Source organism: Klebsiella sp. YJ (assembly GCF_002108615.1).
GTDB classification, from domain to species: domain Bacteria; phylum Pseudomonadota; class Gammaproteobacteria; order Enterobacterales; family Enterobacteriaceae; genus Klebsiella; species Klebsiella planticola.
The window spans coordinates 1-56,610 of the sequence record NZ_MTEG01000030.1; the positions used below are offsets into that span (position 1 = coordinate 1).

Genomic DNA, 56,610 nt, shown 5'->3' on the forward strand with positions numbered 1-56,610 from the left:
AGTTTGCCGCCACGCTGACGGCGGATCATAGGGGTTTTCAGGCGCGGGGTGAGGATCTGGGTATCGTTAATGAAATCCCAGCCATAATAGCCTTTCAGGCACAGGGTCCCCTGGTTATTTTTGCCCATTGCCGCTTCGGCATGCAGAATTTTTTCCTCCTCAACGACCAGCCTGAGCTTACAGCCAGCTGCGCAATACGGGCATACGGTAATCACCTTTTTCATTATGATAATTTTCCTCGTCAGAACGAAGCGGAGACAGCGCGATTAAAAGAGCAACCAAAAGTCGAAGCGGCTATGGATACTCAAATTAATGGCATATTGCACCGCTGGCTGGCTCAGCAAACAGAGAACCGCGGTGGCGAAAACCAGGCGTAATAACATGATGAGTTCTCCTGAGTTCGCGGAATTTATGCTCCCGGTTACGGGATGACGGCGTCAGAGCTATGCACTGACGCCGGAGTCTTTCTCGTTATTCATCGTGTTGCTGCTGTTTAACTTTGCGCATCAGTAACCACATGCGCATCGTACGTGGCTGGCGCTTAACCGCCGGGTTCTCGGGAATCAGCCCCGTGTGTTTGTTGTAACCGTTAAAGAACAGATTGAGGGTGACGGCGCTGAACGTGGCCAGCATGATCCCGCTATGCAGTAGCGGCTGCAGTACTGTCGGGAATTTTGAGAAAAAATCATGTGACAGCGTTGGCGTCAGACCCACGCCAAGGCTGATGGCGACGATATAAAGGTTGTAACGATTAGAGGAGTAGTTGATACGCGCCAGAATGCGAATTCCCGTCGCCAGTACCATACCGAACATGACCAGCCCTGCGCCGCCCAGCACAAACTGCGGGATGGAGGCGACCAGCACCGCCATTTTCGGCACCATCCCGAAGATTATCAGAATAGCGCCGGAAGCCACGCAGACCCAGCGGCTGTGAACGCCTGTGACGCTGACCAGCCCGACGTTTTGCGAAAAAGAGGTGTGGGGAAAACTGTTGAAAACGCCGCCAAACACCGTGCCGATACCGTCAACGCGCAAACCACGAACGATATCCTGCGGCGTCAGCTTGCGGCCGACAATTTCACCCAGCGCCAGGAACATCCCCATCGACTCAATAAAAACGATGATGACCACGGCGGTCATAGTGATAATCGACACCGGATCGAAGACCGGCGTCCCTAACGCCATCGGCGTGACAATGGCGAACCATTTGGCGTCGTACAGGCCGTTGAGGTTAACTTCATTCATCATCATTGAAAGGCCAAAGCCAAAGACGATGCCTAACAGGACGGCGACATTAGACATAAAACCTTTGGCGAAACGCGTGACCAGCAGGATAAACAGCAGCACGGCGAAGGAGATGCACAGATAAACCGGATTACCATAGTCAGGATTGCCTTTGCCGCCGGCCGCCCAGTCGATCCCGACCTGCATAATGCTCAGACCGATAGAGGTGATCACCACGCCGGTGACCAGAGGGGGAAATAGTGGCATCAGCCGTCCGATGAGAGGGGCGAGCAGCGTGGTGATGATTCCGGCGCCGATCGTCGCACCGAAAATCCCCAACAGTCCGATATCGGGGTGTATACCAATGGCCAGCATCGGCGTAACGGCGGCAAAGGTCACAGACATAATGACCGGGAGACGAATCCCCATAAAGCGACCGATACCGATACATTGCAGTAGCGTCACGACGCCGCAGCAAAACAGATCGGAGCTGATCAGTAGCGCCACCGTATCCTTACTTAATCCTAACCGGTCCCCTATCATTAAAGGCACGGCGACGGCACCTGCATACATAACCAGAACGTGTTGCAAACCCAAAACGACCAGCTTCCCCGGGGACAAGACGCGATCCACCTCATCTGTTGAGTGGGGGCTGCCAGAGACCGATGGTGGCTGAGAATCAATGGCGCTCATAACTTTGTTCTCCTTATTATCCGACATTTTCCGCCAGTGCATCCTGGAAGGCGCGACTGGGGAGAAGGATGAGTCACGATGAAATACACCTGAGGGGAATATGCTTAGGGAGTGCCAGTTTTTTGAATTTGAGGCAGAAAGTTGTCGAAATGAGTCGACTGTCACAGAACGCGCGGTTTACGCCGCGACAGGTCAGGATTAAACAACGGACGAGGAACAGAAGGTTCTCATAATGATAGGAATGAAATCATTATGAATCGCCACATGATTCTGCGCGGCATCTCATTGGATGTCCCCGGTCGCCGCAGGGAAGGGCGTTTCTTTGAGGCGGTTCTCAAAAATGAACCTGCTACGCTGCAGAACGTAAAAAGCGCCTGATTATTGCATCGCGACCCTTGTCATTTTCATAATAATAAAAGGGACGCAAATGAATCGATTTATTGTTGCCGATGCTGCCAGCTGCATTGGCTGCCATGTCTGTGAGATAGCCTGCGTGACTGCGCATCATCAGGATGTCTGGCCGCAGCAGCGTCGTGATTTCCTTCCGCGCATCCACATTGTCTTCCACCGTAAAGAGAGTCGTGCCGCTACCTGTCATCACTGTAACGATGCGCCTTGCGTCACCTCATGTCCGACGCAGGCGCTCTATCTGGCGAATGACAGTATTCAGCTCAGACAGGCGCAGTGCATCGGCTGTAAAAACTGTGTGCTCGCCTGCCCGTTTGGCGCCATCGAAATGACCTCCTCGGCAGCGGATGCCCCGCAGCTGGCGCAGAAGTGCGATTTGTGCAGCGAACATGCATCGGGTCAGCAGGCCTGCGTGGCAGCCTGCCCGACACAGGCGTTGAAGCTGATGGATGATGCCGGTATCAACCAGCTGCGCCGCGAACGACAGCTTCGTGCGGCCCAGGGGCTAGCGGTACAACCTCGTCAGAGGACGCGACGCGAAACGTTCCTCGAAAAATTACCGCGCGTCGGGGCGAAAAAAATCGCTGCCGAAACGCGAAAGACCCATTTTGGCGAAATTTACCACGGGCTTGAGGCCTGCGATGCGGAATACGAAAGCGAACGCTGCCTCTATTGCGCCCAGAAAGCATGGTGCAACTGGACCTGTCCGCTGCATAACCACATTCCGGATTTTATTCGCCTTGTCAACAAGGGCAATGTCATCGAAGCGGCGGAGCTGTGTCATCAAAGCAGCTCTTTGCCGGAAATTTGCGGCCGGGTTTGTCCGCAGGATCGTCTGTGCGAAGGGGCCTGTACACTGAAAAATGAAGGCGGCTCGATCACCATTGGCAACCTTGAGCGTTATATCACCGATAGCGCGCTGGCGATGGGCTGGCGGCCGGGCGTGGGGAATGTCGTGCCGCGTAAAGAGCGGGTGGCGGTCATTGGCGCCGGTCCGGCGGGCCTGGGCTGCGCGGATATTCTGGCGCGTGCGGGGGTACAGGTGGCGGTGTTCGACAGACATCCTGAAATCGGCGGCTTACTCACGTTTGGTATACCGCCCTTCAAACTCGATAAAAGCATACTGCGGGTCAGAAGGGAGATCTTCAGTGAAATGGGGATAACTTTTCACCTCAATCATGAAGTGGGGCGCGATGTGGCGTTCAACGACCTGGTTGCAGACTATGACGCCGTTTTTCTTGGCGTGGGTACCTACGGCCTGATGGCGGCGGGCCTGGAGGGGGAAGACGCCGCGGGCGTGATTCAGGCGCTGCCGTTTTTGATTGCCAGCACCCGTGACGTGATGGGGCTTGAGGAGAGCCCGGAATATCCGATGACCGAGATTAAAGGTAAACGCGTGGTGGTGCTGGGGGGAGGTGATACGGCGATGGACTGCGTGCGTACGGCGATCCGTCGCGGCGCTGCCAGCGTAACCTGTGCCTACCGGCGTGATGAACTGAGCATGCCGGGTTCGAAAAAAGAGGTGGTGAACGCGCGTGAGGAAGGGGTGGAATTTCAGTTCAACGTTCAGCCGCAATCTATTCTGCGTAACCGCAAAGGTCAGGTCAGCGCGGTTGGGATGATCCGCACCGAAATGGGGGAGCCTGGCGCGGACGGGCGTCGTCGCCCGCAGCCGATTGTCGGCTCAGAATTTGAGCTCCCGGCCGATGTGCTGGTCATGGCGTTTGGCTTCCAGGCGCATGATATGCCCTGGCTGCGCGGGCACGGGATTCAACTCGATCGCTGGGGGCAGATTCGTACCGGTGGTCCAGGTCGCGGCACGACGCAAACCGACAATGACAAAATTTTCGCCGGCGGGGATGCGGTGCATGGCGCCGATTTGGTGGTTACAGCGATGGTGGCCGGGCGCCAGGCGGCTCACGAGATGCTGGCTTTGTTCAGGAACAAGGAGGGAGTATGACCAGCTTTATCGTCGCCAGTCCACAGGCCTGCATCGGCTGCCGGACCTGTGAAGTCGCCTGCGCCCTGTCGCACGTGGCTGAAGGGGCGGAATTTCATCCGCGCCTGAAGGTGATGCGTCTCGCACATCTCAGCGTACCGGTGATGTGCCATCAATGTGAAAACGCGCCCTGCGTGTCTGCCTGTCCGGTCGGCGCGTTAACGATGGGAACCGAGCGGGTTGAAGCCGATGCCGCACGTTGTATCGGCTGCCAGGGGTGCGTGGTGGCCTGTCCTTTTGGCGCAATAACGATTGTGGCCACGGCGGCGCATCCGCCGGTGGTGGTGAAATGCGATCTGTGCGTCGCGCGTGAACGGGGGCCCGCCTGCGTTGATGTTTGCCCGACGGCAGCGCTCAGCGTGATGAGCGCTGAGGCGCTGGCGGCGTTGCAAAAACAGCGTAAAGTCGCCACCGCCAGTCTGTTGACGCTGTAGACTCGTTGCAAAAAAGAACCCGGCGCAGAGACCGGGTTCTTTTCCTGCCAGGGGGCGTCAGGCCAGGGCATCCATCCGCTTCCACATCTTCGCCGCAACCTTTCTGGCTTCGGCAAACATCGGTTCGCAGTCAAAGGTAAACTGACGATCTTCGTAAACCATGACTCCGTTGACCATGACGCTATGAACGTTGCTGCTCCCCATCCCGAAGGCAATGTGGCCGGCAATATTTTCAGCGATAAACGGCGTGGGCGGGGCGTAATCGCTGATGGTCAGGTCCGCCTTGTAACCGGCTTCAATACGACCAAACTTCGCCTTGAAGTTACGGCTGAGCAGTTCATTACCATTGCTTAATGCGCGGGCAAAGCTATCCGGCCACAGCGGGCCGCCGGCATCACGATGTTTGAAGAAGGCAAACTTAAGCTCCTCGAACATATCAGAACCCATCCCGTCGGTACCGAGCGCCAGGTTACGGAACGCCGCCAGACGCTGGTTATAGCCCACATGATTGTTCATGTTAGAACGGGCATTATGTACCAGGAACCCGTCATGGGCATTCAGCAGCTCAATATCCCTGTTGGAAAGATACAGCCCGTGGGCGATCAGCGTTTTGCTGTCGATCAGATCGAAATCAGCCAGCCTCACCAGCAGATCTTTTGCATAATGATGGTGGCTGTGGGAGACATCGTAGCGGTCTTCCGCCGCGTGAATATGCAGCCCGCGACCGGTTGTCTTCAGGGCCTCGTTTAGCATGCTCAGGCCCTCATCCGGGACAGTGAACGGCGCATGAGCGCCGATATGGGCCTCCACCAGATACGGGGTATCGCCTTTTTCCCTTGCGCTGTCTATTTCGCGAGCAAAGCGAATGTTTTCCTCAACGCCAGCCTGTAACTCTTTGGCGCCGCCGTTGCGATCCGTTGTTTCGAAGCAGGTCATGCCGCGTAGCCCAACCTTCAGAAAGGCCTGACGCAGTTGACTGAGCGACCCGGCAATATAATCCGGAGACGCGTGATGGTCGATAACCGCAGTACAGCCGCTGCGAATGGCCTCCAGCGAGCAGATGAGTCCGCTGTAGTACAGCGACTCTTCATCCAGCGCTCGATCGAGCCGCCACCACAGGTTTTTCAGCGTCGAGATAAAGTCCGGACAGGGGGCGATGTCGGCCTGGATACCGCGTGATAAGCCCGAATAGAAATGGTTGTGAGAGCACACGTTGCCAGGCATGACCAGGCGGCCCTGCATCTCTTTAACGCTGGCCTGCGGATAGCGCCGGCATTGCTCCGGACCGACATCGATAATGGTCTCATTTTCGATAACGATATCGACATTTTCCACGACTTTCGCCGGGTAAAGTTGCGCGACAGTCGCATTTTTAAGAATCAGGATACTCATACTTCGACGCCTCCCAGCAGATAGCGATGGTGGAGATGAACATGGCTGATAATGCGGCACATATCGGTAAGCGGTGGCGGTACGTCGTTAAACTGGCCGCCTTCGTCGATATTCAGCAGCCAGATCCGATCGTTTTGTCGCACGTGAACCTGGTTCGCCTCGACAAGAAAACCCGGGTTCGTGCTGTTGCCGAAATCCTCGGGCAGACTAAAGAGGGTGATTTTGTCTTTGTATGGCTTGCCCTGCCATGGGCAGAACTGGGCGCAGTTACCGCATTCGTTGCAGAAGGCGTCAAGGTGCAAGGTCTGGTAACGATTCTGGAACCCTGGCACCGCGATTGAGACGTTGGCACGGTTTGGGCAGACATCCACGCACTTGCTGCAGAGGTAATTGCACTCGAGGCAACGGGAGGCCTCCTGGGCCACGAATGCATCTCGATCGTCTTTGTTTACCATGGCTACGGCAATGGTCCCTTTCCGGCGGTAGACTTCCGCCGGATTGACGTTATTCCAGCGTTTATCGCCATGGTGACTGAGGATATTCTCGCGGGCCAGAATCGTATCCGTTGCCCGGCGGGCATTGCCGATTGCGGAAACAATGGAGGAGGGGCCGCGCTGCACATCGCCGATCAGGAAGACGTTGGCCTTAGCGGTTTCACCATTGAGATCGACAACGGGCCAGCCATGTTCATTGAGCGGAATACCCATCGTCGCGAGGGCATCGCGGTCCTGCTGCTCGCCGATGGCGGTTATCAGGGTATCGACCTGCAGCGTGCAGGTCTCGGCGGTTTGTAGCGGGCGGCGGCGCCCCTTTTCATCGGCTTCGCCTAGCGTCATGACGCGCAGCGTCAAGGTGCCATCAGCGTTAAACTCTTCCGGGTTGTTCAGAAAACGGAACTGAACGCCATCATCAACGGCTTCTTCATACTCCTCACGCCAGGCAGGCATCTCCTGCTGTGAACGGCGATAAACGATCGTGACCTTCTCCACTCCGGGGACGCGCAGGGCCGCGCGGGCGCAGTCCATTGCGGTATTTCCCGCGCCAATAATAGCCACATGCTTCCCCAGTTTCAGGTTGTCGCCGCGGTTATACTCCCGCAAAAACTGTAGCGATTTTCGTACGTTAGGGTTATCACCGCCTAGCGGGACACCGCTGTTCTTATCGGTACCGGTTCCCACCAGAACGTAGTGGAATCCTTCCTGCTGCAGCTTTTCAACGCTCAGATGCGGATCGCAGCCGTAGACCAGATTCACCCCATGTCGGATCACAAAATCGATATCATGTTCGACAAGCTCTGCGGGAATACGAAATTGCGGGATGATATTGCGCACCACGCCGCCGGCATTGGCTTCGCGTTCAAAGAGCGTCACCGGATGCCCGGCGCGGGCGAGAAAATAACCGGCGGCCAATCCTGCCGGGCCAGCGCCAATCACCGCTACCGGATGTCGGGTGCCGGAGCCTGCGGGTTTATGCCAGCGCTGCTGATATTCCTCCCAGCCTTTCTCCAGGGCGATTTTTTTCAACTCACGAATGTGAAGTGCGCTGTCGTAGTCCAGACGAGTACAGTTGTACTGACACTGATGGTCGCAGATATGACCGGTAATGGCCGGCAGGGCATTGCGCTGATAAATCAGCTCCAGCGCGTCGGCATAGCGCTGTTCGCCCATCAGGCGGATATATTCCGGGATATCCTGCTTAATAGCGCAGGCGGTAACGCATGGTGCGACGTAGCAGTCGGTGAGGGGCAGTTTCTCGCCGACATCAATACGGTCATTGGGTTTCCAGTGTTTTTGGGTGTACGCCATACTGACGGCTTTTTCCGCCAGCGCATTCAACCGCGTGACGTCCACCTGGGTCATCTTCCAGCCGTCAGACTGCTCCAGTTCGCGCATACATTCGCTAAGCCGCAGGTAGCCTCCCGGCTTCAACAGGTCCGTCGCCATCGTGATCGGATGAATCCCCGTGGCAAAAATTTCGCGAATATTGAGCTGGCTGGCGCCTCCTGAGTAGGAGATGGGCAGCTTGCCGTCAAAAGCGCGGGAAAGAAGAGCGGCAACATTGATGGACAGCGGGAACAGCGCGCGACCGGACATATACATCTCATCTCCCGGCAGCGCGCCTTTGTTGTTGACGGTGCCGAGCGTATTGGTCAGCTTCACGCCGAAGCCGAGATGCTTCTCTTTTGCCAGTTGCATCAGGCGTTCCAGCATAGCTAATGCCCGATCGATTTTCAGATCATGGTCAAAGGACTCTTCATTGAGCGCGATATAGCCAAAGCCGCAGGTATCAAGAATTTCACGTACCCGGGGATAGCCGAGAAGCGTCGGGTTGAGTTTGACGAAGGTATTGAGGTTTTTCTCTTCCAGCATATAGCGACAAATGGCTTCAATTTCATCCGGCGGACAGCCATGCATCGTCGACAGCGTTACGCCGTGTACCAGGGTGGCGGGGATCCTGTGTGCCAGCGTGTCGAGCCGTGGACGGATATCATCGCCGGGGAAGCGGAGAAGGAACCTCTCGTCATGCAGCCAGCGGTCGAGAATATCGCGATAGAGGGAAAACTCAGGTTGCTTGCTGGCATTCATCATGGTGTTGATAAACTGCTGCATCGGCGGCTGCTTGATACCGTCAAGGTTATAACCCACGCTCATATTGAAAATAAATGATTTGCCGCTCTTCATCGGCGTGAGCGGGAAAATCTCTTCCAGCAGGTGTAGAATAAACCACGCTTTCAGGTACTCATCAGCCGCCTTTTTCAGGGTAAATTCGGTCGACCATTCCGTATTAAAACATTCATCTTCGGCGTCGATACACGGTTTTTCCAGCTCAAGCCGATCGAGGATTTGTACGGTTTTCAGTTCAATAAACCGACCGCCGGTTAACCAGCTGGTGATAATATTTTGCGCCAGCTGGGTATGCGGTCCGGCGGCAGGTCCAACGGGGGTTGCACAACTCTCGCCGAACACGGTGAGTCGATTCGGGCTTGCCGGCGAGTAAAATTGCTGTTCAGGAATACCAAATATTGAGCGATGGTTTTGGTATTCATCAAAGATACGCGTCAATAATGCCTCAAACGGGACGGGACGCATGATATCTCCCATAACCCTCTCCTTAGATTAATCGGTGAACGAATATTATCGGGAAAACGATCTTTCCGACGAATGGGGAGAGCTGGAGCAACAATCGCACCAGTTATTTAGCCATTAAGCTAAGCGGATACGAATCTGTGAGAGAGATCTAAAGTTAATGACGCTTTATGAAATACATCACGTTACGCTAATGCGAATTCAAATCACTCAGCAAAATGAATTGTGCTTATTTCTCAAAATCAACGTTTATCTATCACAATGATAATTTACGTTATCGCGTTAAACGCGCTCATGAGACGCGAGGGCATCGCTACGAGCAACGCGGGCTATTTTGCAGGCGAATAAAATCGGCAGGGGTATCAATATCAAAAATAATTTCCGGATATTCCAGTTCCAGCCGTTGATGCCGACCGCTGAGCAGAGCCTGGCGGACAGATGAACCGTCAGAATGGTTCAGCCGCTGTTGCAAATAGCGGCGGGCAACGAGAATGGGATGGCCCGGTATTCCTTGATAATACGGAAGAATCGAACCGTTATAGCGCAACGGCCACAGGGTGCGGAATACCTCAGCGCGGATACAAGGCAGATCGCCGTGGGTGATAAAGCAGTATTCGCTTTTTACGGCGCGGGCCCCGCAGATCACGGAAGAGAGCAGCCCATGTTGATAATCCGCATTATGCACCAGCGTTATCCTGGGGTTGTTACTATAGCGTGTCTGCAGTTCCTGCGCGTGAAAACCCGTCACCAGAATAATACGTGAGCAAAACTGCAGGGCATTTTTAATACTTGCATCAAGTATTGTTCCCTCTTGCCAGGGTAACATCATTTTCCACTGCCCCATTCGTGAGGACAACCCGGCGGCGGTAATAATACAGTCGATCGGCTTCATAGCGCTCTTTAAATAATGGAAGTGAACCTGATTAATGGAAAATATACTGCAAGATGACGCCTTGTTTTGTGATTTAGGTGCATCTGCCAGCCCGTTACTTATTTCCGCCGTTGGCGCGGGTGGCAAAACCAGTACGTTGTTGTGGCTGGCTGAATTATTTGTCCAGGCCGGACGACGGGTCCTGTTGACCACCACCACGCATATGTCTCTACCGGAGCAGATGCCGGTTGTTATCTGTCGCGACCCGGGGCGGCTGCCGGCAGTCGTCTGGCAACCGCCGCTGCTGGCCTGTTTTTCCGCATGGTTGCCGCAGGCTGGAAAAGTAAAGGGGTTTACCGGCGAGCAACTTGATGGACTGGTGGCGCAGGCTCACGTAGACGTGGTGCTGGTAGAAGCCGACGGCGCTCACGGTTTTGCACTTAAAGCGCCAAACGAGCATGAACCTTGCATCCCTGATTCAAGTCGCTGCGTCATTGCCGTGACGGGAGGCGGGTTGATTGGGCAATGTATTGGTCCTGGGACGGTTCATCGCTGGCCCTTTTTTTGCCGAATAACCGCCGCCGTACCGGGTGACAGGCTGAGCTGGCAGATGCTGCATCGTTTCATTCGGCATCCTGAAGGGGCCTTTAAAGATACGCCGCCGGGTGTCCGGCGCATCTGGTTACTTAATCAGCTTTCTCAAAATGATAATTTGCTGACAGCCGACCTGCTGGTTGATGGCGATGTTGATGCCATCTGGGCGGGATCCGTTCAGGAGCGTCCGGCAATCACGCGCAGACGAGTGAGAGAGTGAGGTTCACTCTGGGATGAAAAGGGATAGCCATCGAGGTTGTTATGAATATTTTCTCAGAAGCTGCAAGACTCGAAGAACAGAATCGCCCGTTTGCGCTGGCGCAGATTGTTGACAGCAGAGGCTCAACGCCCAGGCACTCAGCGCAGATGTTGATCCGCGCTGACGGGACCATTGCGGGAACCATAGGCGGCGGTATGGTGGAGCGAAAAGTGATTGATGAGGCACTGGTGGCGCTAAGTGAGAAGACGTCGCGAATGTTTCACGGCAGGATGGCGCGCAACGGGACCGATGCCGTTGGCTCTGACTGCGGAGGCGCGATGTCGGTTTATATCAGCGTGCATGGCCTGCGGCCGCGCCTGGTGCTGATCGGCGGCGGACACGTCAACCGCGCAATTGCGCAAATTGCGGCGCTGGTGGGGTTCGAAATCGCCGTTGCCGATATCTATCGGGAGAGCCTCAATCCTGATTTCTTCCCCCCGTCGACCCAGCTGTTGCATGCAGAAACCTTTAGTTGCGCGTTAGACAAGCTGGACATTGGCCCTGACAATTTTGTCCTCATCGCCACCAACAATAAAGATCGCGAAGCGCTGGATTGGCTGATTACCCAGCCAGTGGCCTGGCTGGGTCTGTTGGCCAGCCGCCGTAAGGTTCAGGTTTTTTTACGTCAACTGCGTGAAAACGGGATTGCGGAAGATCACATTGCGCGGCTGCATGCGCCGGTGGGCTATAGCATTGGCGCCGAGACGCCAAACGAGATAGCCATCAGCGTCCTGGCGGAGATCCTGCAGGTGAAAAATCAGGCCGCGGGTGGCCTGATGATGGCGGTGGATCATCCATCACAGCATCTGCGGGTGGTGATTCGCGGTGCCGGAGATATTGCTACCGGGGTGGCGCTGCGGCTCTGGCATGCCGGATTTAAGGTGATCATGCTCGAGGTTGAAAAACCGACGGCGATCCGCCGCAGCGTGGCCTTTGCCCAGGCGATATTCGACGGTGAAGTGACGGTGGAGGGCGTTGTTGCCCGGCGCGCCGCGTCGGTACATGAGGCTATGCGCATCGTTGAAAATGGGGCCATCCCACTTCTGGTCGACCCATCGTGTCACTCCCTGCGCGACCTGAGGCCCGCCTGCGTGGTGGATGCGATTCTGGCGAAGGAAAACTTCGGTACTCATTGCGGGCTGGCACCGGCGGTGATCGCGCTTGGCCCCGGTTTTTGCGCCGGGAAAGATTGCCACGCGGTAATTGAAACCCATCGGGGCCACTGGTTAGGCCAGGTGATATACCACGGCTGCGCCCAGGCGAATACCGGGATCCCGGGCAACATTCAGGGGCACACCTCGCTGAGGGTGATCCGCGCCCCGGTAGCCGGCGTGCTGCAGGGGCGGGTGCGGCTGGGCGATATTGTCAACGAAGGGGAGACGATCGCCGCCATCGGTGACAGGGAGATTCTGGCTCCGCTGGGCGGCATGGTGCGGGGGTTATTAAACGATGGTCTGGTGGTTAACAGCGGTTTCAAAATCGGTGATATCGACCCGCGAGGCGCCGACGCCGATTATACCAGCGTATCGGATAAGGCCAGAGCGATTGGCGGTGGCGTGCTTGAAGCGCTAATGACGCTAATGCATCGCGGCGTTAAGGCGAAAGAAGCGGTGTTGACGGTCGCCTGAGCCTGATATCCCGCGGGCTTGTCCGGTAAAAATCGCCCGGAACATCACCGGGCGTATTCAGGGTTGCTGGTCATATCAGGCATCGTTTAACCAGCAATCACCGTTCCGGTTTTGCCTTCAATTCCTTCCTGAGCCTTGCTCAGCACCGTAATCAGGGCTTGACGTCCGGGACGGGAGCGCGCGAACGAGGCTGCCGCTTCAACCTTCGGGAGCATAGAACCTTTCGCGAAATGGCCTTCGCGAATATAGCGTTCGGCATCGCTAAGCGTGAGCGTATCCAGCCACTGCTCATCCGCTTTGCCAAAGTTGATGGCGACTTTCTCCACCGCCGTCAGGATAATGAGCATATCGGCGTCAATCATCGCTGCCAGTTTAGCGCTGGCCCAGTCTTTATCAATCACCGCGCTGGCACCCCGCAGGTGATGGCCTTCACGAATGACGGGGATACCGCCGCCGCCCACGGTAATCACCACATGACCCGCTTCCATCATCGCTTTCACCGTCTCTTTTTCGATGATATCCACCGGTTGCGGCGAGGCGACAACGCGGCGGTAGCCGCGGCCGGCATCTTCTTTCATGGTGTACCCCTGGCGGGTCAGCTGTCTGGCTTCTTCTTCGCTAAAAAAGGAACCGATAGGTTTGGTTGGATGTTTAAATGCGGGGTCGTTGGCGTCCACTTCGACCTGGGTTATCAGCGTTGCCACGGGCACGCTCATTCCTCGGGAAAGGAGCGCTTCACGTAGTGCGTTTTGTAAGTCGTAGCCAATGTAGCCCTGGCTGAGGGCGACGCAGACCGACATGGGCAACATGGGGGTGTGCGCTTCAGTTTTCGCGGCGGCTTCAAAAGCGAGGTTAATCATCCCCACCTGCGGACCATTTCCGTGAGTCACCACCACCTGGTGTCCCTGAGCAATCAGGTCAACGATGGCCTGCGCGGTTTGTTTAACGGCCTGCATTTGCCCGGCCAGATCGTCCCCTAAGGCATTTCCGCCAAGGGCGAGAACAATTTTCTTACTCATTCATTCCTCACTTTAGGGTGCATTTCCGCTTACGGGAGCGTTAGCGATTGAAAAGGGATGGCGGCGCAAGAAACGCCCCTGGCCTGCGGTGCCGGTAAAGTGACCGTTATCGAAGATCACTCTGCCGTGAGACAAGGTCTGGCGAATAGCGCCCTGGCAGATAAACCCCTCCCACGGGGAATAGTCAGCGTTGTCATGCAGCATTTCATGACGAATGGTGGTCGTCCGCCGCGGATCGATGATCACCACATCGCCATCGGCGCCGGGCGCCAGCAGCCCTTTTTTCGGCCACAGGCCGAACAGCTTTGCCGGCGTCGCGCTGGTGAGCGCCACGAAACGTTCGGCAGAAATACGTCCGGTCATCACCCCATGGGAGAACAGGAGCAGCAAACGATTTTCGACTCCCGGCAGACCGTTCGGACAGCGGCTGAAATCGCCACCGGAAAGCTGCTGGCGTTGGGCCATGGAGAAAGCACAGTGATCGGTGGCGACGACATCAATCGCGCCATCGCTGATACCGCACCACAGGGCATCGTTATGCCTGGCGTTACGCAGCGGTGGACTGAGCAGAAACTGCAAGGCATCTTCACGTTCATAGCAGCGTTCGTCGAGCAGCAGATACTGTGGGCAGGTTTCTACCCATACCGGCTGATGGCGGGTTTGGGCAAGACGTAGATAGTCCAGACCCAGACTATTGGAGAGATGCACGATGTATAGCGGCGCGTTGCCCGCAAGTTGTGCCAGATTGATCATCCGCGCGATGGCTTCGGCTTCGCACTCAAACGGGCGACTTAACGCGTGATAGCGCGGGGCGGTTTTACCGGCGGCGAGAAACTCAGCGCGCTTTTGCGCAATAGCGGCATCATTTTCCGGATGAACGGTCGTTAATGCCCCGGCCCGCTGTAGATGACGCATCGCCTGCAGCACCTCGTCATCATTGAGTTTGTACTGGTAGGTCAGGTAGAGCTTAAAGCTGCTGATCCCCGCCTCGACCATCATCGGGATCTCATCAAGAATCGCGTGATTAATATGCTGGATAACGCCATGAAAACTGTAGTCAATCACCGCTTTATAAGCGGCATATCCGTGGTAGGCCTCCAGCTGGTGGCGTAACCGACAGCCGGCAGGGCCGAAGCCCATATGATCGATGATGGTTGTTGTACCGCCACACGCGGCGGCGCGGGTACCGGTAAAAAAATCATCACAGCTGCGGGCGAGTCCGGTATCAATATTAAAGTGGGTATGAACATCGATGCCGCCGGGCATCACGTAGCAACCTTCGGCATCAATAGTGTCGCACGGTTGGTCAAGCGTTATCTGGTGGGCCAGACGGCTGACCAGACCGTTTTCAATGAGCAAATCCTGTTTAGCCCGGCCGTCGGCATTGACGACGATGCCATTTTTAATCAGTACGCGCATAAACACTCCAGACTCCCGTCGCCAAGCGACGGGAGGCGTTGCAGACAATGATTATTCCGTGGCCAGCCAGCTAAGCGGAATGGCGGCATACATCGCGGCACAGGTCACCAGATGGGATTTCCAGGTCTTCTCATTAGGCGCATGGGCTTCCGGTTCTTTACCTGGACCAAAACCGATGACCGGAATGCCGTGACGGCCCATGATGGAGACGCCGTTGGTAGAGAATGTCCATTTATCAACGACCGGTGCTTTGCCAAACAGCCCTTCATAGGCATTGCTGAGCGCACGGACGGTGAAGTGGTTCTCTTCCACTTTCCAGGTCGGGAAATAGCACTCGGTCGGGTAGACCAGGCCAGTCCAGGAGGGGCGGTCATAGTTGTACATCGACACCACCGCGTCTGCATTTTGTACGGCGGGCAGGGCGCGGATTTCCGCCAGCGCCCCTTCCCAGGTTTCCCCCCAGGTCAGGCGCCGGTCGATGGAGATAGCGCAGCTGTCGGCAACGGCGCAGCGGCTTGGCGAGGTGAAGAAAATTTCCGAAACGGTCAGGGTGCCTTTACCCAGGAACTCATCATTGCCCAGTTTGTGCGAGAGATCCTGCAGTTCATTGAGGATTGGCCCCATTTTGAAAATGGCGTTATCGCCGCGTTCCGGCGCGGAACCGTGGCAACTGATGCCATGGACATCAACGCGAATTTCCATACGCCCGCGCTGACCTCGGTAGATCTGACAGTCCGTTGGTTCGGTGCTGACGACAAACTCCGGGCGAATACCTGACTGCTCGATGATGTACTGCCAGCACAGCCCATCGCAGTCTTCCTCCTGAACGGTACCGGTGACCAGCAGGGTGTACTCATCTTCCAGTCCGAGGTCTTTGATAATTTTACCGGCATAGACCATTGAGGCCATTCCGCCCTCCTGGTCCGATGTTCCACGACCGCCGATTAACTCATCGGTCTCCATGCCTTCATAGGGATCGAAATTCCAGTTTTTGATGTTGCCGATGCCGACGGTATCGATATGTGCGTCCATCGCGACCAGACGCGGGCCATGGCCGATATAACCAAGAACGTTGCCCATCGGGTCGATGACCACTTTGTCGAAGCCGACCTTTTCCATCTCTTCTTTAATGCGATGGACCACGCGTTTTTCATCACAGCTTTCGCTCGGTATTGCCACCATGTCCCGGAGAAAACGGGTCATGTCCTGTTGGTAGTGGTTTGCTTTTTCAAGAATCAGTTTGAAGGGAATGTGCCTGGCCATGAATCAGTTCTCCAGTTTTTGTTTCCCGCTCAGCGGGATGAATTTGTCAGTGTTTTGAGGAATTATTGGGCCGCCGGATATTTACCTTCCCAGACGACTTCCCGGTAGTGCTTCACATCGGTATCGCCTTCCGTACTGATAACCAGCACCACGGAGTGGCTATCCAGTCCGAGCTTATTCATCAGCGCTTCGCGCTGTGGGTGAAAATGTACGGCGCAGAGAATGCCCAGACCGACAGCGCCAGACTCTCCGGAAATCACCCGTGGATCGGTGCCGAGAGGATTACCCAGTACGCGCATCCCGAGCGCGGCTACGGCATCCTGACAGGAGATAAACTGGGTGGCGCAGTTGCGTAGAATGTCCCAGCCCAGCGGGTTGGGTTCGCCGCAGGCCAGGCCCGCCATAATCGTGGCCATGCTGCCGCCAACGTTGACGATTTGACCTTTGACGCCTGAACGATAGAGACAATCCGCCAGCTCCGGCTCAACGATAACCGAATGCAGATCGCGTGCGCCGAAGACGTCCACCAGATAACCGAGCACGCCGCCGGCCATCGCGCCGACGCCAGCCTGCAGGAAGACGTGGGTCGGACGAGCAATGCCCATTGCCGCCATCTGCTCTACCGCTTCATCGGCGAGGGTGGCGTAACCTTGCATAATCCAGGTCGGGATTTTGGTATATCCCTCCCAGGCGGTGTCTTGTACCACCTCCCAGCCGTTTTGCCGGGCAGTTTGCATCGTGAAGCGTACGGTATCGTCATAGTTCATCTCGGTGACGATACACCTGGCGCCAAGCCGCAGGATGGCATCAACGCGCTCCTGGGCCGATCCTTTGGGCATATAGATAACGGCATTCTGACCCAGCTGCTGTGCCGCCCACGCCACGCCGCGTCCGTGGTTACCATCGGTGGTGGTGGCAAAGGTCATCTTTTCTTTTGTACTGGCTTTGAAGGTAGCGAATGAGAATGCGTTGATATCCAGGTGATATTTTTCGCACAGCAGCTGTGCGATAGCGTAGGCGCCGCCCAGCATTTTGAATGCGTTCAGACCGAAACGCTGCGACTCGTCTTTGACCAGAATCGTACTCACGCCAAACAGAGCCGCCAGCGACTTAAGGGCATACAGCGGCGTCGGTTCATATCCGACGATTTTTTGATGAAAATGGCGCGCCTGTTGCGCCTGCTGGCGCGAAAACAGCGGCGGTGCTTCGCCGGTAAAAAAACGGTTTTCGGCAATATCCATTTTCAGTGAGAAAGCAGACATACACTGTCCTTATCCTTCATGCGGAGGCTGGTGATGCTGGCCTGCAGGCCAGCCTGATAGGTTACTTGACGCGTTTTTGCGCTTCGTTGAGCAGTTGTTCCAGCAACTGGCCTGGTCTGGCGTATTTGCGGCACAAAATCATGGCGGCGATGATGTATGGCTTCCAGCTGGCTTCTTTGTAGGTGGCGATCCGGTATTTTTCGAAGACGGCTTCGGTGACTTCCCCCTCGTCGCAGGAGACGCCGGTGATATCGGCAGGCAGACAGTGCATATATAGCGCCTCGCCGCCTTGAGTCTGCGCCATCATCTCTTCAGTACAGTGCCAGTCTTTATGGTTGGCGTTTTGCGCCAGGCAGGCCTGCTCCAGGGCTTTTAACCCGGCATGATCGTTAGCGCGCAGCAGTTCGGTGCGTTTTTCCATCACCTTATAAGGCGCCCAGGACTTCGGATAAACAATGTCCGCATCCTTAAATGCTTCCGCCATATCGGTGACCTGACGGAAGTGACCGCCAGAAGCTTTGGCGTTGTTTTTCGCCACGTCGATGACGTCCGGAATCAGATCGTAGCCTTCCGGATGTGCCAGAGTGACGTCCATACCAAAGCGGGTCATCAGACCGATAATTCCCTGAGGTACCGAGAGAGGTTTGCCGTAACTTGGCGAGTAGGCCCAGGTCATGGCGATTTTTTTACCTTTCAGGTTTTCCAGCGATCCAAAATGTTCACGCAGCCAGGCAAGATCGGCCATTGCCTGCGTCGGATGGTCAATATCGCACTGCAGGTTAATGAGGGCCGGGCGCTGCGGCAGTACGCCCTGTTGGTATCCGTCATCCAGCGCGTCGCCGACTTCACGCATGTAGGCATTGCCGGCGCCAAGATACATATCATCGCGAATACCGATAACGTCGGCGCAAAATGAGATCATATTGGCGGTTTCGCGAACGGTTTCGCCGTGGGCAATTTGTGATTTGCCTTCATCCAGGTCCTGCTGCGCGAGACCTAACAAATTCAGCGCTGAGGCATAGGAGAAACGAGTGCGGGTTGAGTTATCGCGAAAAACAGAAATTCCCAGCCCGCTATTAAACACCTGGGTGGCAATATTCTCTGCGCGCAGCGTCTTTAAGGCTTCGGCAACATCCAGAACCTGTTTCAGTTCATCCGGAGACTGCTCCCACGTCAGCAGGAAGTCTTTATCGTGCAGGTTGGAGTTGAGGTGGTTGATATCCTTAATCAGTTCGTTAACAGTTTTCATTTTTAGATCCTGGTAGTGAATGACGAGCTTAATGATTGCTGTGCGGTCGGGAGCGGCGAGCGTGAAGTGGCGACGGCCAGCGCTGTATATTCACTAACAATAACTGTGCCAGTTCCTGATAAAGAGGCAGACGCAGAGATAAATGGCCGTAATTATGGGATGACGATCACGTAAACATCGGGGAACCTGGGGGTGAGGTAAATAAGATTCATTTTCGTTATGCTGGCTTGAATGCGGTTTCTTTTATTCACAGGCAACTGAGAGGGGGGAGAAGAGGCGGGTTTATCGTCAAATTGATAAAAACCCTCTGCGAATTCTCATATTGATATGAAAATGTGATATCGCCTCCATATTTCCGTCAAAGAGTGAAAAGGGGATTTTATCTGCATCAAATACTTCCCACCCTGGGGTAGTATCATCGGGAAAGAATAAAGATAGTTTTCGGTTAGTGAGAGTAAGGGTTCATTATGATTTCCTCTAACACCTTATCCGTATTGATGCAAATTCAACCCACAATTCAACGATTTGCTCGTATGCTTTCCAGCGTTCTTCAGCTTGAGGTCGAGATTGTCGATAACACACTCTGTCGCGTCGCCGGGACAGGAGCGTACGGGAGGTTGCTTGGAAAAAAGTTGAATGAAGATTCGCGACTTTTGCGTTACATAATAGAAACAAAAAAAGACAAAGTTGTTACCCATTCACGTTTTGATCCCCTTTGTAAAGGATGTGCCAGCAAAGAGAATTGCAAAGAGAAAGCGTTTCTTGGCACGCCTGTTATTTATCAGGGGCAGTGCGTGGGCGTTATTAGCCTTATTGCGTTAACCCGCGAGCAGCAGGAGCGAATTAAGGACAATCTCCACGAATTCTCCGATTACGTTCGCCATGTCTCATCAATATTTGTTTCGCGGTTGCTGGAAGGTCAGGGCAGTAGCGATAATATTCAAAAAATATTTTTGACCATGATTGAAAATATGGATCAGGGGGTGCTGGTGGTTAGCCTCGATCAAAAGATAAAATTTGCTAACCAGACGGCATTAAAGATTCTTGGCGTGAATCAGGGAAATATGGTTGGCAAAACGATTACTTTTCGCCCGTTAACCTTTGAACATAATTTTGTTCGCGGCCATATGCAGCATGTGATCTCCTTTGATGACAAGAAAGAACTTATTATCGGGCAGCTGCATGCTGTTCAGGATCAGTGGCTATTCTTAATGGCGTTTCATCAATCGCATGCCACGACGGATTTCAGTTCGGCGCAGGACGAGCCGCAGATTGAGCAGCTGATTGGCGAATGTCGCCCGATGCGTCAGTTGAAAAAACTGATTAGCCGCATAGCGCGCGGTCCGTCCAGCGTGATGGTTGCTGGCGAAAGCGGGACCGGAAAAGAGGTTGTCGCCCGCGCCATTCATAAGCTGAGCGACCGACAGGCAAAGCCGTTTATTGCTATCAACTGTGCGGCTATCCCGGAACAGCTGCTGGAGAGCGAGCTGTTTGGTTACGTAAAGGGAGCATTTACCGGCGCGTCGGCTAACGGTAAACCCGGGCTGATACAGGCGGCGAATCACGGTACGCTGTTTCTCGATGAGATTGGCGATATGCCGCTTACCCTGCAGGCAAAGCTGCTAAGAGCAATTGAGTCGCGTGAGATCCAGCCGGTAGGGGCCAGTCACCCGGTTCCGGTTGATATCCGCATTATTTCCGCCACCAACCAAAACCTGGCGCAGTTTATCGCCGAGGGTAAATTCCGTGAGGACCTCTATTACCGGCTTAACGTGATTCCGTTAAGGTTGCCGCCGCTACGCGAGCGGCAGGATGACATCGAGCTGCTCATTCACCATTTCCTGCAGCTGCATACCCGCCGTCTCGAGCTGGTCTATCCCGGCGTCTCTCCCGAGGTAATCGGTTTGCTTAAGCGCTATCATTGGCCTGGCAATATCCGCGAGCTAAGCAATTTGATGGAGTATCTGGTCAACGTTGTGCCATCTGGTGAGGTGATTGATGCGTCATTGCTTCCGCCTAACTTAATCTGCAGCGGTAAAACCACCGGGCGCGATGCCAGCCTGCCAGGCGAGATGGCGGAGGTTAAAGAGGAAGAGGGCAGTACGGCGCTGGAAGCGATGGAAAAACAGATGATTCGCGACGCTCTGACTCGCTACAGCAATAAGAAACAGGCAGCGGATGAGCTGGGAATTGGCATTGCCACGCTGTATCGCAAAATTAAAAAGTACGAACTGATTGGCATCTGATTCGTGAACGGGCAAGGATAGCCCTTATGCTAAACGTGTGCCCGAGTGGCGGCGGGTTATCACTCTGAGAGCGGCAATTATCAAAATCATCTCTTCTTTACTCCGGCTTGTGGTTTGACTCATTCACTGCTGCCTGTGAGGCCAGCAGCAGGCAGTGCTTGCTCGCTTCAGTCTTCATTTCTGTCTGTTTTTTAACCAGGTGGCGTCATTATTGCTTTGTAACTCTGTCTTCGGCCGCTGAGGCCGCCGGTTAGCAAACATGATAAGGACAGGATTATGGCGCAACTCAATGAGAATACACCTCCCTTAGCCGTATCACCGATCACCCCCTTTTTTGCAAAGTCTCGCATCATTGCCCGCCCCGGATTTAACCGTTGGCTGGTCCCTCCGGCGGCGTTAGCCGTGCATTTATGCATCGGTATGGCTTACGGCTTTTCCGTCTTCTGGTTGCCAATGTCGCAGTTAATTGGCGGTATACAACCTCTGCAGTGTCCGGCTGAGATGTCATTCTGGCAGCAGCTATTGACCCGAGAATGTGACTGGAAAATTTCGCTGCTGGGTTGGACCTATACCTTGTTTTTTGTTTTCCTTGGCTGCGCCGCGGCACTCTGGGGAAGCTGGCTGGAAAAAGTCGGTCCGCGACTGGTGAGTCTCGTCGCGACGCTGTGCTGGTGCGGCGGGTTGCTGCTCTCCGCTCTGGCCATTTACAGTCATCAGCTGTGGCTACTGTGGCTGGGAGCCGGAGTGATTGGCGGTATTGGCCTGGGGCTGGGCTACATAGCGCCGGTTTCTACGTTACTGCGCTGGTTTCCGGACAAACGTGGGATGGCTGCCGGCATGGCGATCATGGGCTTCGGCGGCGGAGCACTGGTTGGCGCGCCGCTGGCGAACTGGCTGATGAACTTTTTTGCCGGTCCGCAAGGAAACGGCGTCTGGCAGAGTATCCTGGCGCTGGCGGGGATCTACTCGCTGTTTATGTTGTGCGGTACGTTTGGCTACCGTTTGCCGCCGATGGGCTGGCATCCCTCGGGGGAGAAAGCGCAAAAAGTGATGCGTAATCATTCCACCATACAGGTACATGTCAGCGTGGCGTGGCGAACGCCCCAGTTCTGGCTGCTGTGGCTGGTGTTGTGGTTGAATGTCACCGCCGGTATCGGCATTTTGGGTATGGCCTCACCCATGCTGCAGGAGATTTTTGCCGGAAAGCTCCTCTCGCAGGACCTGAGCTGGAATGAATTAAGTGGCGAACAGTTGAAGCGGATTGCGACGATGGCCGCCGGATTCACCGGCCTGCTCAGTTTGTTTAATATTCTGGGCCGTTTCTTCTGGGCTTCGGTGTCGGATATGTGCGGCAGAAAGACCACTTTTGCCTTAATCTTTTTTCTGGGGGCGTTGTTATACGGGACGTTGCCGCTGACCAACCACGGTGGCTATGTGGCGCTTTTCGTCTGCGCGCTGTGCGTCATTATTTCGATGTATGGCGGCGGCTTTGCCACCATTCCGGCTTATCTGGCCGATGTCTTTGGCTCTCAGATGGTTGGCGCGATTCACGGTCGTCTGCTGACCGCCTGGTCCGCTGCCGGCATTAGCGGGCCGGTGCTGGTGAATTACCTGCGAGAATATCAGCTGGCGCAAGGCATCGCCCCGGCGCGGATCTATGATATTACGCTGCTGGTCTTGACGGCATTACTGGTTATGGGTTTCATCTGCAACCAGCTTGTGCGCCCGATTGCGGAAAAATATGCCATGACCGCCGAACAGCAGCAGCAGGCTAAGGGCATGTATACCATTAATGCTAACGCGCAGCTGACGTGGGAGGCCCGTCCCTCCGTTGTGCTACTAACGTTAAGCTGGTTTGCTGTGGGTCTACCGCTGCTGTGGGGGATGGGAACGACGTTGCAACAGGCGATAAAATTTTTCATATAGCGAGGCGATCGTGCGCATGCGGACGCAACGCATCCATTACGCTGCCGGAGGCGTGAGTTCGCCTGTATTTCTGAACAGCCCCGCAGAAACGATCGGGGCTGCAACATATAGATTCCATTTGAATAACGATTCCTATTCTCTGCTGCGGTGATACACTGACAAACTGTGATCTTTGTCATACCGTAATTCATACCGAGAAAAGAGACACTGCTATGCAACATATCATTGAGGGTTTCCTCAACTTCCAGAAAGAGATCTTCCCGCAGCGTAAAGAGCTCTTCCGTAGCCTGGCCTCCAGTCAGAATCCCAAAGCGCTGTTTATCTCCTGTTCTGACAGCCGCCTGGTACCGGAACTGGTGACCCAGCAGGAACCGGGACAGCTCTTTGTCATTCGTAACGCGGGGAATATCGTGCCCTCGTTCGGGCCAGAGCCGGGCGGCGTTTCCGCGACTATCGAATATGCCGTTGTTGCCCTGGGCGTCACCGATATTGTGATCTGCGGCCATTCCAACTGCGGCGCGATGACTGCGGTTGCGACTTGTCAGTGTCTGGATCCGATGCCGGCGGTGGCGCATTGGTTGCGCTATGCCGATGCGGCAAAAGCGGTGGTCGAGAAAGGCACCTGGAACAGTGAAATCGATAAAGTGAATGCGATGGTGCGGGAAAACGTCATCGCACAGCTGAACAACATCAAAACTCACCCGTCGGTTGCCGTGGGTCTGCGCGATAAGGCGCTGCGCCTGCACGGCTGGGTCTACGATATCGAAAGCGGGGCGATTGGCGCGCTGGATAAGAACACCAAAACCTTCGTATCGCTGTCGGAGAACCCGGCCGTCTACTTCGAGTAATTTCTCTCATCAGGGCAGGGAAGCCCTGGATCTCAGCATCCCGTTTTTTGACTGGTCCCCCCATTTTTCCCCTGTGGCTTTCCCGTCGCCTGCATCATGACCGACCGTCATCGCGCATCTGCCATACTCATGACTGCTTTACCATCGTGCAGGAGGGGGAATAATGATTAAGCTATGTGAAACGTGCGGCACGTCGTATGAAGAAACAAGAGCCACAATCTTACGCTGCAAGATTTGTGACGATGAGCGGCAGTATGTCCCGGTCAGCGGACAGGCGTGGATAACCTTTGACGATCTCATCAGCCGTCATACCAACGCCTGGCAGCAGCATGACCACGCGCTGTTTAGCCTTAAAACCGTTCCCCGGTTCGCTATCAATCAGCGCGCCTTTCTGCTCAGAACGCCGCAGGGCAATATTCTGTGGGATTGCATTGCCAATCTCGATGCTGCCACGAGGGCGTTGATAACGGCGCTCGGCGGTATTGATGCTATCGCGATTTCCCACCCCCATTACTACACCACCATGCAGGATTGGGCGGCCGCCTTTGATGCACCGGTCTATCTGCATGCCAGCGATAGCGAGTGGATCGTGCGCCATAGCCCGGCGATTCGCCTGTGGCAAGGCGATGCGCTTGAGCTATGGCCCTCGGTGCAGCTGTTGCGACTGGGCGGTCACTTTGCCGGGGGAACCGTTCTACACTGGCGCGAGGGCGATGGCACGCTGCTGGTGGGCGACATCCTGCAGGTGACTCCCGGCGCGGATGCGGTCTCTTTTATGTGGAGCTACCCAAATATGCTGCCGTTGCCCGCGCCGGTAATTGAAAGCATCAGGCAGCGGCTGGCCGGCGTGCGGTTTAGCCGACTGTACGGCGCCTTCGAAGGGCAAGATATGCCGAAAAACGCGTACGAAAGAGTACAACGTTCCGCAGAGAAATATCTCGCCTGCCTGCGTGGATGATGCCTGTTAATGGCGATGAGAAGCCCTTTTGGACAGGACTCCTCTGCGTCGCGCCTTGCCGAAAATGGCGCTATAACACCCCGTCGCCGCCATCCGAGCACCAGACCTGGCCTGAGGTGAAGGAGCAGGCGTCAGAAGCGAGAGTCACATACAGCGGGGCGATCTCTACCGGCTGGCCCGGGCGGCCCAACGGCGTATCGGCGCCGAACTGGCGGACTTTTTCCTCCGGCTGGCCGCCGCTCGATTGCAGCACCGTCCAGTAGGGGCCGGGAGCGACCGCGTTGACCCGAATGCCTTTCGGCCCCAGCTGTTTGGCCAGCGATTTGGTAAAGGCCACCAGGCAGGCTTTGGTCTGCGCATAGTCAAAGAGAATCGGGCTGGGCTTAAAGGCCTGCACGGAAGAGGTATTGATGATCACGCTTTGGGCCTGAAGATAGCGCAGCGCGGCTTTGGTTATCCAGAACGGCGCGTAGACGTTAGTCTTAAAGGTGGCGTCGAAATCGGCGGTCGAGAGATCTTCCAGCGATTCACAGTACTGCTGGCGCCCGGCGTTATTGACCACGATATCGAGGCCGCCCAGCTGACTGGCGGCTTGTTCCACCAGCATCTGGCAAAACGCTTCGCTGCGAATATCGCCGGGAAGCGCCACCGCTTTGCGCCCTTCGGCCGCGATCAGGGCGATGACCTCCCGGGCATCAGGTTCCTCTTCCGGCAAATAGTTTATCGCCACGTCGGCGCCTTCGCGGGCAAAGGCGATCGCTACCGCGCGGCCGATGCCTGAGTCGCCGCCGGTAATCAGCGCTCTTTTTCCCGTAAGCCGCGCGGAACCGAGGTAACTGCTCTCACCGTGATCCGGTACAGGGACCATTTCTGATGCTAAACCGGGCGGCGTTTGCGGCTGGTCGGCAAAAGGGGGCTGGGGATACGGGGCTGTGAGTGTTGCGTTATCGCTCATAGGGTCCTCCTGCGTAAAACCTTAAGGATAGGCCGGATGACGCACGGTGGGCGGGAGTTGGGTCATTAATGTGCCGCTTGCGCCACGGCGAATATCGGCACTAAAAGAGCATTGCGGCGGGTAATATGTTGATTGCCGGGCAGGTTTGCCAACAGGCGATGCGTGTCGGATAGCGCTGTTTTTAGGATGATTCTCGCCATTTAATTGAGAATCCCTTTCAATAAGATGGCGCGGTGAAGCGGCTCTTCGTCGCCGCCGGCGTACCAGTTCCATGACCACTGTCGGGTGCGGACCCGGTGTAACTCATTTCGCTTGTTAAAACGCATCCTGGCAACCAGGCTTTATAAGGCTGGTTGAGGAACCTGCGCAGGACCTTTTCCTGCCGCCGGCTCACCAACAACCGCAATCACCCACGCTGCTACCGGAGGTATACATGAGGGGATTGATGGCGACTCACGCCGCAGAGCGCGGCAGCCGCCCGGAAAAAGAAGACCCGCGCGAGCAGGGTGAAATCCCGCGTAAACGCGACGATAGCGAGGATCATCAGCAAGATCCTTATCACCCCGCTCCCGGGCAGCGCTAAGATGCACGATCACAGGTCTGTCTGTGGCAAACGCCTGCGACGACGGGACGCCGGCCGGGAAATGGCGCCGGCCATGGCTTCAGCCATCTCGGCGCAGGCGGTAATGCCCTGTACAAACGGCTGATCGTGCATTAGCCACGGCAGCGCCGCAAATGCCACACGCCCTCGTACTTCCGCAGGCTCCTGTAACGTGTAGTCGTCCCCGACGTCCGGGATATCGTCGCCGGTGGCCTGCAGCTGCTCCCGTAACGTCGGGAAGGGCAGATCTTTCGTTTTGAGCGCTCTTTGCCCGCGCGCATCGATAAAGACATCATAGGTGGCGCGGTTTTCCCGGGTGGTAATCACCGTTTTGTCCTCTTCGATCGCCATCTGGTAATCCTCGCCGAGGGCGAGGATACGGATGACCCCGGCTTCGCGGAGCGCCAGCAGGCGGCGGATCGACTCTGACGGAATAGCGGCGTAATTATCGATGAACACCCGGGCGAGCCCGGCGCTAAAGCGCTGACTATCCCGCTCATCCAGATGCGGGACAATCTCCTGTACGGCCTCATGCAGCCGGAGGATGACATAGCGCCACGCAACGGTGTATTTCTCGCGCTTGTTGCGTTCGACTTCCATAAGGTTGGCCTGCGCCCAGTGAAACGGGTCATGTTGGCGCCGTTCACGGAACCACGCGTCGCTGAAGCTATCGGCGTTCAGCGTCGGGAGGGCGATGCTGGCACTCCATTGCGGATCGGCGCGGTCGATCTCCTCAGCCATCAGCCGGAAGACACGGTCAAGTAAACCTTCTGAACCGGCGGCAATCGCTTTTTCCAGCGCTTCAGACGTCACTATCGCAAGCGGTTCATAGGGTATCGGGCAGTAAAAATCCGCTTCCGGCAAAATACCGGAGCGCGACATCAGGACGATATTCAGCGCTTCGCTGGCCGGATTGAGCCTGAACTGCAGCGGTCGATCGGCGGATTCGACAAACTCGCCGTGCTGAACCACGACGGCCATCGCGGCATCAATACCGCTCAACGAGGTGCCCATGATCCCGACCCTGCACGCCGGGATCTCTGCATCCATCAGGCCGGACCACGGGCTAGGGAAGAAGGTGCGGGTGGACTCCTCGTCAGCGGGCCAGACGTGGCCTGTGGCGATGACCGCCAGATCGAAGCGTTCCGCCGCCGGCTCACCTTGCGCCCATACCCTGACGCCTTCTGCCGTAGCCTGCAGGTCGGTGACCTCACAGGATTCATGCACCGTTAGCGGGAAGCCCTGTTGTTTGGCTCTGGCTGCCAGGCCGATAAACTGGTCGCGAAAATACTCACCAAGCAGGATACGCGGAAGAAACTGGCGAACATGCAGCGAATCATCGCTGACGCCATAGCGGGCAAGATGCTCCTTGCTTTGCTGTTTCAGCCAGTCGATATAGGTACAGAGGATCGGTGGGATTTCAATACTGGCGATATTGGCCAGCATCATGCGCGAGTTTTCTTCGTCGCTGTATGGCATGCCGACACCGGCCTGACGCGCCTGCTCATAGACCGTCACCGCCAGCGGCTGCTGATACTTTAACAGGGAAAAAAGGGTGTAAATCCCGGTGGGGCCAGCGCCGATAATCGCAATTTTCTTCATGCATAATCACCCGTGATAAACGTTCTTCCATTGCAGTTTCCCGCCTGCCGGACGGTTAACCGGGCAAAGCGATCTGCGCCTGAGGTACAGCAGCGGGAGCCGGGTTTAAGTGTGGTCGAAAACCCCGGCGCTAGCCAGCTGGATGCATGCGGGCTGTGCGCCTCCCTCGGCTTGCGGTGACGGGCAATAAAAAAGGGGCCCTGTGCCCCCCCATAAGTTTTCCGCTTTTCTATCGCTCAGGGCAGAGGAAACCGTTTAAAGGCCGGATGAGCTTCTGTTATTTCGCGATGGGCGCGAATAGGGTGGAAGTCATGGGCCTTAACCACGTCGGGGATCATCGCTTGAATAAAGGTCCATACCACGGCGCTGGTCACCGCGACCTGATCGAGCCGCGTGTTGAGCGGGCGGTGTTCCAGCGCGGCGTTCCATTCCCGGCAGGCAGACAGCAGCTGCCAGGTGATGCGTTCAATCCACGGTTGATACTGTTTCTCTGGCGGCCGTAAGCGGTGCTCGTAAACATGCTGTACGGCTTTTTCGCTGGCCGCCAGAATCAACCCCAGGATCTGCAGATCTTCGGCCAGCGCAGGGCCGGCGACGGGGAGTAATTTACGCTGCATATCCGCCTGGGATTCGAAGTAATGGAGGATCAGCGTAGAGTCCATCAGCCGTACGGCGTTATCCAGAATCAGCGTAGGCGCCTTGACCACCGGATTGATTTTTGAGAAGGGCTCAACGGCGCTAAACACCGACAGCGGCAGGTGTTCAAATTCGACACCGTACAGCGCCAGAGATACTGCGACGCGCCTCACATAAGGGGAGTCCAACATGCCAATGAGTTTCATCATGATTCCTGTTTTCCTGTCTCTGAAAGGAGAATACCTGGCCAATCAAGCTGCGCCAGGGAGGGATATCCCGGTTCGCTTTGCCCCTGGCCGCAGAGAGACATTACGCCAGATTGGCTATGACGAATATTACGCATTTCTTACCTGAGATGTCAGAATGGCTGACCGGTATTGTCGCCTGAGGTTTTCCCCCCTGGGCAATGGTAACGTTGACCTCCAGGAGCTGGAATATAAGGAGCTGCTTCATGTCGGATTACCCACCGATCGCCAGTTTACGAAGCTTTGAGGCCGTTGCCCGGCTTGGTAGCGTGACGCTGGCGGCGAAAGAGCTGCATGTCACCCATTCGGCGATCAGTCAGCAAATTAAAGTGCTGGAAGAGATGCTCGGCGTGAGATTGTTTACTCGTCACGGACGCGGGGTGCAGATTAATGAAGAGGGGCGACTGTATGCGATGCATGTCCGCGAGGCGCTGGAACATATCGCGGATGCGACTCGTCTGGTCCACGTTAAGCCGCGGACGACGACGTTAATCCTGGCCACGGTACCTTCTTTTGCCTGCCACTGGCTCTTGCCACGGCTGGATCGCTTTCGCGCCAGATATCCCCATATCACCTTGCGGCTGCTGGTCAGCCTGACGGTCACCAACATGCAACAGGAGGCGGTGGATATCGCCATTCGCATGGGGAAAGGTGACTGGGAAGGGCTGGAAAGCCGCTATATGTTTGCCGATGAGCTGATTGTGGTGGCTGCGCCGCATTATAACGGCGGCTCGCTGCCCGCGACGCCGCAAGAGGTGGCGGCCGGTAAGATTATATTTTCGATGGAATCCTGGAAAACCTGGTGTCTGAAGGCCGGACTGGAGCGGGAGATTGTCGCCGACGGGCTCTGTATCAACGACTCGAATCTGGTCCTGGAAGCCGTTCGACTCGGCAATGGTATCGCGCTGGAGCGGCGCTCCCTGGTACAGGGCGCTATCGACCGCGGAGAGCTGGTCCAGCTCACCGCCTGCTCTGCGCCTTATCCCTGGCCGTACTGGCTGGTCACCCCGCAGCAAAGTGAAAAGAAAGCCGAAGTTTCTGTGTTCATCGCCTGGCTTAATGAAGAACTTGCGGCCTGGCGCCAGCGGGAAGAGTTGCCGTCGCCGTTATAGCATTATTCTGGCGCTGGCAAAGGGGTCGCTCAACGGCTGGCGGACTGGGCAAATTCCCGCGCCAGCGCCAGAAACGCGGCCAGCCCGGCTGAGGGGTGGCGTCTACCGGGATAATACAGACACAGGCCGGGAAAAGGGGGCGTCCAGTCGTCCAGTAAACGAATGAGCCGGCCGGCCTGAATATCCTCGATGACATCCTGTTCAAGGAAGAAACCAATTCCCGCATGCTCCAGCACCGCAATCCGCGCCAGCGACGCCTCATCCAGCGTCAGCTGCCCGCGGACATCGACCTGCACCGTTTCTCCTTGCTTCTCAAGGTGCCAGCGATAGAGGGAACCATCGGGCAGACGCACCCGGATGCAGGGATGATTGAGCAGGTCTGCAGGGGTTTCAGGCCGCTTATGGTGCGAAAGATAATGTGCAGAAGCCACCACGGCATAGCGCTGAGGCTGGCCGAGGGACAGTGCGATCATATCCTCCGGTATCAGGCTGGCGACCCGTACGCCCATATCGAAGCCTTCCGCCACGATGTCGATCAGCCGGCCATCGGTGACGATATCCACCTGCATTTGCGGATAGCGGCGCAAAAACTCCAGTACCACCCGGGAGAGAAGCGCGCGGGCGGCAAACGGAGGCGTATTGATGCGCAGGACGCCAGAAGGGGTTTCACTGCGGGAGCGGACGACCTCAAGGGCCTGATGCACTCCCTGTAGCGACGGACCGATGTTATCTATAAACAGGCGACCGGCGTCGGTGAGCCCCACGCTGCGAGTGGTCCGGTTAAATAAACGCACGCCCATTTCGGCTTCAAATTTAGCGATGATGTGGCTCAATGCGGTGGTCGATACCCCCAGTTCGATCGCCGCCGCACGAAAGGTCCCCCGTCGGGCGATGGCCATAACGGCATCTAAATCAGTCAGCGTGATTCGCGACATTATCCCATTTCCTTCATCATGGCATCCCGGTTTGTCCTGATTGTTTAAATTATAAAGGATTCTTAAAGTTAAGCCGTAGAGTTTAATCACGGGAGATTCACTATGGATATGCCATCAGCAGTGCAGGCCTTTTTTACGGCTGAAGATCTGGACAGCGTTGTCAGCGCCTTCACCCCGAATGCGGTGGTGAAGGATGAGGGGAATACCTACCGCGGGCGGCAGGCCATCCGGGAATGGCAGGTTGCCGCCAGACAAAAATATCAGTATGTCGCCGAACCCATTGAGGCGATCGCGCAGGGGGATAGGGTGAAGGTGCGCGCCAACGTCAGCGGAAATTTCCCCGGTAGCCCGGTCATTCCTTGCTATCTATTTCACCTGACGGCAGAGCAGATCGATGGGCTGGAGATCGGTGATGACTGATTTCCTGGCGCTGGAAGGAAAACGCGTACTGATTACCTCCGGAACCAAAGGGGCGGGGGCGGCAACCGTGGCGCTGTTCCGGCAGCTGGGGGCGCGAGTGTTAACCTGCGCTCGCCATCAGCCGGACGCTGCTGTTGATGCGCTATTTGTGACGGCGGATCTCTCCACGGCGAGCGGGTGCGCTGTGCTGGCCACTGCGGTGCAGGAGCAGTTGGGCGGTGTGGATATTATCGTTCATATGCTGGGCGGTTCTTCGTCCCCGGCGGGCGGGTTTGCCGCGCTGAGCGATGCGCTGTGGCAACAGGAGCTGGATCTCAACCTGTTCCCTGCGCTCAGGCTGGATCGGTTACTGCTTCCCTCGATGCTCAACAGCGGGAAGGGGGTGATTATCCACGTCTCTTCAATCCAAAGAAAGATGCCGCTGCCGGAGTCAACCACGGCCTACGCTGCGGCAAAATCCGCGCTGTCCACCTACAGTAAAAGCCTGTCGAAAGAGCTATCCCCGAGGGGCGTTCGTGTTCTGAGCGTGGCGCCCGGCTGGATTGAAACCGAGGCGGCGGTCAGATTTGCGCAGCGGCTTGCGCAACAGGAGGGGGTCGCTTATGCGCAAGGCAAACAAATCATCATGGATTCATTAGGCGGAATTCCGCTGGGCCGTCCGGCACAACCCGAAGAGGTGGCCAACCTGATTGCGTTTTTAGCCTCCGACCGGGCGGCGTCGATAACCGGCGCGGAATACGTTATCGATGGCGGAACCGTGCCGACGGTTTAACCATCCAGACTAGCCCTCGGTAAGGACCGTCAGCTGGACGGTCCGCCGTTGTCGTTTTATTAGTCGGTGATGCAACGTTTACTACTGCAACACTTCAGCAAATTTCGCCAGCCATTGCGGATGTGCGGGCCACGCAGGGGCGGTAACCAGGTTGCCGTCGACGTGTGCCTGATCGATACCAATGTCGGCATAATGCCCGCCGCTGAGCCGTACTTCCGGCGCGCAGGCCGGGTAGGCGCTACAGGTCCGGCCTTTCAGGATTCCGGCGGCGGCCAGGAGCTGCGGGCCGTGGCAGACGGCGGCAATGGGTTTGTGCGCCGCGTCAAATGCCTGAACCAGTTTAAGCACCTCATCATTCAAACGCAGATATTCCGGCGCTCGTCCTCCGGGGATCAGCAGGGCGTCATAATCCTGTTCTTTAACTGCGGCAAAGTCGGCGTTGAGGACAAAGCGGTGTCCGGGTTTCTCACTGTAGGTCTGGGCACCGTCAAAATCATGGATCGCCGTCATGATATAGTCGCCTTTGTGCTTATCCGGGCAAACCGCGTCAACCTGATGACCAATCATCTGCAAGGCCTGAAACGGCACCATGGTTTCATAATCTTCGGCATAATCGCCGACCAGCATCAGTATTTTTTTGCTCATCTTGATTGTTCCTCAGGGAATAAAGATGCCTAAGGTATAGCCCAGGGGGGGAGGGAATGCGAACCACAAGTGGTGTTGTGGGCACTGATACCGCGGCATTTTCGCCTTTGGTCTGCTTTTTGAGAGCGCGCAGGTCTTTGCCAGAGTCGACTCTCGTCGACGATAAGGGATTGCCGACCTGTGATGATGAGCAGGGCAAAGAAGTACTGCAACGTCTGGCCGATCCCGAAACGATAGTGGCGTGAAATCTTACGGCAAATCGCGTGCCTGTAGTGAATTGACAGGGTCTACAGGCTGCAAGTCCTCATTACTGCAGGCATTCTTGATGATGATTGGCGCGTTTTATATTGCTGCCCGGCCCCGTCAGGACAATAATCGCCCATACGGATGTCTCCTTTCTGAATACAGGCCGCCATGATCATAAAAATCGTTTGTCTGAGCCTTCTTTGCATCATCCTGCTCTCCCTTGGCGCCAGCCTGGCCCAGGCGATGTATCAGCGGGAGCTACGCTCGCAGGAAGGCTGGTGGTCCGCCCGTCGTGACTCAGCTGGCCTGGCGCCTGACCCCCAGCAAAACGCCCGCCTGGCCATTGTGCAGGTCTACGCTGCGCCGACCTGGGGATGGAAAGGTGTGGTGGCGGTGCATCCCTGGATTATCTATAAACGAGCCGGGGAAACGGAATATAACCGCTACGAAGTGATTAGCTGGGGAGGCGGGGAGAAGGTGCGCCATAATAGCAATCCGCCGGATGGCTACTGGTTCGGCGCGAAACCTCGTTTACTGGTAGAGCACCGGGGAGCGGAGGCCGAGGCTATGATCCCGCAGATTGTTGCGGCAATTGCTTCCTATCCGTGGCCGGATACTTATCACGCCTGGCCAGGCCCTAACAGTAATACCTTTCTGGCCCATATTGGACGCGAGGTGCCCGCGCTCAAACTGGATCTGCCCGCCAACGCGGTGGGGAAAGATTTTCGCTCGCTGCTGAATCCCATTGGTCTACCGCCCTCCGGGCGCGGGGTACAGGTGTCGGTGCTGGGTATCGCCGGCGTAACGCTGGGGGCTGAAGAGGGATTTGAACTCAACATGCTGGGGCTGAACGTCGGCCTGGATTTCACACCGCTACGTATCCGTCTGCCGTTTATTGGCGGGCTGGGCCATAACAATTTGCCTGGTGACGCAGCGGAACACTCGCGATAAATGGCATCGCGCCTCTCCTGCAGTTAAGCCAACATGGCTTATAGCCTCTGCACATTTCTCCTCCATGTGGCCGGAAAGGTCGATATTGGCATTTTAATTGTTATGTTATAACATAACAATTAAATACTGTGGCCATGCTTAGCAGGCCGAAACCAGTGTACCAATGACAAATGAAGTACGAGGAGATAAAAGACAATGTCCGGAACCAGCGTAGCAACACAGGGCGACAAGCGCCTACCGGTGACCGTTCTGTCCGGTTTTCTGGGGGCCGGGAAAACGACCCTGCTCAACCATATTCTGCACAACCGGGAGGGCAGGCGCGTTGCGGTTATCGTCAATGATATGTCGGAGGTCAATATTGATGCCGCTTTGGTCAGGGAAGGGGGCGCTGAACTTTCACGTACCGATGAAAAACTGGTTGAAATGAGTAACGGCTGCATCTGCTGCACTCTGCGGGAAGATCTCCTGCTGGAAGTTAATCGCCTGGCGAAAGAAGGGCGCTTTGATCAGCTGGTTATCGAGTCTACCGGGATTTCTGAACCGCTTCCGGTTGCTGAAACCTTTACCTTCGCCGGCGATGACGGGCAAAGTCTTTCAACCGTGGCGCGTCTTGATACCATGGTTACCGTCGTGGATGCCTTCAATTTTTTGCGGGATTATGACTCTGCGGATAGCATCCGCTCACGCGGGGAATCACTGGGCGAAGGTGATGAGCGCAGCGTGGTCGATTTGCTCATTGAGCAGATTGAATTCTGCGATGTGCTGGTCCTGAACAAAGTCGATCTGATCGATGACGGGCAACAAGAAAAGCTGATGGCTATTTTGCGTTCGCTTAATCCGCGGGCAAAAATGGTGGTCTCCCGGTTTGGTCAGGTCGCGCTGGATAAGGTGCTGAATACCGGACTGTTTGATTTTGATAATGCCGCACAGGCACCGGGCTGGCTGAAGGAACTGCGCGGCGAACATACGCCGGAAACAGAGGAGTATGGGATTAGCAGCTTCGTATTTCGCGCCCGTCGGCCTTTCCATCCGGCTCGGTTCTGCCAGGTGATGGCGCATGAACTGGCTGGTGTGGTCAGATCGAAAGGGTATTTTTGGTTGGCCAGTCGTGCGGAATTTGCCGGTGCCTGGTCACAGGCGGGTGGCGTGGCGCGTCAGGAACTGGGGGGAAGGTGGTGGGCAAGTGTCCCCAGAGAACGTTGGCCTGAGGATGATGAGTCGCTGAAATTTATCCTGGCAAACTGGATGGATGGCGTGGGCGATGCCCGGCAGGAACTGGTGTTTATCGGAATGAATATGGATGAATCAGCGCTGCGCGCCCGGCTGGCTTCCGCTTTGCTTACGGACGAAGAAATGGCGGAAGGTCCGGGCGAATGGCGTCACTATCCCGACCCGCTTGCGCCCTGGTTTGCCGCATGAGTCAACGGAAGAGACCCGATAAAAGCCGGCCCTTCATCTCGTTGCAATAGCTCTGCAGCTAAAAACGCGTGTGCGGGACTGTTTGATGCTGCGTGGCAAGCTGGCGTTAATTCCTGTTACAGGAACCGCATGGATAAGCGCAAAGGGAAGAACGGGTATTATACCGGGAGAAATGTGCGAAATTCACACACCGTTCGATAACCTACAGACTGTTGCTGATGTCTGCGGAATAAAGAATGGTGCGTCCGAGTGGACTCGAACCACCGACCCCCACCATGTCAAGGTGGTGCTCTAACCAACTGAGCTACGGACGCATTATGGTGCGTTTAATTGGACTCGAACCAACGACCCCCACCATGTCAAGGTGGTGCTCTAACCAACTGAGCTATAAACGCATTATGGTGCGTTCAATTGGACTCGAACCAACGACCCCCACCATGTCAAGGTGGTGCTCTAACCAACTGAGCTATGAACGCAATGTTGTGGTGACAACGGGGACGCATATTAGCGATCGGATGGGGTTGTGGCAAGAGGCAAACGTCACTTTTCTTTCAGATCTCACGCGATTGCGGAAGTTTTACGCATATTGTTCATATTTTACTGATGCTAAAGGATATTTCTTATCCAGCTGCCTTTGTCTCGCTGCGGCGTCGTTCCTGACGCGGCGCGAAGTGAGGCGTGGCGAAGTTGCCGGAAGAGAGAATGAGTGATTTGTCAGACGAACGGTGCAAGAGGCGTCGCAGACGCTGGTGCCGGAAAGGTGTGATTACCTGAAAATAAGGCGGAGGGTAAAAAGCGCGCAGAGGACTAACAGGATCAGAATAAGCTCAAAACGATAGCGTTGCAGCATAGTGGCTTCCTGAAATAAAACCGGCGCTGAAGCAGCGCCGGTTTATGATTAACTCAACTTAGCGGAAGAATTAAGCAGCCGGTTGTGCAGCCGGTTTAGCGGCCTGATGTTTAGTGGTTTTGTGGTGTTTTTTTGCTGCCTGAGCTTTCTGCGCTACCGGTTTAGCCGCGGCTTTGTGGTGCTTTTTCGCTGCCTGGGCTTTCTGCTCAGCGGCTGGTTTGGCAGCAGCTTTGTGGTGTTTTTTTGCGGCCTGGGCTTTCTGCTCAGCGGCTGGTTTAGCGGCAGCTTTGTGGTGTTTTTTCGCGGCCTGAGCTTTCTGTTCAGCGGCTGGTTTGGCAGCGGCTTTGTGGTGTTTTTTATGATGGGTGGTCTTGGCAGTGGTGCTGTGAGTTGCAGCAGCCGGAGCCTGAGTAGTGCTTACTGCATCAGCAGCGAAAGCAGCAGAAGACAGACCCATAGCAGCGGCAACGACCAGAGCTAATACTTTTTTCATTCTGATATCCTCGAAATTGTTTCTTCAGTTAACCCCACTGCGGGGCTGTTGAAATTACTATAAGTTTTTCTTTCTCAGGCTTCAGTGAGTGTTTGGTATCGGCGAGTAACGGAATGTACAACGCGCAGGGCGGGCGAAAAGCAGGATGCTCCGCCAACGGAGTCAGCGTCGGCGGAGGGGGGCGGTTAGCGATGCGGTGTATGGGACAAGGTCGTGAGCAGCGTCGGGCGGGTCATTCGTACGCAATAGGCGGGCTGGCCGCGTTCAAAACGCCATCCTTCGGACAGTGGTCCGGCGTCGACGGTGTCAAAGCCAAACGCCTCGTACAGCGCGGCGGCGATCGCTTTTCCTTTTTCACTATCGCCTGCTAACGGCAGCGCCCGACGATTTTCCGCCCCCGCGGGCAGTCCATCGCTTTCCAGTTGGGTCATGGGAATAGCGTTAAACGCTTTAGTGACGGTAGCGGCAGGCAGGATCTGGGCGAGCAATTCGCTGGTCGTGGTCTCTCCTGACTCCAGCGCCTCGATCGGGCCATCACGCTCGGGATAGTAATTCACTGCATCAATGACATGTTTATCCTTAATGCCGGCAACCGGCAGCGAATGGATAGCGCTGAGCGGCACGGCAATGACCACCACCTCGCCAAATTCGGCAGCGTCCTCTGCGCTACCGACCTGACAGCCAATCATCGGACCCAGGCTGAAAAGAGTCTGGGGCCCCCGCGAGTTACTCAACATGACATCGTGACCGGCGGCAAGCGCCAGCTTCGCGATAGACCGGCCAACGAATCCGGCGCCAATAATGCCAATCTTCATTTTCAACTCCTTACCAATGATCTGATAGTGTCGATAAATTTAATTCCATCTCTGCAGAAGATAAATCGTAAGATAGTGGAATGATAAACAACTCAAATGAGTGAATCATGGACCAGCTCACCAGTATCAGGGTTTTCGTGAAGGCGGCTGAAACGGGGTCGTTTGCCGCCGCTGCCGGACAGCTGCGACTCTCGCCGCAGATGGTCGCCCGACACGTGGCAGCGCTTGAGGCGCACCTGGGCACTTCATTAATCGCCCGCACCACGCGCCGACAGACGCTCACCGATATCGGGCGTAGCTATTATGAACGCTGCCGGGTGGTACTGGCTGAGATCGCGGAGGCGGACGCGGTGGCGCAGGAGATGAAAGCGACACCTTCAGGCATCATCCGGGTGAATGCGCCGGTCACTTTTGGTTCGCATGCGCTCGCAGCCTTTATTACCGACTATCTTGCCCGCTACCCTGACGTTCAGGTTGAACTGACGTTGAGCGACCGCATTGTCGACCCGATAGAAGAGGAGTTTGAGGTGATCGTGCGCATCGGTGAGCTGGCCGACAGCTCGATGGTTGCATGGCCTCTGCTGCCATACCGGCTGATTGCCTGCGCGTCACCTGACTATATTTTGCGCCACGGCGAACCGCAGACGCCGACCGATCTTCAACATCACGCGTGCCTGGTGTATGGACACTGGTCGGCGGGCAGCGCCTGCCGGTGGCAATTTGAGAAACAGGGGGCCATGTTCGAGATCAAACCCACCGGGCGGTTCCGCGCGAATGACTGGAAGGCGCTGATGAATGCGGCCATTGCCGGGCACGGTATTACCCTCGGGCCGGAAGATGTGTTGAAAACCGAAGTGGAGCGGGGGAGCCTGGTGCAGGTATTAGCCGGATTCTCAGGACCGGCGCGGCCCATGCATATTCTGGTGCCGGCTGGACGTCGGCGGACGACGAAAATTAAATGTTTTGTTGACGCCTTAAGAACCGCGCTGGGCCCGCGCTGAATCCCTACGACGGTGAGGAGCGGCACCCTGGGAACAGGTGCCGCTGTGCGTTAGCGCGCCGCGCGTTGCAAAATCACGCTGGACGGTTGACGCTGCAGGAAACGCATCCGCAGCATCATCATCACTGCTGCCGAGGTGAGCCCGATAATAAATCCGCACCAGAAACCGGCGGGCCCCATACGCGGAACAAGCGTATCGGTTAAGGCCAGCAGGTAGCCGCTCGGCAGTCCCAGCACCCAGTACGCGGTAAACGTAATAAAGAAGATCGAACGCGTATCTTTATATCCGCGCAGAATCCCGCTACCAATCACCTGTACGGAGTCGGAGATCTGATATATCGCGGCCAGCAGCATCAGTTGGGAAGCCAGCAGGACCACTTCTGGATTGTCGTTATACAGCAGGGCAATTTGCTTACGCATCAGGATGGTGAAAATCGCCGTGATCACCGCCATGCAGACGCCAACGCCAACCCCGGTTCTGGCAGAAACCTGCGCATCGAGGGTGGAACCCTGCCCAAGACGGAAGCCGACGCGGATGGTGACCGCTGCCGCCAGCGAGAGGGGTAAAACGAACATCAGCGAACTGAAGTTCAGGGCTATCTGATGGCCCGCGACGTCCACAATCCCCAGTGGAGAAACCAGCAGCGCAACGACCGCAAACAGAGTGACTTCAAAAAACAGCGCCAGCGCAATTGGCAGCCCAAGCTGCACCAGACGTTTAAGCACGCTGAAGTCCGGTCCGCTGAAGCCTTCATCGCTACGGATATCGCGCATAGAGCGGGCGCGACGTACCCAGGAGATCATACAGAAGAACATCACCCAGTAAACGGATGCCGTCGCCACGCCGCAGCCGATGCCGCCCAGTTCAGGCATGCCAAAGTGGCCGTAGATAAAGATATAGTTAACGGGAATATTGACCAGCAGGCCGATAAATCCCATTACCATCCCCGGTTTGGTTTTCGCAAGGCCTTCACACTGGTTACGTGCGACCTGGAAGAAGAGATAGCCGGGGGCGCCCCACAGCAGCGCGCGCAGGTAGCCTACCGCTTTTTCGGCGAGGGCCGGGTCAATATTGTGCATCGAGCTGATGATGTACCCGGCGTTCCACAGCACGACCATGACCAGCAGCGAAACGAATCCCGCCAGCCAGAACCCCTGACGAATCTGATGAGCAATGCGGTCGCGGCGACCGGAGCCATTTAGCTGTGCGATAACCGGCGTCAGCGCCAGCAGCAGACCGTGGCCAAAGAGAATTGCCGGGAGCCAGATAGAGGTCCCAATCGCGACGGCTGCCATATCGGTGGCGCTATAGCCACCCGCCATCACGGTATCGACAAAGCCCATGGAGGTCTGGGCGACCTGTGCCAGGATCACAGGAATGGCCAGTGCTAATAACTGACGCGCTTCAATAAAATACTTCTGCACGTGAACACCTTTATATTGTTGTTATTTTGAGACTAAAAAAGCCGCCGTAAATGGCAGCAAGAAGAAAGAGCAGAGGGATTTTCCAGTCTATTGTAGCGAGGATGCGCCATTAAGCCAGTGAAAAAATGGTAGGGCACGATGCGCGCTGGCAACCTGTTTTGCCAACTGGTATTGTTCCCGACAGGTATAACGGTAATGATACCGTCACGAAAGTCTACAGGAGTAAAGCATGTTTACAGGCATTGTGCAGGGGACCGCTAAAGTGGTGTCCATCGATGAAAAACCCAATTTTCGCACCCATGTGGTGGAGCTGCCTGAGCATATGCTTGCCGGCATCGAGACCGGGGCATCGGTGGCGCACAATGGTTGCTGCCTGACAGTCACCGAAATTGACGGTCCGCGCATCAGTTTTGACCTGATGAAAGAGACGCTGCGTATTACCAACCTTGGCGCTGTAGAGGTGGGGGATGTGGTGAACGTGGAACGAGCGGCAAAATTCAGCGATGAGATCGGCGGCCATCTGATGTCCGGCCACATTATGACCACGGCGGAAATCGTCAAGATCCTGACCTCGGAAAATAATCGCCAGATCTGGTTTAAGGTTCAGGACCCGACGCTGATGAAATATATCCTCTATAAAGGATTTATCGGCGTTGACGGCATCAGTCTGACGGTCGGTGAAGTGACCCCGACGCGTTTTTGCGTACATTTGATCCCGGAAACGCTGCAGCGCACCACGCTTGGCATTAAAAAACTCGGCGATCGGGTGAATATCGAGATCGACCCGCAAACGCAGGCGGTAGTCGATACCGTGGAACGCGTGCTGGCAGCGAAAGAAGCGGCACAACAGCTGAGCGATGAATGATCGGCCGCTGCTGCCGGATGAAGAAGGGAAGAAAAAAATATCCCCCGTGTTAACGGGGGATATTTTTAGCGGGCCACGCGAAGGCCGTTTTCCACACCGCGAGAAAAGACCACCTGCCAGAGCTGAATATCGCGCGCGCGAAAAGCCCCCGCGCAGGCGTTCAGATAATAACTAAACATACGTTTAAAACGTTCCGAATAGTTATCGGCGATATCGGGCCAGCTGGCCAGGAAACGTTCGTACCAGGCCATCAGCGTCGTATCGTAATCGGCGCCGATATTGTGCCAGTCTTCCATCACGAAATGGGATTCGCTGGCTTGCGCGATATGACGAACCGAAGGCAGACAACCGTTGGGGAAAATATATTTATTGATCCACGGATCGACGCTGTGGTCCGTTTTTTTGGAGCCAATGGTGTGTAATAAAAAACGACCGTCAGGTTTTAAATTACGATCCACCACTTCAAAATAGGTGGCGTAATTTTTAGGTCCCACGTGTTCAAACATCCCGACGGAAACAATGCGATCAAACTGGTCATGCAGGTCACGATAGTCCTGCAGCAAAATGGTAACGTCTAACCCTTCGCATCTCTGTTGGGCCATTTTTTGCTGCTCGGCGGAAATGGTCACGCCGACTACGCTAACGTGATAATTTTTGGCCATATAGTAAGCCAGACCACCCCAGCCGCAGCCAATATCCAGCACCCGCATCCCCGGTTCCAGCTGCAGTTTGCGGCAAATAAGATCTAATTTTGCCACCTGCGCCTCTTCCAGCGATTGCGCCTCTTTCCAGTACGCGCAGGAATATTGCATATAGGGGTCGAGCATCCGGCTGAAAAGATCGTTGCCCAGGTCGTAATGTTCTTTGCCGACAATCCAGGAACGCTTTTTACTTTGTAGATTGAACAGGCGTGCGCCCGCGATGCGAAGCGTATCTTTCAGATGGTGAGGAAGCTGATTTTCCAGCCCGGCACGGAGTACTTTATGGAAGAATATATCCAGCCGTTCGCAATCCCACCAGCCGTCCATATAACTCTCACCTAACCCCAGCGACCCTTCCTGTAAAACACGTTTAAAGAAGAGCGGATTGTTAATCCGCAGATCGGAGGGGGCGGTGCCATTAACCTCAATGCCCGCGCGACCGAGCAATTCGGTTGCAATTCGGTACCAGTCGTCGTTTGGTACGCTTACTTCTTCTATACACGATGAACTCATAGCTTCTCCATCACGCCCAAGTGATCAGAACCTTAAAACAGCGTAGACGCTTTTTTGGCTTTGTGAGAAATCTCACGGAATATCCGTGAAGCTGCTATCCGACGTAGAACAGAGGAAGGGCGATAACCCTTGCCGAAAGGCCTTCCATGGTGAAACGGGATGCATCCTGCTCCCGTTAATCTTAAAAAATATTTTATTTATGTGAAGCCGGTTCAGTATAGGCCGCTGAAATCAGGCTTTCAATAAAAATATATTAGCAGGCTAATTACTGAGCCTTAACATCACTGAAACGCGTTTATGCATGAGACGATTCGGTAGTCAGGCAAACGCTGTGACGCTGCATAAAATAACCCAGCCCGGCCAGCACGATAGAGACCAGCATCACGCTGGTGGTAGTGAGCAGCGGCGTGGCAATCAGCGCGGAAACCAGCAGACTGGTCAGGAAGCACAGACCAAGCTGCAGCGTGTTCTGCAGCGCGGCGGCACGACCGGTCGCCTGCGGGAACGGCTTCAGCGCCTGGGCGACAACAATCGGGTAGATCCCGCCATTGACAATGGCCATCACGCAGAAGGGAATCATCACCGCAATAATTGAGACATCCTCAACCAGACCAACCATCCAGGTGGCAGCCACGCTGACGGCGAAAATCACCAGCAGCCAGGGCAGCAGCTGTTGGCCTTGCCATTTCTGCAGCGCCGCGCGGCATCCATAGCCACCGATTAAAAAGGCGATTGTCTGCGGAACATAGCTAAGACCGATAGCGGTCGGGCTGTAGCCCATCTCATGGAGAATAAACGGCGACCCGGTTAACCAGGCAAAAAAGCTGGCGGAGCAGGCGGCGTAAATCAGCACGTTGCCGCTGTATTCGCGCGAGCGCAGCAGCGTCAGAAAGGTCAGCTTCTCGCGGACGTCACCCTGCGGCCTGACGACCGGTTTCAGGCGCAGGGCGGGCACCATCAGCAGCAGGGCGATGGCAAAAAGGGTGGCAAAAATGGCCTGCCATTCCAGATGGGCAAGCAGCCAGCTGCCGAGCAACGGCGCCAGAGCCGGCGATAAACCCACCAGCGGCATAATGGTGGCGAAAATACGGTTAGTGCGCTGAGCTGGATAATAATCGGTGACCATCGCCTGCCAGGTCACCGCCGCCGCGCAGACGCCGATCGCCTGGATAAAGCGCAGCACCAGCATCAGAGTGGCGTCACGCACCCACAGCATTCCCAGACAGCTGATAGCGAAGATCGCCAGCCCGGTTAGCAGAATCGGTTTACGTCCGTAGCGGTCCGAGAGCGGGCCCCAGAACAGCTGCCCGATGGCGAAGCCGGCGAGGAACAGGCTCAGACTGGCGCTGACCGACGCTGCAGAAGTATTGAGATCTTGCTGGATGGCCGAAAAGGCCGGCAGATACATGTCGGTGGCGAGGAAACCCAGCACGCTGAGTCCCGCCAGCCACACTAAAAATCCTTTCCCGGGTTGTTGCATAACATTCTCTTATAGATGCAGGTATGATGCCGCAGAGTGTAGGGAGTGCATTCTGGCTTGTGAAACGCTAATATTTGCTACATGCGTTCAAAATTTTTGCAGGCAGAATATGTGGTCCGAATACTCACTCGAAGTTGTTGATGCTGTCGCCCGCAACGGCAGCTTTAGCGCCGCGGCGCAGGAGCTGCACCGCGTACCTTCGGCGGTCAGTTATACCGTACGTCAACTGGAGGAGTGGCTGGCGGTACCGCTTTTTGAACGCCGCCATCGCGATGTCGAATTGACCCCCGCCGGGCTCTGGTTTTTACAGGAAGGACGATCTGTTATCAAAAAAATGCAGATCACCCGCCAGCAGTGTCAGCAGATAGCCAACGGCTGGCGTGGTCAGCTGTCGATAGCCGTGGATGACATTGTTAAACCGGCCCGTATGCGCCAGATGATTGTTGATTTTTATCGTCACTTTCCCGATGTCGAGCTGATTGTTTTTCAGGAGGTCTTCAACGGTGTCTGGGACGCGCTGGCCGACGGACGCGTGGAGCTGGCTATCGGGGCAACCCGTTCGATTCCGGTGGGGGGACGCTACGCCTTTCGCGATATGGGGATGTTGAGCTGGCATTGCGTGGTGGCGAGCCATCATCCTCTGGCGCAGATGAGCGGGCCGCTCAGCGATGATGTGTTGCGCAACTGGCCGTCGCTGGTCAGGGAGGACACCTCCCGCTCGCTACCAAAACGCACGACCTGGCTACTGGACAACCAGAAAAGGGTGGTGGTGCCGGACTGGGAATCCTCGGCCACCTGCCTCTCGGCGGGATTGTGCGTAGGGATGGTGCCGAGCCATTTTGCTCGCCCGTGGATTGACCGCGGTGAATGGACCGCGCTGGCGCTGGAAAACCCGTTCCCGGACGCCGCGTGCTGCCTGACCTGGCAGCAGAGCGACACGTCACCGGCGCTGTCGTGGCTACTGGATTATCTGGGGGACAGTGAAACGTTAAACCGGGAGTGGCTGCGGGCGCCGGAGTAACCGGCGCCGCACGGGCGATTAGCGACGGTAGTCGACGAACGGGCCGTCTACGACGGAGCGGCGCTCTACCAGCCGCGGGTGAACCTCGATCGACTGTGACTCTTCGCGCTTGTTGACGATACGATCCATCAGCATATTGAAGGCCGCTTCCCCCAGCGAATCTTTCGGCTGGTGGATGGTGGTCAGCGCCGGGCTGAAATAGCGGGCGTTACGCACGTTATCATACCCGATCAGCGAAATGTCCTGCGGCACGCGCAGCCCCATCTCATCCGCAGCGCAGATTGCGCCCATCGCCATGATGTCGCCGCCGCAGAAGACCGCCGTCGGGCGATGCTGCTGGCTGAGGATCTGCTGCATTGCGCGGTAGCCGGATTCAGGCTCGAAGTCTCCCTGCACAATCCAGCTTTCCGGAACGGCGATCTGCGCTTCTTCCATGGCTTTCATAAAGCCCGCCAGGCGCCCGGCGCCGGTGTTACGCTCCAGCGGACCCGGGATCACGCCGATTTCACGATGGCCGCGTTCCACCAGATAGCGACCGGCCATATAACCGCCCTCAAAGGCGTTATCGATGACCGAATCGGTAAAGTCGGCTTTGGATTCACCCCAGTCCATTACCACCATCGGAATATGGCGGTACTCTTCCAGCATGCTGAGCACCGATTCCGGATATTCAGAACACATAACCAGCAGGCCGTCGACGCGCTTTTGCGCCATCATCGACAGATAGGCCTGCTGCTTTTCGAGATCGTTCCACGCATTGCCCAGAATCAGGGTATAGCCTTTCTGGAAACAGCTCTTTTCTACGGCTTCAATAATCTCAGCGAAATAGGCCGCTTCGCTGCTGGTGGCCAGCAGGCCAATCGATTTGGTGTGATTAACCTTCAGGCTGCGAGCAACGGCACTGGGGGAATAGTGCAGCTCTTTGATCGCCGCCCACACGGCGTTGCGGGTTTCTTCCGCCACGAAACGGGTTTTGTTAATTACATGTGACACTGTTGTAGTGGAAACGTTTGCGCGCTTCGCTACATCTTTAATTGTTGCCATTACTTCTCACTCCAGACCTTGACCTGATCGTCTGATTATCGATACGTAAACGTTTGCCTATACACACCCTGAATACAATTTTCAACATTGCATCACGTCGGGAAAACGACACAGAACGACAGGAAGGGGTCAATGGCCGATACGCTTTCAAATTAGCGTGGGATTTTGTCCGATCTTGCGGCAAAGGGGAAGAGCAAAAATGTGCATCACCCTAAAACATGGAAGATTTTTGCGCTATATTGTGCAAAAATGAGCAAGCTCACTTTTCATGTGGGGATAACTGGGGGAAAAATTGATGGATACAGATTTAAAGTTTTCGCTGACGACAACGATTATTGTCCTGGGTCTGATCGTGGCCGCCGGCCTGACCGCGGTGCTGCACTGATTTATCCGGGGGAGAGAGCTCTTTCCCCCGACGTCCCGCCATTATTATCAATTTCGCAAAAATCTTTTGCCATTTCGTTTACTTTTGTTTTTTTGTGATTGATGTCATGCTTTTGACTTCTGATGAGATACCGTCGCCGATGACGGTCTGCTGGAGTCATTGAATGAAAATCAACTTTCCCTTGTTAGCGCTGGCGATAGGCGCGTTTGGTATTGGCACCACGGAGTTTTCCCCGATGGGGCTGCTGCCGGTGATTGCCAAAGGTGTCGACGTGTCAATTCCGGCGGCGGGAATGCTGATCAGCGCGTATGCGATCGGCGTGATGGTCGGTGCGCCGCTGATGACTTTGCTGCTCTCTCATCGCGCGCGCAGAAATGCGCTGATTTTTCTGATGGCGATCTTTACGCTGGGGAACATTCTCTCCTCAATGGCGCCGGATTACACCACGCTGCTGATTTCGCGCATTATCACCAGTCTTAACCACGGCGCTTTCTTTGGCCTCGGGTCGGTGGTGGCGGCGAGCGTGGTGCCGAAACACAAACAGGCCAGCGCGGTGGCGACCATGTTCATGGGCTTGACTATCGCTAATATTGGCGGCGTTCCGGCGGCGACATGGCTTGGCGAGACCATCGGCTGGCGGATGTCGTTCCTCGCGACGGCAGGTCTGGGGCTGGTGGCGATGGTCAGCCTGTGGTTTTCGTTGCCCAAAGGCAGCGCTGGCGAGCGTCCGAACGTAAAACAGGAGCTCTCGGTGCTGGTTCGTCCGCAGGTGCTCTCCGCATTGCTGACCACCGTGCTGGGGGCCGGCGCGATGTTTACCCTCTATACCTATATTTCACCGGTGCTGCACACCATTACGCACGCCTCACCGCTGTTCGTCACCGCCATGCTGGTGTTGATTGGCGTCGGCTTTTCACTGGGTAACTACCTCGGCGGTAAATTCGCCGACCGTTCCGTCTCCGGGACGCTGAAGGGTTTTCTGCTGTTGCTGATGGTTATCATGCTGGCGATTCCGCTGCTGGCGCAGACGCAGCTGGGAGCCGCAATCAGTATGGTGGTCTGGGGGGCGGCGACCTTCGCCGTGGTTCCACCGCTGCAAATGCGGGTGATGCGAGTGGCTCATGAAGCACCGGGGCTCTCTTCGTCGGTCAATATCGGAGCGTTTAACCTCGGCAATGCGCTGGGTGCGGCAGCCGGTGGCGCGGTGATTTCTGGCGGACTGGGTTATGCCTTTGTGCCGGTGATGGGGGCGATCATTGCCGGTGTGGCGCTGCTGCTGGTGCTGTTCGGCGGGCGTTCGCAGCCAGAAGAGGCGTTGGTCTGACAGTCGGTATATTCGCAGAAGGGTTGCCCCTTCTGCGTTAGCGTTTTAGGCCGCCAGATTGGCTGCCACAAACTTCCAGTTTACCAGCGCCCAGAAGTGCGCCAGATAGTCAGGACGGGCGTTGCGGTAGTCGATGTAATAGGCATGTTCCCAGACATCCACGGTCAGCAGCGGTTTGGCGTCGCCGGTCAGCGGCGTGCCAGCGTTGCTGGTGGAGACAATGCTCAGGCTGCCATCGCTATTTTTAACCAGCCATGTCCAGCCTGCGCCAAAGTTCTTCGCTGCCGCGTCGGTAAACTTCGCTTTGAACTCTGCGAAGCTGCCGAAGGATTGATTGATGGCGGCTGCCAGCTCACCTTCCGGCTCGCCGCCCGCATTCGGCGCGAGGCAGTTCCAGTAGAAAGTATGGTTCCAGACCTGGGCCGCATTGTTAAAGATGCCGCCTTCAGAAGCGCGGACGATCGCTTCTAAAGATTGACCTTCAAACGCGGTGCCTTTGATCAGGTTGTTGAGGTTGGTGACATAGGCCTGGTGATGTTTGCCGTAGTGGTATTCCAGGGTTTCTGCGGAAATGTGCGGCGCCAGGGCGTCTTTTGCATACGGTAATGCAGGTAATTCAAACGACATTGTTACTCTCCTTATAACTTCTTGTTTTCTAGCTCACATTCAAAGGATGTTTTACCATCCAGAACAGCATGTACTGTCCCTCGCCGGGGCGAGTGCAACAGGTTTTTATTGTGATCGGAATGCTAACACTTGCAGAAGGGAGTTAAAAGCCTTGCAATGATAAAGGGTATATTTAACAAACTTACCCGGCTAAGCCTTCGCCGGAGCGCAAGGCATCGCATTTCAACAGGGCTGGTTGATCGCTGTTGCCGTTGAAATATAAAGTGATTAGTGAATATCCATTTTGCAGAGGTCTGTTTTGTCTAACATAGTCTATCGCCAGGCGACTCTGGCCGACGTCGAACGCTGTTTTGAAATTGAAACGACCGCATATGAAGGGGATGAAGCGGCCACTCGTGAAAAGATTGCCACCCGAATCCAGCAGTACCCGGAAGGATTTCTTTGCATGGAACGGCAAGGAGAGGTCATTGGCTTCATTAATTCAGGGTGTGCGTGGGAAGTCGTGATGTCGGATGAAGCCTTCAAGGAGCTGGTCGGGCACGATCCTCGCGCGCCGAATGTCGTGATTATGTCTGTCGTCGTTGATCCTGAACACCAGGGAAAAGGGTATTCGACTGCTCTGATGGAGCGCTTTATCCGGCAGATGGCGCAGGCGCAAAAGAGCGCCATTCACCTGATGTGCAAAGACCGACACGTGGCCCTGTATGAGAGATTTGGTTTTCGCTACGAGCGGCCTTCCGCCTCGGATCATGGCGGCATGTCCTGGCATGAGATGAGCCTGACATTATAGTGAGGAGAGTTGACCTGCCGCAGACGCGGCAGGTCAGGCTCAGCGAATGGTTTTGGGGGTCATCACCCGGCGTGCGCCGACATAGTGGCGAATCCAGTAATCTTCGCTTAATGAGGTGATCTGGATGTCGCGGCCGGTACGCGGCGACTGAATAAACTTGCCGTTGCCAACGTAAACGCCGACGTGATCGGCGGTGCCGCGCCCACGGGTGCGGAAGAAGACCAGATCGCCGCTCTGCAGCTCGCCGCGATCGACCGGACGGGCATCGCGCAGATGATACATCTCATTGGCGGTGCGCGGAATGCGGATTTTTACCAGATCCTTATAGGCGTAGTAGACCAGCCCACTGCAGTCGAAACCGGTACGCGGCGAAGTTCCGCCCCAGCGATACGGTTTGCCAATCTGATCCATTAACTTCGACATAGCGGTGCTTTGCGCTCTCTGCACGCGTGCTTTATGCGCATCCGCCAGGGTCAGCGGCGGTTCTTCCGCGATTGTTTTGCAGCGTTTTTTGTAACCTTTACGCACGACGCATTTACTCTGCACGCTGGCCATGACCGGGGCCGGTTCAGCGGCTGGCGCGATCGATTTCGCACACTGCTTTTTATACCCTTTACGCAAAACGCATTTTTTGGTGCCGGCGGCCTGACGGTTCAATGCCGTCTGGCTGGATGCGGTGGTGCGAGTGGGGTGTCGGGTGCGGGTGGCCGTTGAGGCTTTCTTGCTGGTGGTTTTGGTTGTGGACTTCGTTTTCTGACTGCTGGCTTTTTTCTTACGTTCTGTAGTGCCTTTCGCCGCATGCGCTTTTGGCGTGGCGGAGGTGTGCGTATGCCCTGAAGCATGCGCCAGTGGTGTAAATGAGATAGATGTAAACAGTAATGCACAGAGCGAAATCGCGATTTTGTTTAGCCGCGCCACTGAGCAATCCCCTGATTAATGACAGATATGTACCCATACCTGACGGTGAATGACAAAACCCAACGATTCTAAAGCATAAAAACCCGGAAAGTTAATACTCTTTTGTATCTAAAGTGTCGTTTGATTAACAATTGCAAAAAATTATCTCAGACATTAACCACCTTGTACGCGAAATGTACAGCGATACTGCTTTTACGCGGCCAAAATGATATTTTTAAGGCAACTTCTGACCACAGAAGATAAAATATAATGAGTGAAAAAAATGTTATTATCTGTCCTGCGTTCAGGACGCTACAATGACAAATTACTGCCGTATAGAAGTTAAGGAAGCATGACAATGAGCACGACTGTAGAAAAAATCCAACGTCAAATCGCTGAAAACCCGATCCTGCTGTACATGAAAGGGTCTCCGAAACTGCCAAGCTGCGGTTTTTCCGCTCAGGCTGTGCAGGCGCTGTCTGCATGCGGCGAGCGTTTTGCCTACGTTGACATCCTGCAGAACCCGGATATCCGCTCGGAACTGCCGAAATATGCGAACTGGCCGACCTTCCCGCAGCTGTGGGTTGATGGCGAGCTGGTTGGCGGTTGCGACATCGTGATTGAAATGTATCAGCGCGGCGAACTGCAGCAGCTGATCAAAGAAACGGCGGCAAAGTACAAGACCGACGAGCCGAAAGCTGAATAAGTCTGCCGCCAGTAAAAAAGCGACTTCCTGCGAAGTCGCTTTTTTTTGTCTCTTACTCTTGTCCGGCAAGCGGTAATGGCCAGCCGCCAAGACGTTTCCAGCGGTTGACGATTTCGCAAAACAGCTGCGCCGTCTGCTCGGTATCATACAGCGCAGAGTGCGCCTTGCTGCCATCAAACGCCATTCCGGCGGCCAGGCAGGCTTTGGACAGCACCGTCTGGCCGAGCGCCAGTCCACTCAGCGCCGCGGTATCAAACGTCACGAACGGATGAAACGGATTACGTTTGAGTCCGGCGCGTTCGGCGGCGGCCATCGTAAAGGTGAGATCGAACGTCGCGTTGTGCGCCACCATGATGGCACGATTACAATCGTTATCCTTAATTCCCTTGCGGACCATTTTAAAAATGGCGTGTAGGGCGTCGTATTCGCTCACCGCGCCGCGCTCAGGATCGTTCGGATTGATGCCGTTAAAGGCCAGCGCTTCAGGCTGCAGATTGGCGCCTTCGAAAGGTTCAACATGAAAATGCAATGTCTCGTCCGGCATTAACCAGCCTTGCTCATCCATTTTCAACGTAATGGCGGCGATCTCAAGCAGGGCGTCGGTTTTAGCATTAAACCCGGCGGTTTCTACATCAATCACCACGGGGTAGAAACCACGAAAACGGTCGCACAGACCATTAAGTTGAACGTTCTCGGACATCTGATTCTCTTAACTGGAAAAAAGTAGCGCGCATTATGGCAAATTTTGCCGCGCCTTGCAGCAGGAAGGGGAAAAACAGCGGGCGCCGATGAGCGCCCGAAGCAGGTTAGTTGCCAAGGCCTTTGCCGGCGTCCTTCTCTTCAATCAGTTCGATTTTGTAACCGTCCGGATCTTCAACGAAAGCGATAACCGTGGTGCCGCCTTTCACCGGACCCGCTTCGCGGGTGACGTTGCCGCCGTTCTGGCGAATACGCTCGCAGGCTTCGGCGGCGTTATCCACGCTCAGCGCGATATGACCGTAAGCGCTGCCGAGGTCGTATTGGTCAACGCCCCAGTTGTAAGTCAGCTCGATAACCGCCGTATCGCTTTCCTCGCCGTAGCCGACGAAGGCCAGCGAGTATTTGTATTCGGTATTTTCGCTGGTACGCAGCAGCTTCATGCCCAGTACGTTGGTGTAAAACTCGATAGAACGTTGCAGGTCGCCAACGCGCAGCATAGTGTGAAGTAAGCGCATAGTTTTTATACTCCTTGTTTACAGCCTCTTAGCAGAGACCGTATGTGCAATTGTCTGAATAGCGTAACAAAACGGACAAGGCGTTTCATACCCCTGAGCACTATATCGTAAAAAGGCCGCCATTTCAGGCGGCCCTTACGCCGATCTTTCTTGTCGCATCCGCGGGCGAGATGAGTGCGTCCTGGATGTGCAGTCAGTTACCACAGAATACGATAGCGGCTAACCGTCGCGATACCCGGCGGGATTACAACGTCGGGTAATCGGTGTAGCCTTCCGCGCCGCCGCCGTAGAAGCTTTCAGGGCGCTGCGGGTTCAGCGCGGCCTTGTGCTGCAGACGAGCGACCAGATCGGGATTGGCGATATAGTCACGACCGAAGGCCACCGCATCAATTAAGCCTTTGCCGATCAGATCGTTGGCTTTTTCTACCGTGTAGGCACCGGCGCCGATAATCGCGCCCGGGAAGCGATCGCGCACTTTTTGGCGGAATGCGTCGCTGTACGGCTGGCCGCCGGCCCAGTCCGGCTCGGACATGTGCAGATAGGCAATGCCGCGTTTTGCCAGCTCTTCAATCAGATACAGCGCATCGGCTTCTTCGTTCGGGCCATTATCGACATTCTGGAAACTGCCGATTGGCGACACGCGGATCCCGATGCGATCGGCGCTCCACTCTTTGCTGACGGCATCCACCACTTCCAGCACCAGGCGCGCACGGTTTTCAACGCTGCCGCCGTATTGATCGGTACGGTGGTTAGAAGAAGGGGACAGGAACTGATGCAGCAGGTAGCCATGCGCAGAGTGCAGCTCTACAAGGTCAAAACCGGCATCGCGGGCATTGCCGACCGCCTGGCGGAAATCATCGACGATCCCCGGGATCTCATCGAGCTCCAGCGCACGCGGCATGGAGGTGTCGACGCGAATGGCGTGGCCATGTTCATCGCGCAGGGAGGTACGGGTGCCCGCACTGATAGCAGAAGGCGCAACCGGCGCTTCGCCGCCGGGCTGCAGGGAGTTGTGGGAAATACGACCGGTGTGCCACAGCTGCACGGCGATACGGCCATGTTCAGCGTGAACGCCGGCGGTAATTTTCTGCCATGCCGCGATCTGTTCCGGGCTGTGCAGGCCCGGAGCGCCGGCGTAGCCTTTTGCCTGGGCGGAAATCTGCGTGGCTTCGGAGATGATCAGTCCGGAGCTGGCACGTTGACGATAGTACTCGGCCATTAACGGCGTCGGGATATCGCCTGGTTCGATACTGCGCAGACGCGTCAGCGGAGCCATAAATACACGGTTAGGTACAGTTATTGCACCGACTTTCAGTGGAGAAAACAGTTTTGATTCGGACATAATGACTCCTGAGTAGACCGGTCGTCTTGTAATTCGTTAAATAAAAACGCCTGTTAAACGTCAGGCGCTGCAATAATCTGTCTGGCATGGGCAAGGGCGCTTTCCAGCGGCATTGCACTGCGGGTAATCTTGGCCTGCAAATTGGCCCCCAGCCACAGGGAGTAAAGCACCTGGGAGAGGGTAAAAGCATCGCCGTTAAATGTCAGGCTCCCTTCCTGGCGACCCTTTTCCAGCGCTTCGCCCAGCAACGTAATAATCTGGCTGGCGCCTTTGTTCATCTCTTCACGCATGGATTCAGACAAATCACACACTTCAGCGGAGAGTTTCACCGTCAGGCAACCGCTGATAATACCCTGCTGGCAAAACTGCGTCAGAGTATGCTGGTAATAAGCCAGCAGACGGTCGCGATAGTTCCCTTCGCCGTGAGCAAAATGGTCAACCAGGCGGCGGATATAGCCAGCATAGTGATGTTCAAGCAGCGCGACGCCGTAAGCTTCCTTAGAGCGAAAATAGTGGTAGAAAGAACCTTTCGGCACTTCCGCTATTTTCAGCAGTTCGCTCAGGCCCATTCCGGTAAAACCGCGGTGCATGCACAGCTGTTCGCCGGTCACCAGAATATGTTCGCGAGTATCGTATTCACAATGTTTGTTCATGGCGCTCACTGTAATAGACCGATTGGTCTAATGCAAGCGAAAAAATGTCGCCCGGGGCAGAGGCTGAACAACAAAAGTTGCGAAGCAGAGTTGAAACGTCTTCAATAAAAGACACAGAAGAGTCGCCGGAGGCGTGGAGTGGCAGAGCAGCTGGAGTTTTTCCCGGTACAGAGTCCATGCCGGGGAATTTGTCAGTCGGACGAACGTGGATTTTGTCGCGGTTGCTTTCGTAGTCGTGAAGAGCGTTTTCACTGGCAAACAATGAGTGATGCCCAGAAGCAGGACGTGCTGCGCCTGTGCCGTCAGCGTCTGTTGCGCAAATTACGCGCGAATAAACCGCAGGCCGAGGAAGAACCACAGCAGCCTTCACTGTTTTAATGGCAAAATTGCGTATACTCAACACACTTTTTTGTTGAGGACGTTGTTATGGTTCAGCGTATTGCTATGGCCCCGCAGGGGCCGGAATTCTCGCGTTTTGTTATGGGCTACTGGCGTTTGATGGACTGGAATATGTCCGTGAACGAGCGGGTCAGCTTTATTGAGCAGCACCTGGATCTGGGCGTGACTACCGTCGATCACGCGGATATTTACGGCGATTATCAGTGCGAAGCGGCTTTTGGCGAAGCGCTGAAGCAGGCTCCGCATCTGCGCGGTCGCATGGAAATCGTCAGCAAGTGTGGGATTGCCACTAAAGCCCGCGCCGAAAATACCATCGGCCACTACATCACCGACCGCGATCATATCGTCTTAAGTGCCGAGCAGTCCTTGCGCAATCTGGCGACCGACCATCTTGATTTGCTGCTGATTCACCGCCCGGATCCGTTAATGGATGCGGATGAGGTGGCGGAAGCCTTCCTCGCACTGCATCACAGCGGTAAAGTTCGCCACTTTGGCGTCTCCAACTTTACGCCGGCGCAGTTTACGCTGCTGCAATCGCGTCTGCCGTTTACTCTGGCCACCAACCAGGTTGAAATCTCTCCGGTACACCAGCCGCTGCTGCTGGATGGTACGCTGGATCAGCTGCAGCAGCTGCGTATCCGGCCGATGGCCTGGTCCTGCCTCGGCGGCGGGCGGTTGTTTAATGATGAAAGCTTCCAGCCGCTGCGTGATGAGCTGGCGCAAGTGGCTCAGGAGCTAAATGCTGAGAGCATCGAGCAGGTGGTTTATGCGTGGATCCTGCGTCTGCCGTCGCAGCCGTTACCGATTATCGGCTCCGGTAAAATCGAGCGTGTCCGCTCTGCCGTGGTGGCCGAAAAACTGAATATGTCTCGTCAGCAGTGGTTCCGCATCCGCAAAGCTGCGCTGGGTTATGACGTGCCATAACTGACTGGCGCCGCCTTCGCAATGGCTGTCCCGGTCGGCGACGAACCGGGATGGCCCTGTCGGAGGCGTTGTTCGCCGCTTTCTCCTCGCCATCACGCCACAGCGCTTCGCTGAAAATCAGAACGCATTCCGTTTTACGAGGCGCTCGCTCTCTCCGTTATCGTCCCGACCGCAGGTGCCTGCTCAAGCTGAGACAGGGCGCAATACAGCCGCCAGATCACGGCCGCCAGCTCTTTTGCTGCCGGCTGATGATGATGGTTCAGCGTGTCGCAAATTCGCTGTAGCTCCTGCAAGGTTGAGGCCAGGGGGCGTTGCTGGACCCCGCGTTCGCTCATGACATCCCGGAGCAGACTGATGCATAAATCCCGTACCTGCGAGAGCGGGTCAGAACGGGTTTCCCACTCGCGAAGCTGCCAGACCACGTGCGAACAGTTAAGCAGCACCACGCCCCAGCGCAGCAGCCAGCGGCGCGCCAGGGCATCCTGGCTGTTACTTAACTGACTGATGTGATGGTAGACCAGCGATTCAAACTCGTGTTCGCTATGCTGAGGGCGGCGGCTCAGCTGATCAACAAAGTGACGGCGTAACGCTTTGATGTGCCGGCGGCTCTTACGCGCATCGGAACCGGGGCTGATCACGGCAAAAGCAAGCCAGGCAAAGCCGACGCCAATGATTTTTCCAAGATTGTCGTTGAGGAACGAGGCAAAGTCGTAGACCGGCGGGTTGGTCACCGAAATAAACGACCCCATGAACACAATCAATTGTCCCCACAGACCCGCCAGCTTGGGCATTTGCAGCTTAAGCAGTTGCATGGTGGTCAGTAGCGGGAAAAGGAACAGCAGGAACTGCCACAGGTCGGTTATCTGTACCATCAGACCGAATTTCACCCCGAAGCTGAATATCGACAGCAATATCAGCGTACGCATCAGCAGGGTCAATGATTTGAACGGCGAGGGTGAGACCGAGTAAAGCACGCAGCAAATTGCTGCCAGGGTGAGCGCGGCGGCGCACGACTGCCATTGGGTGCTGATACCCCAGGCGCCTACCGCAACCAGCGCGCAGAACGTTCTGATGCCGTTCCACAACGCTTCGGCCTGATCGGTATGACGAGCTAACGCCGGGGCGGAAGGAACATTAAATTCGGCGATTACCGAGGCGTTTTCCACGCGCTGGAGCCAGCGACTGCTGTCCAGATACAGGCGGCAGAAGTAGCGCAGGCGCTTCCAGAACGCGAGATGGCGATAGTCGGCATCGGCGGGAGGCGCCAGCGGGGCGATTATCCGTGCGACAGCGTAAAAATCGGCCCGTGGATTGGCCAGCGCGATAAGCAGCGTTTCCAGTACTTCGCGGGTCTGCGCCGGCGCGGCCGGCCAGTTAACCAACATCCGCCGCAGGCTGGAGATGACGCTGGTCAGCCGCAGCTGCTGGTGGAGTAAATAGTTCAGCAGCGGGTTCTGACGACGAAAACGGTAATGACTCCAGAAGGCCTGAATACGCAGCAGGTTCATGGTCAGGATTTGCCCGATCACGCTTTCGTGGGCGGTGCGAATGGCATCGGTGGTTTCCGGCACCCACAGCAGACTGGCGTGCTCAAGCAGGCGAGCATGCATATTTTTCAATGCCGTCAGCAGCGCAGTGCCATCCGACGTACTGGGCATGATCATCATCATCAGCCCGCCGCACAGGATGCCGACGATAACCTCGCAAACTCGCGACTGCGCGATAGTCCACAGCTCGTTGGCGTCGGTAATGTTGATAACCGGAAAGGCGATAATGGCGCAGGTATAGCCGGCGAGCTGGAAAGCGTAGGCCACGTTGTTGGTAT

The 56,610-nt window shown here is 55.7% G+C and carries 52 protein-coding genes, 3 tRNA genes and 1 pseudogene (1 of these 56 only partly in view); 23 read left to right on the forward strand and 33 right to left on the reverse strand.

Annotated features, from left to right (window positions below; genetic code table 11):
* Both BV390_RS24925 and BV390_RS24930 read right to left on the reverse strand, forming a co-directional pair.
* A pseudogene (locus tag BV390_RS24925) lies at nt 1-224 on the reverse strand (formate dehydrogenase subunit alpha); the annotation flags it as partial.
* Nucleotides 225-471: 247 nt separating this feature from the next.
* Nucleotides 472-1,917 (reverse strand): nucleobase:cation symporter-2 family protein, encoded by a 1,446-nt coding sequence (locus tag BV390_RS24930; protein WP_046852343.1) that lies wholly within the window; start codon nt 1,915-1,917, stop codon nt 472-474.
* Nucleotides 1,918-2,344: 427 nt separating this feature from the next.
* On the opposite strand from BV390_RS24930, the gene ygfT reads away from it, so the two are divergent.
* Nucleotides 2,345-4,285, forward strand: a complete 1,941-nt coding sequence (gene ygfT, locus BV390_RS24935) for a formate-dependent uric acid utilization protein YgfT (RefSeq protein ID WP_085397432.1) — start codon at nt 2,345-2,347, stop codon at nt 4,283-4,285.
* Nucleotides 4,282-4,758, forward strand: a complete 477-nt coding sequence (locus BV390_RS24940) for a 4Fe-4S dicluster domain-containing protein (protein WP_032696009.1) — start codon at nt 4,282-4,284, stop codon at nt 4,756-4,758. The genes ygfT and BV390_RS24940 overlap by 4 nt, the downstream gene beginning before the upstream one ends.
* A gap of 57 nt (nt 4,759-4,815) precedes the next feature.
* On the opposite strand, the gene ssnA is transcribed toward BV390_RS24940, so the two are convergent.
* From ssnA to BV390_RS24955, 3 genes are all read right to left on the reverse strand, one after another.
* Complete coding sequence (gene ssnA / locus BV390_RS24945) at nt 4,816-6,150, reverse strand: putative aminohydrolase SsnA (RefSeq protein WP_085397433.1); 1,335 nt, start codon at nt 6,148-6,150, stop codon at nt 4,816-4,818.
* Complete coding sequence (ygfK, locus tag BV390_RS24950; RefSeq protein ID WP_049268246.1) at nt 6,147-9,251, reverse strand: putative selenate reductase subunit YgfK; 3,105 nt, start codon at nt 9,249-9,251, stop codon at nt 6,147-6,149. The genes ssnA and ygfK overlap by 4 nt, the downstream gene beginning before the upstream one ends.
* 298 nt (nt 9,252-9,549) lie before the next feature.
* Complete coding sequence (locus BV390_RS24955) at nt 9,550-10,128, reverse strand: NTP transferase domain-containing protein (RefSeq protein WP_032687275.1); 579 nt, start codon at nt 10,126-10,128, stop codon at nt 9,550-9,552.
* Nucleotides 10,129-10,162: 34 nt separating this feature from the next.
* Here BV390_RS24955 and yqeC point away from each other — a divergent pair, with 34 nt between their 5' ends.
* A complete protein-coding gene (gene yqeC, locus BV390_RS24960) occupies nt 10,163-10,921 on the forward strand; it encodes a selenium cofactor biosynthesis protein YqeC (protein ID WP_085397434.1) in 759 nt (252 codons plus the stop codon).
* Nucleotides 10,922-10,962: 41 nt separating this feature from the next.
* Nucleotides 10,963-12,588 (forward strand): selenium-dependent molybdenum cofactor biosynthesis protein YqeB, encoded by a 1,626-nt coding sequence (yqeB, locus tag BV390_RS24965; RefSeq protein ID WP_046852340.1) that lies wholly within the window; start codon nt 10,963-10,965, stop codon nt 12,586-12,588.
* An 86-nt stretch (nt 12,589-12,674) separates the two neighbouring features.
* Here yqeB and arcC read toward each other — a convergent pair whose 3' ends face one another.
* From arcC to ygeW, 5 genes are all read right to left on the reverse strand, one after another.
* Nucleotides 12,675-13,607, reverse strand: coding sequence for a carbamate kinase (gene arcC, locus BV390_RS24970; RefSeq protein ID WP_032687281.1), 933 nt, complete (start codon nt 13,605-13,607; stop codon nt 12,675-12,677).
* A gap of 12 nt (nt 13,608-13,619) precedes the next feature.
* The gene (gene hydA / locus BV390_RS24975) at nt 13,620-15,026 is read right to left on the reverse strand and encodes a dihydropyrimidinase (RefSeq protein WP_046852341.1); all 1,407 of its coding nucleotides are present in this window, start codon (nt 15,024-15,026) and stop codon (nt 13,620-13,622) included.
* 51 nt (nt 15,027-15,077) lie between these two features.
* Nucleotides 15,078-16,289, reverse strand: coding sequence for a YgeY family selenium metabolism-linked hydrolase (locus BV390_RS24980; protein WP_032696014.1), 1,212 nt, complete (start codon nt 16,287-16,289; stop codon nt 15,078-15,080).
* Nucleotides 16,290-16,351: 62 nt separating this feature from the next.
* A complete protein-coding gene (gene dpaL / locus BV390_RS24985; RefSeq protein ID WP_085397435.1) occupies nt 16,352-17,551 on the reverse strand; it encodes a diaminopropionate ammonia-lyase in 1,200 nt (399 codons plus the stop codon).
* A gap of 61 nt (nt 17,552-17,612) precedes the next feature.
* Nucleotides 17,613-18,800, reverse strand: a complete 1,188-nt coding sequence (gene ygeW, locus BV390_RS24990; protein ID WP_032696015.1) for a knotted carbamoyltransferase YgeW — start codon at nt 18,798-18,800, stop codon at nt 17,613-17,615.
* Nucleotides 18,801-19,267: 467 nt separating this feature from the next.
* On the opposite strand from ygeW, the gene BV390_RS24995 reads away from it, so the two are divergent.
* The 4 genes from BV390_RS24995 to BV390_RS25010 all read left to right on the forward strand — a co-directional run bounded on the left by BV390_RS24995 (nt 19,268) and on the right by BV390_RS25010 (nt 24,778).
* Nucleotides 19,268-21,046, forward strand: coding sequence for a sigma-54 interaction domain-containing protein (locus BV390_RS24995; RefSeq protein ID WP_032687286.1), 1,779 nt, complete (start codon nt 19,268-19,270; stop codon nt 21,044-21,046).
* Nucleotides 21,047-21,322: 276 nt separating this feature from the next.
* Entirely contained in the window at nt 21,323-22,972 is a 1,650-nt protein-coding gene (locus BV390_RS25000) for an OFA family MFS transporter (RefSeq protein WP_032699634.1), read from the forward strand.
* Between the two features lie 212 nt (nt 22,973-23,184).
* Nucleotides 23,185-23,820, forward strand: a complete 636-nt coding sequence (locus tag BV390_RS25005; protein WP_004862810.1) for a carbonic anhydrase — start codon at nt 23,185-23,187, stop codon at nt 23,818-23,820.
* A 163-nt stretch (nt 23,821-23,983) separates the two neighbouring features.
* Nucleotides 23,984-24,778, forward strand: a complete 795-nt coding sequence (locus tag BV390_RS25010) for an MBL fold metallo-hydrolase (protein ID WP_085397436.1) — start codon at nt 23,984-23,986, stop codon at nt 24,776-24,778.
* A gap of 70 nt (nt 24,779-24,848) precedes the next feature.
* Here BV390_RS25010 and BV390_RS25015 read toward each other — a convergent pair whose 3' ends face one another.
* Entirely contained in the window at nt 24,849-25,733 is an 885-nt protein-coding gene (locus BV390_RS25015) for an SDR family oxidoreductase (protein ID WP_085397437.1), read from the reverse strand.
* A 65-nt stretch (nt 25,734-25,798) separates the two neighbouring features.
* Entirely contained in the window at nt 25,799-25,933 is a 135-nt protein-coding gene (locus BV390_RS31825; RefSeq protein ID WP_255380408.1) for a hypothetical protein, read from the reverse strand.
* Between the two features lie 245 nt (nt 25,934-26,178).
* On the opposite strand from BV390_RS31825, the gene BV390_RS31215 reads away from it, so the two are divergent.
* Nucleotides 26,179-26,316, forward strand: a complete 138-nt coding sequence (locus BV390_RS31215) for a hypothetical protein (protein ID WP_165457277.1) — start codon at nt 26,179-26,181, stop codon at nt 26,314-26,316.
* Between the two features lie 9 nt (nt 26,317-26,325).
* Here the strand turns inward: BV390_RS31215 and BV390_RS25020 are convergent, their stop codons facing one another.
* Together BV390_RS25020 and BV390_RS25025 are read right to left on the reverse strand one after the other, a co-directional pair.
* Nucleotides 26,326-27,936: an FAD-NAD(P)-binding protein gene (locus BV390_RS25020; RefSeq protein WP_085397438.1), complete on the reverse strand. Its 1,611-nt coding sequence runs from the start codon at nt 27,934-27,936 to the stop codon at nt 26,326-26,328.
* A gap of 236 nt (nt 27,937-28,172) precedes the next feature.
* The gene (locus BV390_RS25025; RefSeq protein WP_168185429.1) at nt 28,173-28,781 is read right to left on the reverse strand and encodes a glutathione S-transferase family protein; all 609 of its coding nucleotides are present in this window, start codon (nt 28,779-28,781) and stop codon (nt 28,173-28,175) included.
* 242 nt (nt 28,782-29,023) lie between these two features.
* Between BV390_RS25025 and BV390_RS25030 the strand changes: the two genes are divergently transcribed.
* Entirely contained in the window at nt 29,024-29,929 is a 906-nt protein-coding gene (locus tag BV390_RS25030) for a LysR substrate-binding domain-containing protein (protein ID WP_085397439.1), read from the forward strand.
* Between the two features lie 29 nt (nt 29,930-29,958).
* Here BV390_RS25030 and BV390_RS25035 read toward each other — a convergent pair whose 3' ends face one another.
* Nucleotides 29,959-30,864 carry a LysR family transcriptional regulator gene (locus BV390_RS25035; RefSeq protein WP_032699644.1) on the reverse strand — a complete coding sequence of 302 codons (906 nt, stop codon included), beginning with the start codon at nt 30,862-30,864 and terminating at the stop codon, nt 29,959-29,961.
* 102 nt (nt 30,865-30,966) lie between these two features.
* Here BV390_RS25035 and BV390_RS25040 point away from each other — a divergent pair, with 102 nt between their 5' ends.
* Together BV390_RS25040 and BV390_RS25045 are read left to right on the forward strand one after the other, a co-directional pair.
* Nucleotides 30,967-31,284 carry a nuclear transport factor 2 family protein gene (locus BV390_RS25040; protein ID WP_085397440.1) on the forward strand — a complete coding sequence of 106 codons (318 nt, stop codon included), beginning with the start codon at nt 30,967-30,969 and terminating at the stop codon, nt 31,282-31,284.
* Nucleotides 31,277-32,056, forward strand: coding sequence for an SDR family oxidoreductase (locus BV390_RS25045; protein WP_085397441.1), 780 nt, complete (start codon nt 31,277-31,279; stop codon nt 32,054-32,056). The genes BV390_RS25040 and BV390_RS25045 overlap by 8 nt, the downstream gene beginning before the upstream one ends.
* A gap of 81 nt (nt 32,057-32,137) precedes the next feature.
* Here the strand turns inward: BV390_RS25045 and BV390_RS25050 are convergent, their stop codons facing one another.
* Nucleotides 32,138-32,701, reverse strand: a complete 564-nt coding sequence (locus BV390_RS25050; RefSeq protein WP_085397442.1) for a DJ-1/PfpI family protein — start codon at nt 32,699-32,701, stop codon at nt 32,138-32,140.
* A 414-nt stretch (nt 32,702-33,115) separates the two neighbouring features.
* Here BV390_RS25050 and BV390_RS25055 point away from each other — a divergent pair, with 414 nt between their 5' ends.
* The gene (locus BV390_RS25055; protein WP_032687303.1) at nt 33,116-33,898 is read left to right on the forward strand and encodes a DUF3750 domain-containing protein; all 783 of its coding nucleotides are present in this window, start codon (nt 33,116-33,118) and stop codon (nt 33,896-33,898) included.
* Nucleotides 33,899-34,093: 195 nt separating this feature from the next.
* Nucleotides 34,094-35,317, forward strand: a complete 1,224-nt coding sequence (zigA, locus tag BV390_RS25060; protein ID WP_032699672.1) for a zinc metallochaperone GTPase ZigA — start codon at nt 34,094-34,096, stop codon at nt 35,315-35,317.
* Nucleotides 35,318-35,554: 237 nt separating this feature from the next.
* On the opposite strand, the gene BV390_RS25065 is transcribed toward zigA, so the two are convergent.
* The 6 genes from BV390_RS25065 to BV390_RS25085 form a co-directional block, all read right to left on the reverse strand.
* A tRNA-Val gene (locus tag BV390_RS25065) sits at nt 35,555-35,631 on the reverse strand.
* Between the two features lie 4 nt (nt 35,632-35,635).
* Nucleotides 35,636-35,712 (reverse strand) — tRNA-Val (locus BV390_RS25070).
* Nucleotides 35,713-35,716: 4 nt separating this feature from the next.
* Nucleotides 35,717-35,793: transfer RNA gene (locus BV390_RS25075), tRNA-Val, on the reverse strand.
* A 290-nt stretch (nt 35,794-36,083) separates the two neighbouring features.
* Nucleotides 36,084-36,167, reverse strand: a complete 84-nt coding sequence (gene ydgU / locus BV390_RS32135) for a small membrane protein YdgU (RefSeq protein WP_099130681.1) — start codon at nt 36,165-36,167, stop codon at nt 36,084-36,086.
* Between the two features lie 70 nt (nt 36,168-36,237).
* Complete coding sequence (gene asr, locus BV390_RS25080; protein ID WP_064359769.1) at nt 36,238-36,660, reverse strand: acid resistance repetitive basic protein Asr; 423 nt, start codon at nt 36,658-36,660, stop codon at nt 36,238-36,240.
* A gap of 185 nt (nt 36,661-36,845) precedes the next feature.
* On the reverse strand, nt 36,846-37,475 hold the full coding sequence (locus BV390_RS25085) for an NADPH-dependent F420 reductase (RefSeq protein ID WP_032687374.1): 630 nt from the start codon (nt 37,473-37,475) through the stop codon (nt 36,846-36,848).
* Between the two features lie 107 nt (nt 37,476-37,582).
* Here BV390_RS25085 and BV390_RS25090 point away from each other — a divergent pair, with 107 nt between their 5' ends.
* Nucleotides 37,583-38,476: a LysR family transcriptional regulator gene (locus BV390_RS25090; protein WP_049264731.1), complete on the forward strand. Its 894-nt coding sequence runs from the start codon at nt 37,583-37,585 to the stop codon at nt 38,474-38,476.
* Between the two features lie 50 nt (nt 38,477-38,526).
* Here BV390_RS25090 and mdtK read toward each other — a convergent pair whose 3' ends face one another.
* Nucleotides 38,527-39,900, reverse strand: coding sequence for an MdtK family multidrug efflux MATE transporter (mdtK, locus tag BV390_RS25095; protein WP_032687376.1), 1,374 nt, complete (start codon nt 39,898-39,900; stop codon nt 38,527-38,529).
* Nucleotides 39,901-40,129: 229 nt separating this feature from the next.
* Between mdtK and BV390_RS25100 the strand changes: the two genes are divergently transcribed.
* Nucleotides 40,130-40,765 (forward strand): riboflavin synthase, encoded by a 636-nt coding sequence (locus BV390_RS25100; RefSeq protein ID WP_032687377.1) that lies wholly within the window; start codon nt 40,130-40,132, stop codon nt 40,763-40,765.
* Nucleotides 40,766-40,830: 65 nt separating this feature from the next.
* Here BV390_RS25100 and cfa read toward each other — a convergent pair whose 3' ends face one another.
* The gene (gene cfa, locus BV390_RS25105; RefSeq protein ID WP_032687379.1) at nt 40,831-41,979 is read right to left on the reverse strand and encodes a cyclopropane fatty acyl phospholipid synthase; all 1,149 of its coding nucleotides are present in this window, start codon (nt 41,977-41,979) and stop codon (nt 40,831-40,833) included.
* Between the two features lie 295 nt (nt 41,980-42,274).
* Nucleotides 42,275-43,459 (reverse strand): purine nucleoside transporter PunC, encoded by a 1,185-nt coding sequence (punC, locus tag BV390_RS25110; protein WP_032687380.1) that lies wholly within the window; start codon nt 43,457-43,459, stop codon nt 42,275-42,277.
* Nucleotides 43,460-43,568: 109 nt separating this feature from the next.
* Between punC and punR the strand changes: the two genes are divergently transcribed.
* Nucleotides 43,569-44,480, forward strand: a complete 912-nt coding sequence (gene punR / locus BV390_RS25115) for a DNA-binding transcriptional activator PunR (RefSeq protein ID WP_032687382.1) — start codon at nt 43,569-43,571, stop codon at nt 44,478-44,480.
* 18 nt (nt 44,481-44,498) lie between these two features.
* Here punR and purR read toward each other — a convergent pair whose 3' ends face one another.
* Nucleotides 44,499-45,524 carry an HTH-type transcriptional repressor PurR gene (gene purR / locus BV390_RS25120; RefSeq protein WP_004862740.1) on the reverse strand — a complete coding sequence of 342 codons (1,026 nt, stop codon included), beginning with the start codon at nt 45,522-45,524 and terminating at the stop codon, nt 44,499-44,501.
* A gap of 295 nt (nt 45,525-45,819) precedes the next feature.
* Between purR and cydH the strand changes: the two genes are divergently transcribed.
* Nucleotides 45,820-45,909, forward strand: a complete 90-nt coding sequence (cydH, locus tag BV390_RS30870; protein WP_004862736.1) for a cytochrome bd-I oxidase subunit CydH — start codon at nt 45,820-45,822, stop codon at nt 45,907-45,909.
* A 163-nt stretch (nt 45,910-46,072) separates the two neighbouring features.
* The gene (locus BV390_RS25125; RefSeq protein ID WP_032687384.1) at nt 46,073-47,233 is read left to right on the forward strand and encodes an MFS transporter; all 1,161 of its coding nucleotides are present in this window, start codon (nt 46,073-46,075) and stop codon (nt 47,231-47,233) included.
* Between the two features lie 45 nt (nt 47,234-47,278).
* Here BV390_RS25125 and sodB read toward each other — a convergent pair whose 3' ends face one another.
* A complete protein-coding gene (gene sodB, locus BV390_RS25130) occupies nt 47,279-47,860 on the reverse strand; it encodes a superoxide dismutase [Fe] (RefSeq protein WP_032687386.1) in 582 nt (193 codons plus the stop codon).
* Nucleotides 47,861-48,158: 298 nt separating this feature from the next.
* On the opposite strand from sodB, the gene BV390_RS25135 reads away from it, so the two are divergent.
* On the forward strand, nt 48,159-48,650 hold the full coding sequence (locus BV390_RS25135) for a GNAT family N-acetyltransferase (RefSeq protein ID WP_032687387.1): 492 nt from the start codon (nt 48,159-48,161) through the stop codon (nt 48,648-48,650).
* A 39-nt stretch (nt 48,651-48,689) separates the two neighbouring features.
* Here the strand turns inward: BV390_RS25135 and BV390_RS25140 are convergent, their stop codons facing one another.
* Nucleotides 48,690-49,568, reverse strand: a complete 879-nt coding sequence (locus BV390_RS25140; RefSeq protein WP_032687389.1) for a C40 family peptidase — start codon at nt 49,566-49,568, stop codon at nt 48,690-48,692.
* A 337-nt stretch (nt 49,569-49,905) separates the two neighbouring features.
* Here BV390_RS25140 and grxD point away from each other — a divergent pair, with 337 nt between their 5' ends.
* A complete protein-coding gene (grxD, locus tag BV390_RS25145) occupies nt 49,906-50,253 on the forward strand; it encodes a monothiol glutaredoxin 4 (RefSeq protein WP_085397443.1) in 348 nt (115 codons plus the stop codon).
* Nucleotides 50,254-50,305: 52 nt separating this feature from the next.
* Here grxD and rnt read toward each other — a convergent pair whose 3' ends face one another.
* From rnt to BV390_RS25165, 4 genes are all read right to left on the reverse strand, one after another.
* Nucleotides 50,306-50,953 (reverse strand): ribonuclease T, encoded by a 648-nt coding sequence (rnt, locus tag BV390_RS25150; RefSeq protein ID WP_032687390.1) that lies wholly within the window; start codon nt 50,951-50,953, stop codon nt 50,306-50,308.
* A gap of 106 nt (nt 50,954-51,059) precedes the next feature.
* Nucleotides 51,060-51,467 carry a lactoylglutathione lyase gene (gene gloA / locus BV390_RS25155; RefSeq protein WP_032687392.1) on the reverse strand — a complete coding sequence of 136 codons (408 nt, stop codon included), beginning with the start codon at nt 51,465-51,467 and terminating at the stop codon, nt 51,060-51,062.
* 244 nt (nt 51,468-51,711) lie between these two features.
* Nucleotides 51,712-52,809 carry an alkene reductase gene (gene nemA / locus BV390_RS25160; RefSeq protein WP_004862710.1) on the reverse strand — a complete coding sequence of 366 codons (1,098 nt, stop codon included), beginning with the start codon at nt 52,807-52,809 and terminating at the stop codon, nt 51,712-51,714.
* 53 nt (nt 52,810-52,862) lie between these two features.
* Nucleotides 52,863-53,462, reverse strand: a complete 600-nt coding sequence (locus BV390_RS25165) for a TetR/AcrR family transcriptional regulator (protein ID WP_032696034.1) — start codon at nt 53,460-53,462, stop codon at nt 52,863-52,865.
* 138 nt (nt 53,463-53,600) lie between these two features.
* Here BV390_RS25165 and BV390_RS25170 point away from each other — a divergent pair, with 138 nt between their 5' ends.
* Nucleotides 53,601-53,840: a DUF1289 domain-containing protein gene (locus BV390_RS25170; RefSeq protein WP_032687394.1), complete on the forward strand. Its 240-nt coding sequence runs from the start codon at nt 53,601-53,603 to the stop codon at nt 53,838-53,840.
* Nucleotides 53,841-53,888: 48 nt separating this feature from the next.
* Nucleotides 53,889-54,785, forward strand: coding sequence for an aldo/keto reductase (locus BV390_RS25175; RefSeq protein WP_032696035.1), 897 nt, complete (start codon nt 53,889-53,891; stop codon nt 54,783-54,785).
* A gap of 134 nt (nt 54,786-54,919) precedes the next feature.
* Here the strand turns inward: BV390_RS25175 and BV390_RS25180 are convergent, their stop codons facing one another.
* A protein-coding gene (locus BV390_RS25180) for an FUSC family protein (RefSeq protein ID WP_032699675.1) crosses the window boundary here: on the reverse strand, nt 54,920-56,610 show its 3' portion. It continues 340 nt past the right edge of the window; only the last 1,691 of its 2,031 coding nucleotides appear in the window; its start codon lies beyond the right edge, outside the window; its stop codon occupies nt 54,920-54,922.

What these genes read in the sequence shown, in the direction of transcription:
- BV390_RS25100 (WP_032687377.1), top strand. Translation starts at nt 40,130, where the DNA reads ATGTTTACAGGCATTGTGCAGGGGACCGCTAAAGTGGTGTCCATCGAT.
- BV390_RS25015 (WP_085397437.1), bottom strand. Translation starts at nt 25,733, where the DNA reads ATGAGCGATAACGCAACACTCACAGCCCCGTATCCCCAGCCCCCTTTT.
- BV390_RS25020 (WP_085397438.1), bottom strand. Translation starts at nt 27,936, where the DNA reads ATGAAGAAAATTGCGATTATCGGCGCTGGCCCCACCGGGATTTACACC.
- arcC (WP_032687281.1), bottom strand. Translation starts at nt 13,607, where the DNA reads ATGAGTAAGAAAATTGTTCTCGCCCTTGGCGGAAATGCCTTAGGGGAC.
- punR (WP_032687382.1), top strand. Translation starts at nt 43,569, where the DNA reads ATGTGGTCCGAATACTCACTCGAAGTTGTTGATGCTGTCGCCCGCAAC.
- cydH (WP_004862736.1), top strand. Translation starts at nt 45,820, where the DNA reads ATGGATACAGATTTAAAGTTTTCGCTGACGACAACGATTATTGTCCTG.
- BV390_RS25025 (WP_168185429.1), bottom strand. Translation starts at nt 28,781, where the DNA reads ATGATGAAACTCATTGGCATGTTGGACTCCCCTTATGTGAGGCGCGTC.
- ygeW (WP_032696015.1), bottom strand. Translation starts at nt 18,800, where the DNA reads ATGAAAACTGTTAACGAACTGATTAAGGATATCAACCACCTCAACTCC.
- BV390_RS25085 (WP_032687374.1), bottom strand. Translation starts at nt 37,475, where the DNA reads ATGAAGATTGGCATTATTGGCGCCGGATTCGTTGGCCGGTCTATCGCG.
- BV390_RS24955 (WP_032687275.1), bottom strand. Translation starts at nt 10,128, where the DNA reads ATGAAGCCGATCGACTGTATTATTACCGCCGCCGGGTTGTCCTCACGA.
- cfa (WP_032687379.1), bottom strand. Translation starts at nt 41,979, where the DNA reads ATGAGTTCATCGTGTATAGAAGAAGTAAGCGTACCAAACGACGACTGG.
- rnt (WP_032687390.1), bottom strand. Translation starts at nt 50,953, where the DNA reads ATGTCCGAGAACGTTCAACTTAATGGTCTGTGCGACCGTTTTCGTGGT.
- hydA (WP_046852341.1), bottom strand. Translation starts at nt 15,026, where the DNA reads ATGCGCGTACTGATTAAAAATGGCATCGTCGTCAATGCCGACGGCCGG.
- BV390_RS25010 (WP_085397436.1), top strand. Translation starts at nt 23,984, where the DNA reads ATGATTAAGCTATGTGAAACGTGCGGCACGTCGTATGAAGAAACAAGA.
- BV390_RS24995 (WP_032687286.1), top strand. Translation starts at nt 19,268, where the DNA reads ATGATTTCCTCTAACACCTTATCCGTATTGATGCAAATTCAACCCACA.
- ssnA (WP_085397433.1), bottom strand. Translation starts at nt 6,150, where the DNA reads ATGAGTATCCTGATTCTTAAAAATGCGACTGTCGCGCAACTTTACCCG.
- ydgU (WP_099130681.1), bottom strand. Translation starts at nt 36,167, where the DNA reads ATGCTGCAACGCTATCGTTTTGAGCTTATTCTGATCCTGTTAGTCCTC.
- ygfK (WP_049268246.1), bottom strand. Translation starts at nt 9,251, where the DNA reads ATGGGAGATATCATGCGTCCCGTCCCGTTTGAGGCATTATTGACGCGT.
- zigA (WP_032699672.1), top strand. Translation starts at nt 34,094, where the DNA reads ATGTCCGGAACCAGCGTAGCAACACAGGGCGACAAGCGCCTACCGGTG.
- BV390_RS25050 (WP_085397442.1), bottom strand. Translation starts at nt 32,701, where the DNA reads ATGAGCAAAAAAATACTGATGCTGGTCGGCGATTATGCCGAAGATTAT.
- BV390_RS25175 (WP_032696035.1), top strand. Translation starts at nt 53,889, where the DNA reads ATGGTTCAGCGTATTGCTATGGCCCCGCAGGGGCCGGAATTCTCGCGT.
- sodB (WP_032687386.1), bottom strand. Translation starts at nt 47,860, where the DNA reads ATGTCGTTTGAATTACCTGCATTACCGTATGCAAAAGACGCCCTGGCG.
- BV390_RS25035 (WP_032699644.1), bottom strand. Translation starts at nt 30,864, where the DNA reads ATGTCGCGAATCACGCTGACTGATTTAGATGCCGTTATGGCCATCGCC.
- BV390_RS25045 (WP_085397441.1), top strand. Translation starts at nt 31,277, where the DNA reads ATGACTGATTTCCTGGCGCTGGAAGGAAAACGCGTACTGATTACCTCC.
- punC (WP_032687380.1), bottom strand. Translation starts at nt 43,459, where the DNA reads ATGCAACAACCCGGGAAAGGATTTTTAGTGTGGCTGGCGGGACTCAGC.
- dpaL (WP_085397435.1), bottom strand. Translation starts at nt 17,551, where the DNA reads ATGTCTGCTTTCTCACTGAAAATGGATATTGCCGAAAACCGTTTTTTT.
- BV390_RS25165 (WP_032696034.1), bottom strand. Translation starts at nt 53,462, where the DNA reads ATGAACAAACATTGTGAATACGATACTCGCGAACATATTCTGGTGACC.
- BV390_RS24980 (WP_032696014.1), bottom strand. Translation starts at nt 16,289, where the DNA reads ATGGCCAGGCACATTCCCTTCAAACTGATTCTTGAAAAAGCAAACCAC.
- grxD (WP_085397443.1), top strand. Translation starts at nt 49,906, where the DNA reads ATGAGCACGACTGTAGAAAAAATCCAACGTCAAATCGCTGAAAACCCG.
- BV390_RS25125 (WP_032687384.1), top strand. Translation starts at nt 46,073, where the DNA reads ATGAAAATCAACTTTCCCTTGTTAGCGCTGGCGATAGGCGCGTTTGGT.
- BV390_RS31825 (WP_255380408.1), bottom strand. Translation starts at nt 25,933, where the DNA reads ATGGCGAGAATCATCCTAAAAACAGCGCTATCCGACACGCATCGCCTG.
- BV390_RS25090 (WP_049264731.1), top strand. Translation starts at nt 37,583, where the DNA reads ATGGACCAGCTCACCAGTATCAGGGTTTTCGTGAAGGCGGCTGAAACG.
- yqeB (WP_046852340.1), top strand. Translation starts at nt 10,963, where the DNA reads ATGAATATTTTCTCAGAAGCTGCAAGACTCGAAGAACAGAATCGCCCG.
- BV390_RS24930 (WP_046852343.1), bottom strand. Translation starts at nt 1,917, where the DNA reads ATGAGCGCCATTGATTCTCAGCCACCATCGGTCTCTGGCAGCCCCCAC.
- BV390_RS25005 (WP_004862810.1), top strand. Translation starts at nt 23,185, where the DNA reads ATGCAACATATCATTGAGGGTTTCCTCAACTTCCAGAAAGAGATCTTC.
- BV390_RS31215 (WP_165457277.1), top strand. Translation starts at nt 26,179, where the DNA reads ATGGCGACTCACGCCGCAGAGCGCGGCAGCCGCCCGGAAAAAGAAGAC.
- BV390_RS25055 (WP_032687303.1), top strand. Translation starts at nt 33,116, where the DNA reads ATGATCATAAAAATCGTTTGTCTGAGCCTTCTTTGCATCATCCTGCTC.
- BV390_RS25000 (WP_032699634.1), top strand. Translation starts at nt 21,323, where the DNA reads ATGGCGCAACTCAATGAGAATACACCTCCCTTAGCCGTATCACCGATC.
- asr (WP_064359769.1), bottom strand. Translation starts at nt 36,660, where the DNA reads ATGAAAAAAGTATTAGCTCTGGTCGTTGCCGCTGCTATGGGTCTGTCT.
- ygfT (WP_085397432.1), top strand. Translation starts at nt 2,345, where the DNA reads ATGAATCGATTTATTGTTGCCGATGCTGCCAGCTGCATTGGCTGCCAT.
- purR (WP_004862740.1), bottom strand. Translation starts at nt 45,524, where the DNA reads ATGGCAACAATTAAAGATGTAGCGAAGCGCGCAAACGTTTCCACTACA.
- BV390_RS24940 (WP_032696009.1), top strand. Translation starts at nt 4,282, where the DNA reads ATGACCAGCTTTATCGTCGCCAGTCCACAGGCCTGCATCGGCTGCCGG.
- nemA (WP_004862710.1), bottom strand. Translation starts at nt 52,809, where the DNA reads ATGTCCGAATCAAAACTGTTTTCTCCACTGAAAGTCGGTGCAATAACT.
- BV390_RS25040 (WP_085397440.1), top strand. Translation starts at nt 30,967, where the DNA reads ATGGATATGCCATCAGCAGTGCAGGCCTTTTTTACGGCTGAAGATCTG.
- BV390_RS25030 (WP_085397439.1), top strand. Translation starts at nt 29,024, where the DNA reads ATGTCGGATTACCCACCGATCGCCAGTTTACGAAGCTTTGAGGCCGTT.
- gloA (WP_032687392.1), bottom strand. Translation starts at nt 51,467, where the DNA reads ATGCGCTTACTTCACACTATGCTGCGCGTTGGCGACCTGCAACGTTCT.
- yqeC (WP_085397434.1), top strand. Translation starts at nt 10,163, where the DNA reads ATGGAAAATATACTGCAAGATGACGCCTTGTTTTGTGATTTAGGTGCA.